Source organism: Erwinia aphidicola, assembly GCF_014773485.1.
Lineage (GTDB): Bacteria > Pseudomonadota > Gammaproteobacteria > Enterobacterales > Enterobacteriaceae > Erwinia > Erwinia aphidicola.
The window spans coordinates 1-56,553 of the sequence record NZ_JACXBP010000005.1; the positions used below are offsets into that span (position 1 = coordinate 1).

The following is a 56,553-nucleotide window of genomic DNA, read 5'->3' on the forward strand; positions in this document are numbered from 1 at the left end:
AAATTCAAAAAATAATAAAAAAGAAAGATATTGAAGACATCAACAGCCATCTAAATAATTATATCCTCAGCGTATCAAAACTTCTTGATAACACCTACCATTTCAAAAAACCATCTAAGAGACAAACACAATTCACTCAACGTCACATGATAAACAAAATCATTGAGACTTATTTCACTGATAAAATACTGCACAGAACAGTAGAAGGTAAAGACACTCCTATTAATAATTTAAGCTCAGGTGAAAAAAGGACTGCACTTCTCGATTTAGCACTTGCTTTTCTTAGAGCCAACCCCAATAAATTATCATCTCAAACTATATTCGCTATTGATGAACCTGAGCTATCACTGCACGCGACAGCATGTTTCAAACAATTTGAGAAGATAAAAAAAATAAGTCACCTTGGAATACAAACGCTAATAACGACACATTGGTATGGCTTTCTCCCAGTTGTTGGGATTGGCTCAGCGACTTATATATCACCCAACCAGGCACACGTAAAACAATTAAATTTAAACTTCTTTAGAGAAGAAATTACATTATTCATCAAAGAATCAAAAGGAATTTATCTAGACACACTTGAAGTAAAAAGCAATCACGACTTAGTTCAATCAATAATAGCATCAATAACTTCAAAAAACAGTTATAACTGGCTGTTATGTGAAGGGAAGACTGATAAGGCATATTTAGAGAGACATCTTGAATTTGAGAATATCGAAAACCTTGTCGTATTACCTGTAGGTGGCTCCTTTGCCATAAAAGACATATATAGTTATTTAGTTCTTGCTCTAAAAGATAGAAAAAAAACTATAAATGGAAAGGTATTTTGTTTACTGGACACTGATAGCATATACGATAAATTCGATAGCTCTGATTCCATTCCGAATTTAAAAATAAGAAGACTGTTGTTGAACGAAACATCTGAACATATACAACTTTTAAAAACCACAGATAGCAGAGTTAGTCCCCCAACAGAAATTGAGGATGCTTTAGATAGCTCATTCTATTGGGAGTCACTTAAAAGACTTTATGAATCAGGAGTTTTAGAATTTAGTTTTATTGATGAGGCTAACACACTGTTGTCAGATATTTCCGGTGGTGCATTAAATATAAACGTTGAACAAAAAAAACTATTAACCAAATTCTTTAACGAGCCTGGTAACAAGACAAAATTCTGCGAAATTTATTGTAGCTTAATATCTGAAACAGACGAAATAAGGACACCACAATGGTTATTAGAGATTGCTAATTTCTTCCATGATGAGGCTGATGATATTTAATAACTAAAAATCACATTATCGACAATGGTATCCTAAGGTTTTAACTAAGTAAATGTATGCTCGATACGCGGCTTATATGCCGCGTGACTTTCGACTTACTTCATGCAGACCTCATCCTCTGCAGGCTGCATTTTACACCAATGCTTTATAACGGCCTGATAATGTTCATTAAGAAAGGATATGTGGCTTGATGCATCAGGTTTATTAGTATGGCACTAACAATAAGAATACTTTTTTTGCAACTCTCTTTACTTTTATGTTTAGAGCGCCGGATGAAAAGAGTCATGTGGTATTGGTTCAATTAGGCAGCATTCATAACGAATTTCACTGCTATTACATTGTTTTTCGAGGCGTCTTCCAGATTTTTAATCGGCTTAAAAATAGCGCTGGCAGTAAGAATGCGGAAGCGTAGACTCGCTTTAACCGGAAAAATCCGGTAACAGGATTGGCGTCCTGAATAAAAACGGCGATAAAATGAGATGCACCCGACATCTTGTTTGTCATATCCTTACCCTTGCCTGAGATCGCGGTAAACTAACGCAGAATCAATGGTGAGCTGGGTAGGGGCTTCTTATGAAGCGCCGGAGGTCTCCGTTTGCTCTGGTACGCCAACTCTGCCCAGCTTGCCACCCTGAAATTGGCGTTTCTGGTGGTGAGTATTTCCATTACAATCGGAGAAAATCACTATGACTCACTCATTTATCCCCCTCATATATTCCCGCCGCGCTATCTCCCAATTTAAAATTGGAGGTGTGCGATGAACTACGGCACAGCGGATATTTCCATCCTCGAGATTAACGAGCTTTGCGATCAGTGTCGGGCGCTGGCGTTTGCCATTACCGAACTCAGCCACCCCATTGCCCGTGATGTGCTGCACTGGATACGGGTTGAACGGCTGGATATGCTGAGCCTGCGTTTTGAGCCGCAGGAAGTGGTGCTGGAACTGGCCTAATTTCAGCGCATTGAGGCTGTAAATGAAGCCCGTCGCCTTTACGCGATGGGCTTTTTTGTTATCATGCGGGGCTGAATAACAGAGAAGTCATGGAGTGATTATGAAACGCATTGCTATCGATATGGATGAGGTTATCGCTGACTTTCATCCTAAAATGGTAAAAACATGGAACACGCATTTTTCCCAACGGCTGGCGCCCGAAGAGTTGAACCTGTTTCAGCTGCACCAGGATGACCCTGACCGGCTGGGAGAGCTTTTTGAGCTGGTCGTGAGCGACCCGACATTCTTTGCTGACCTCGACGTTATCGAAGACAGCCAGCGGGTGATTGCCCGGCTGAGCGAGCGGTACGAGATTTTTATTACCACCGCCGCAATGGAGGTCCCGACCTCGTTTAACGCCAAATTTCAGTGGCTGAAGACGCATTTCCCTGATATCAGACCAAGCCATATTGTGTTCTGCGGCAACAAAAGTATTATCAATGCCGATTATATGATCGACGACAATGCGTTTAACTTCGTCAATTTCTGCGGGGAAGGCCTTCTCTACTCTGCGCCACACAACCGTCTGGTTACGGGCTACCGTCGCGTGGAAAACTGGCGAGATATTGAAACCCTACTGCTGTAGCAGCAGGGCCTGGCCGCAGGCGCGTTAGCGGTTGTGATACTGCAACAGCGTGTCAATCAGCTGCTGCAGCAGCGGCTGCAGCTGAGCCGCTTTATCCCCACGCCATTTGAACGGCGGTGCTTCTTCCATGTAGTTACACTGCGCCAGTTCCAGCTGCACCGCGTGCTGGTTCTCCTGCGGTTTGCCATAGGCGCGCGTAATGTATCCCCCCTTAAAGCGCCCGTTCAGCACCCAGCTAAACTGCGACTGTGCGCCACAGCGTGCGGTCAGCTGTTGCGCCAGACGTGGGCTGCAGCTTGCCCCGTCGTTGGTGCCGAGATTCAGGTCAGGCAGCTGCCCCTCGAACAGGCGGGGGATCACTGAAGCGATCGAGTGGGCATCAAACAGCAGCGCATAGCCGTGCTGCTGCTTGATACGCGCCAGCTCCTGCTGAATTTTGCCATGATACGGCTGCCAGATATGCTGCAGATAGCCCGCCCGCTGCTGCGGAGTTGGCGTCATGCCCGGCTTGAAAGTCGGCGTGCCGTCAAACAGCGTTTCCGGGTACAGACCCGTGGTGGCCGTGGTGTAGAGTGCCTGATTATCCGGCGGACGGTTCAAATCGATCACAAAGCGTGAATAGTTTCCCACCAGCACGCTGACGCCCATCTCACGGGCGAAATCGTACAGTTTTGGAATATGCCAGTCGGTATCCGGCAAACCTTTTGCCGCATCACTCAGCCCGGCTTCCACTTCTGGTGTTAACAGCGTTCCCGCGTGGGGAATACTCAGCAGCAGCGGCAGTTTACCGGCGCTGAATTGAAAAGCGTTCATCGTTGTTCTCCTCGGTCTGCACCTCTAAACACCACCCGGCACGGCAGCTGCCCGCCGAGCCAGTAAACCAGTTCTGCCGGGCGCGTCAGCGGCCAGTGCACAAAGTCCGCCAGCTTACCGACCTCCAGCGAGCCTATCCGCTCGGCCAGCCCCAGCGCGCGCGCGCCGTGCAGCGTGACGCCAGCCAGCGCCTCTTCCGGCGTCATGCCGAATAGCGTACAACCCATATTGAGCATCAGGCGCAGCGACAGCGCGGGCGAGGTGCCCGGATTGGCATCGCTCGCCAGCGCCATCGGCACCTGATAGCGGCGGAACAGTTCAACCGGAGGATGCTGCTTTTCGCGCAGCAGGTAGAAGGCGCCCGGCAGCAGCACCGCCACCGTGCCGTGTTGCGCCATCGCCGCCACGTCACGTTCAGTGGCGTATTCAAGATGGTCAGCTGACAGCGCGTTAAACCCTGCTGCCAGCGCACCGCCGCCCAGGGAAGAGAGCTGCTCAGCGTGCAGTTTAACCGGCAGGCCAAGCTGCTGTGCAGCGCTGAACACCCGGCTAACCTGCTCAGGTGAAAACGCCAGATGCTCACAGAAAGCGTCAACCGCATCCGCCAGCTTCTCTTTAGCGACCTGCGGCAGCAGCTGCTGGCAAATCACCTCGACCCAGGCATCGGGCTGGTCTTTGTATTCCGGCGGCACCGCATGCGCCGCTAAACAGGTGGCTTCCACCTGCGCGGGCACTTCTGTAGCCAGCTGACGGATGGCTTTTAGCATGCGCAGCTCACTGTCAATCTCCAGCCCATAACCGGACTTAATCTCGACGGTGGTGACACCCTCTGCCAACAGATGCCCCAGGCGCTGACGGGCGCTGGCCACCAGCGTATCCTGCGACGCCGCCCGCGTCGCGCGCACCGTAGAGATAATCCCCCCGCCCTGCGCAGCAATCTCGCTGTAGCTGACGCCGTTCAGTCGCTGCTCAAATTCGTGACTGCGGTCGCCGCCAAAGACCAGGTGGGTATGACAATCCACCAACCCTGGCGTAACGATACCGCCGCCAAGGTCGGTACGCTGCTGCGCCACAATATGCGCACTTTGTGATAAAGGCCCGATCCAGACGATTTTTTCGCCACTCACGGCGATCGCGCCCTGTTCAATAATGCTATAGCGCCCGTCGCGCATAGTGACGACATCGGCGCCGAACCATAAATGGTCACAGCTGAGTTGCTGGTTCATCCGCTCTCCTGCGTTGTGCGCTTTACTGTTGTTTCATAAGTATGTATATGTATATACAACCTCATTGCACAGGAAGCAACCATGACTCGCTTTTTTACGCCCCGCGCCCTGCTGGCTGAAGGCTGGCAACATAATGTCCTGATTGAAGTCGATCATCTGGGTAACATCGCCGCTCTCACCGCCAACAGTACACCACAGGATGCACTGCGTCTTAAGGGTAGCGTGCTTCCGGCGATGGCTAACCTGCATTCTCACGCTTTCCAGCGCGCCATGGCCGGGCTGGCCGAAGTTGCCGGTAATCCGCAGGACAGCTTCTGGACCTGGCGCGAACTGATGTACCACATGGTGCAGCGCCTGACGCCTGCGCAAGTGACCGCGATCGCCAGCCACCTTTATGTCGATATGCTGAAAGGCGGCTATACCCAGGTGGCGGAATTCCACTATCTTCACCATCAGCCCGACGGTCAACCTTACCCTGATGACGCGATGCTGGATGCGCTGATCCTCGCGGCAGAGCGCAGCGGCATCGGCCAGACTATGTTGCCGGTGCTGTACAGCTTTGCCGGATTCGGTAGCCAGCCCGCGCAGCCCGGGCAAAAGCGCTTTATTCAGGATGCCGACAGCTACCTGGCGCAGCAGCAGCGCCTGCGACAGAAAATCGCCGCTAAGCCATTGCTGAATCAGGGGCTGTGCTTCCACTCACTGCGCGCCGTTAACCAGCAGCAGATGCGCCAGGTGCTGGAAAATAGCCCATCCGACCTGCCGGTGCATATTCATATTGCCGAACAGGAGAAAGAGGTCAACGACTCGCTGGCGTGGAGCGGTGAGCGCCCGGTTAGCTGGCTGCTGGACCGCTTTGCCGTGGATGCGCGCTGGTGCCTGATCCACGCCACGCATCTGGATGAGTCTGAAATCGCGCGCCTCGCCGCCAGCCAGGCCGTTGCTGGCCTGTGCCCGACCACCGAAGCGAACCTCGGTGACGGCATCTTCCCCGCCACGCAGTATGTGGCGCAGGGTGGCCGCTGGGGAATTGGCTCCGACAGCCATGTCTCGCTGGATGTCGTCGAGGAGCTGCGCTGGCTGGAGTACGCCCAGCGCCTGCGTGACCGCCGCCGCAACCGCATCGTTACCGCGCAGCAACCCTCGGTGGGTGATGTGCTGTATCAGCAGGCGCTGAGCGGCGGTGCGCAGGCCTGCGGGGTGAAAATTGGCAGCCTGCAGGTGGGCTATCGTGCCGACTGGCTGGTGCTGGCCGACGACGCCCTGCTCGCCAGCACGCCGGATGCGTCACTGCTGAACCGCTGGCTGTTTGCCGGCAACCGCGCGCAGATTCAGGACGTGTTTGTCGCCGGGCAGCAGCGGATTAACGACGGTATGCATGCGCAGCAGGCTGAGATCGATGCCGATCTGCGCGAAGCCCTGGAGGCACTGCGATGATCCGGCGTTACGACAGTCAGCAGTTACCCGTCAGCCGCTGGCGCAACGGCGGCGGTGAGACGCGGGAAATCATCAGCTATCCGCCCGGCGTGGTGGATTTCGACTGGCGCATCAGCATCGCCACCATCGCCAGCGACGGCGATTTTTCCACATTTCCCGGCATTGACCGCATTATCACTCTGCTGAGCGGCGATGTCGCACTCTACCGCCAGGGCGCGCTTATCCAGCATCTTGCCCTTAATCAGCCGTTCGCTTTTCCGGGTGAAGAGGCTATTGCCGCCCGTCTGGCAGGCGGTTGCAGCACTGACTTCAATATTATGGCGCGCCGCAGCCGCTATCAGCCGGCGGCAGGGATCGCCACCCAGCGCTTTGCCCCGCAGGATGAGGTTAGCGGCGTGGTGTATGTGATTGCCGGAGAGTGGCAGTGCGCAGATGGGGTGCTGGACGCAGGCCAGGGCGCCTGGTGGGGGGAAGGTGCCGGGGAGTTTATCCCGCTGAGCGAAAACGCGCAGCTGCTGTGGGGAACGTTAAAAGCCAAAGTGTCGCGCAGTTTAGCTGGATAAATCAGAGTTTATCATGGATATTTAAATATATAAGGACGTAGCATGACTGAGCCAGAATTAATTGCAAAGCAAATACTGTCTACATTGCAGAAAAGAAAACAATCAGCCTACATGAAATACTCAGAAGCTACGGGTGATGTGGTGTTGGACTTTTCAAGAGACGTGGGTTATTTAACCTATGAGTACTTCGATAGTGATAATAGAGGAAGGAATAAAAATGAAACCATCAGGTTAATAAAAACCTTAAAAAAATGCAGCTTCAGAGTTCGAATAACAGACATTGTAAAAATAGTTGCTAGTGAATTCACTGCCTATATTCCGGAAAAAATATTGGAACTGGTTCCTGGCAAACTCGGCAAGATGACCGGAGATATTTTTATTAATAAAGTGTTGATGCAGGATATGACATCACTGCTTGCCAATAAACTTTTAAACCGCATTGGTGTCAATGCCATCTTTTCCACAGCGCTTCTACTGGGAGGAGCACGCGCCAGAGCAATATACGCTTCACAACGATTGTTTAATGAGTCACCGAAAATTTATTACCGATTAAAGGATAGCGGAGATCTGGATCTTCTCTATTACATCGTTGAAGACCACCTCGAACCCTTCATCGAGGCGATATCAATTGCTAAAAAAAATCCAGGTGAATTTGAAAATATCGTCCTTACCGTGGTAGACGGCCTTAGCCAGTAGAATCAGCCGCTTTAAAACGGCAGGAGATTTTCAGCAAAAAGTAAATAATCCCTGCCGAGAAAAGCATTATAAGGAGATGACCGATCATATCTCCAGCATTGAGAGTATATATTCCACCATCATCAATCAACATCTTAATAACAAAAAACATGCTCACAAACAAAAAAACAAAGATTACAGAAAAAACAGCGATAACCAGCATCACAAACATGCGCAAATATTTTTTAATATCCATTCTTTACAGCCTCCCTTAACTAAAATTCACCTGCATAGTAAATTTCATGCCATTTAACCATCAGCACCTGATTATGCGAGTTGCGCGCCCGGAAGTATCGCTTAAACAATATGCTCCCCGCCGGTTAAAGGAGCGAGGCGCATCATTGCCCTAACCGTGATAAACGGCATTAGCCAGTAGAATCAGCCAGTTTTTAAACGGCAGGATATCTTCATGGAAAAGTAAATAATTCCTGCCGAAAAAAGAAGTATTAGGAGATGACCAATCAGATTACCCGAATTAAAAGCGTAAATACCACCATTATCAATCATCTCTTTTAACACAATAAACATACTTACAAAGAAAAAAACAAAGATTACAGCAAAAACAGCGATAACCAGCATTACAAATATGCGCAAATATTTTTTGATGTCCATTCTGTACTAGCTCCCTGAGTTATAAATTCACTTTTATCGTACACTTATTTCTATTTTACTATCAATCCTTGATTATCTGATGAAATTAAAATCCATCCTATATTTTGCCTTGGCTGACGACCTCAGCCGTGGCTCTTAAAACGCCCCAGCAGCTTGTAGCGCGACCCCGGGTAGAGCAGCTTTGCATAGGTCACCACTTTGCTGTCGCTCCAGGTCTGGCGGCGGATCAGCAGGCAAGGCTCCTGCGCTTCAATGGCCAAAAGCTGGCACTGCTGGGCATCCGGCAGCACCGCTTCAACGATATGTTCCCCGGCGGTTAATGGGGCGACGCGCATCAGATAGGTGTACGGCGTCTGGCTGTGATAATCCTGCTGCAGATAATCAGGCGCCACCAGCGGGTTGACGACGCGCTCTTCCAGCTGCACCGGCAGGTCATTTTCAAAATGGACGATAAGCGATTGGAACAGCGTTTGCCCGGTCGTTAATCCGAGCACCGCCGCCTGCTCTGGATCGGCTTTGCTTTCGCGCAGCGTGAGAATTTTGCAGCTGTGACTATGGCCGCGCTGGGCAATCTCTTCAGCAATATTATGCACTTCCAACATCGCGGTGTAGCCTTTCATCTCCGCGACAAAGGTCCCCACGCCCTGCATACGCATCAGATAACCTTCGCTGGTCAGCTCGCGCAATGCCCGGTTGATGGTCATCCTGCTGACGCCGAGTTCATTGACCAGTTCGCTTTCGGACGGCACGCGCTGGTTGGCTTTCCATACCCCTTCACTAATCTGGCTGATAATCGCCTGCTTGACACGCTGATAGATTGGCGCGGGCTGATCGCTCATGGCGGCGGAGAGTTGTGAAATGGCAGTCTGCACGACCATAGCAAGTTCCTTGTAGTGGTAATAACGGGCAGTTTACTGACTTCATTCTTGAATGTATATACATCCTCTTTGCACCGGAAAATGGCAAATTGAACCAGCATGGTGCAGCGCAGCGTCGCGCAGGGCGCCTACTGCGCGTCAGTCGAGTTTAAAAGTGCGCTCAAAGCAACCAAATTCATATTTGTGACGCAGGTGGCACAACTCTTGCTGGTTGTATAGACAAGACTATACACATGTGATTCACTCAATGATGTCTTCGACTCATATTCATTGCACACGCACTTGTCTATACAGGAGTATACCATGTCACTGACTACACATCATTGTCTGCTCACACCGGGCAAGGTGGACCTGGCCACCCTAAAAGCGATTTATCGCGGTGGGGTAAAACTGGCGCTGGACGAGCCATCACGCAGCCGTATTCAGCAGGCGAGTGCGACCGTGGATGCTATCGTCAGCTCCGGCAAGGTCACCTACGGCATCAATACCGGGTTCGGTAAGCTGGCGCAAACCACCATTCCCAACGAGCGCCTGGCCGAACTGCAGCGCAACCTGGTCCTGTCGCACAGCGTCGGTCTCGGAGAGTTGCTGCCGGATGATGTCGCGCGTGTGATCATGGCGACGAAAGTGATCAGCCTTTCTCGCGGCCACTCCGGTATTCGTATTGAACTGGTGGACGGCCTGATTAGCCTGTTTAACGCGGGTGTGATGCCGTGCATTCCAGAGAAAGGATCGGTCGGTGCTTCCGGCGATCTCGCCCCGCTGGCGCATCTCTCGCTGATGCTGCTGGGTGAAGGCGAAGTGCGCGTGGCGGGCAAACTGATGCCAGCCACGCAGGGGTTAGCCCTCGCCGGGCTGGAGCCCTTTGTGCTGGGGCCGAAAGAGGGCCTGGCGCTGCTCAACGGTACCCAGGTGTCTACTGCGCTGGCACTGCGCGGCCTGTTCGAAGCAGAAAACGCCTTCGCCGCCGGGCTGGTAGCCGGGTCGCTGTCGCTGGAAGCGATTAAAGGTTCGCTTAAACCTTTTGACCATCGCATTCATGAAGCACGCGGCCAGCAGGGGCAGATTGACGTTGCCGCAGCGGTCAGTGCCCTGCTGGAGGGCAGCGATATTCTGCCTTCACATGCCAACTGCGGGCGCGTACAGGATCCCTACTCGATTCGCTGCGTGCCGCAGGTGATGGGTGCCTGCCTCGATAACCTCAACCACGCAGCAAAAGTGCTGCAGATCGAAGCTAACGCCGCATCCGATAACCCGCTGGTATTCACCGATACGGGTGAAGTGATCTCCGGCGGCAACTTCCATGCAGAGCCGGTAGCCTTTGCCGCCGATATTATCGCGCTGGCGGTGGCCGAAATCGGTGCCATTTCCGAACGTCGCCTCGCCCTGCTGCTGGATACCGGGCTGTCCGGGCTGCCGCCGTTCCTGGTGAACGATGGCGGGGTCAATTCCGGCTTTATGATCGCCCAGGTTACCGCCGCCGCGCTGGCTTCAGAAAACAAATCCCTTGCCCATCCGGGCAGCGTCGACAGCCTGCCAACCTCAGCTAACCAGGAAGATCACGTGTCGATGGCAACCTACGCCGCGCGTCGCCTCGGCGCCATGTGCTTTAACACCGCCGCTGTGGTCGGTATCGAAGCGATGGCCGCCGCGCAGGGTATTGATTTCCATCGCCCGCTGCGCAGTTCACCGCAGCTGGAGCAGGTGTTGGCCAGCATTCGCCAGCGCGTGCCTTACCTCGAAAAAGATCGCCTGATGGCGCCTGATATTGAACAGATGCGCCTGTGGGCCAGCCAGGATACCTGGCCGGAAATGATTGCCGCGCTGCTGCCCGCACGCGCTCGCTAAGCCTTAATCCTTTGGAGGAAACTGTTATGACCGAGTCCGTAAGCAAAGCCGTCGCGCGTACCATTCGTGCCCCGCATGGTAGCACTCTGCACTGCGCCAACTGGCTGATTGAAGCCGCGTACCGCATGATCCAAAACAACCTCGATCCGGACGTGGCCGAGCGCCCGGAAGATCTGGTGGTGTACGGCGGTATTGGTAAAGCGGCGCGTAACTGGGAGTGTTTCGAGCAGATCCTGCGTTCACTGCAAGCGCTGCAGCCGGAAGAGACGCTGCTGGTGCAGTCCGGCAAGCCGGTGGGCGTTTTCCGCACACATGCCGATGCGCCACGCGTACTGATCGCAAACTCCAACCTGGTGCCGCACTGGGCGACCTGGGACCACTTCCACGAGCTGGATAAAGCGGGCCTGATGATGTACGGCCAGATGACCGCCGGGTCCTGGATCTACATTGGTGCCCAGGGCATCGTGCAGGGAACGTTTGAAACCTTCGCCGAAGCCGGCCGCCAGCACTTTGACGGCGACTTAATCGGTAAGTGGATCCTCACCGCCGGGCTGGGCGGCATGGGCGGTGCGCAACCGCTGGCGGGCGTGCTGGCCGGGGCATCAGTGCTGGCAGTGGAGTGCCAGGAGTCGCGTATCGACTTCCGCCTGCGCACCCGCTACCTCGACTACAAGGCTTACAGCATTGAAGAAGCGCTGGATATCATCACTAAAGCCAATAAAGAGAAGCGTGCCATCTCCGTTGGCCTGCTGGGTAACGCCGCCGAAATCCTGCCGGAGCTGGTTAAGCGTGCTAAAGCAGGCGGCATGAAGCCGGATATCGTCACCGATCAAACCTCCGCGCACGATCCGATTAACGGCTATCTGCCTGCGGGCTGGGATCTGGCGCGCTGGGAGTCCGAGCGCAAAACGAATCCTAAAGCCGTCGAAAAAGCGGCACGCGCTTCAATGGCGGTCCACGTGCAGGCGATGCTCGACTTCTGCCATATGGGCATTCCCACTGTCGACTACGGCAACAATATTCGTCAGGTCGCGCTGGAAGAAGGAGTGAAAAACGCCTTTGATTTCCCAGGCTTCGTTCCTGCCTATATCCGTCCGCTGTTCTGCGAAGGTAAAGGCCCGTTCCGCTGGGTGGCTCTCTCTGGCGATCCGGAGGATATCTATAAGACTGACGCCAAACTAAAAGAGCTGTTCCCGGACCATAAAAACCTGCACCGCTGGCTGGATATGGCGCAGGAGCGCATCGCTTTCCAGGGCCTTCCGGCACGTATCTGCTGGCTGGGCCTGGGCGAGCGCCATCTGGCGGGCCTGGCCTTTAACGAAATGGTGCGCAACGGCGAGCTGAAGGCGCCCGTCGTCATCGGTCGCGATCACCTTGACTGCGGCTCGGTCGCCTCGCCAAACCGTGAAACCGAAGCGATGAAGGACGGTTCAGATGCCGTTTCTGACTGGCCGCTGCTCAACGCCCTGCTGAACACCGCAGGCGGCGCGACCTGGGTCAGCCTGCACCACGGCGGCGGCGTGGGTATGGGCTTCTCACAGCATGCAGGGGTCGTCATTGTCGCCGACGGTACCAAAGAAGCCGACAAGCGCCTGGGCCGCGTGCTGTGGAATGATCCCGCCACCGGCGTGATGCGCCACGCGGATGCCGGTTATGACATCGCCAAAAACTGCGCTCATCAGCACGAGCTCAATCTGCCGATGGTCAAATAACGCCGCAACGGGCCTGGTCTGCAGGCCCGTTTTTCATCGCATCACTGCCCCTCTTACCCGCGTTTTATGCTAACTTATTTCCTGCCCGCTAAGTGAATAGCGCCCCGTACAGGAGACGTAACCGATGGCCATTCCCCTTTCGCTGATTGAAGAAGCCACAGGCTGGCGCAGGATGCTGCACGCCCAACCTGAAATGGGCTATCAGGAACATCAAACGGCTCAAATGGTGGCGCAACAGCTCACCGCAATGGGGCTACAGGTGCATCGTGGGCTGGCGGGCACTGGCGTGGTGGGCACGCTGGAAAACGGCCCCGGCCCAACGATAGGCCTGCGGGCAGATATGGATGCATTACCGATCACCGAATTAGGCAGCGCCGCTCACCGCTCGACCCGCCCCGGCGTGATGCATGCCTGCGGCCATGACGGCCATACCGCGATACTGCTGGCCGCTGCCAGGCACCTGAGCAGCACGCGCAACTTTAGTGGCACGCTGCATTTTGTCTTTCAGCCTGCGGAGGAAAACCTCGGCGGCGCACGACGCATGGTGGAAGAGGGGCTGTTTAACCTGTTCCCGATGGATGCTATTTACGGCATGCACAACTGGCCGGGGCTGCCCGCCGGGCACGTTGCGGTTAATGAAGGGGCGATGATGGCGTCGCTCGATTCGTTTGAAATTACCCTGCGCGGCCGCAGCTGCCATGCGGCGATGCCGGAAAACGGCGCGGACCCGATTGTCGCCGCCGCGCAGCTGATCCTGGCGCTGCAAACCATTCCTTCGCGCCGCCTGTCACCGCTGGCATCTGCGGTGGTCAGCATTACGCAGATCAACGGCGGTGAAGCGATTAACGTGATCCCGGAAAATGTGGTGCTGCGCGGCACGCTGCGCTGCCTGCAGGCCGATGTGCGCCAGCGCGTGCGTCAGATGATTGACGAGTTTGTCACCACCTTTACCGCCCCGCTGGGCATTGACGGCAGCATCGACTATCAGACCGATTATCCGGTAACCGCAAACCACGCGCAGGAAGCCGCCAGGGTGCGCGACTGTGCATTAACCTTGCTGCCTGCGGAAAAAGTGCAGTGGAATGTGAACCCGTCGATGGCATCAGAGGATTTTGCCTGCATGCTGGAAGCCTGCCCGGGCGCCTATTTCTGGCTGGGTGCGGATGGAGAGACGCCGTCAGCGCCGCTGCACAATGCAGGTTACGATTTTAACGATGCGCTGATCGGCCCCGGTATTGCGCTGTGGACCGCGCTGGCAGAGCAGCTGTTGCCACGTTGATCATCGCAGCGGGCGGACCGGAAAAGAGGGTCCGCCCCTACACAAGACAATGTACAGAATGGCCATATTATCCCCCCTGTAGGGGACGACCATTTTTTGCGGTCGTCCCGTGCCGAGAGTTGCCCCGGTGATGAAGACCATTTTTCCGGTCGTCCCTTTACGCCTTAATACCCCGCCTGAGCAATCAATTCTAACGCCCCATCGAGATCCGCGGCGCGCCCGGTGGCAAGGTAGCAGCAGGCGATCTGCAGCCGCAGCGACTGCGGCACCGGGACTTCCTGTGCCAGGCAACGATGGATCCACGCGGCGGTGGTTTCGGCATCCTTTGCACCCGGCAACGCACCGTCGCTCAGCACCGGCTCATCCTGGCGCCCCAGCAGCTGCTCCGGCTGTGCACCGGCAATCAGGCTGATTGCCGGGCAGCGCTGCGGGTTAGCGTAAACCTCCCCTTCTGTGCCGTTGAGCAGCAGCCCGCGCCCGCCAATATCGCTGAAGAACTTGCCGACGCGCGGGATATATTCCGGGTGCGATACGCTGGCGAGGCGCAGCGCAGCGTCCTCGGCAAACGGCGTCGCCAGCTTAGCCAGCGTATGGGCGCTGTTGCGCACTCCCATACGCCAGCGCAGCGAGAGCTGCTGCTCCATCGCCGGGCACAGCGTTCCGATGGTGATAAACGCCAGTTCACCGGCGTCCAGCTTGGCCTGCGCTTCAGCCGCTGAAGCCACCGGCGCGATACCCAGTGCGGCGAACACCGCTTCGCTGGTAACGCGAGTCGGATCGTCGCTAACGCCATGCATCAGCACCGGGAAACCGAGGCGAGAGAGCAGCAGCGCCAGCAGCGGCGTAAGGTTGCCCTGGCGGCGTGCACCGTTATAGCTGGGGATGACAACAGGCATAGGCAGGTGCGCAGGCGGCCTCAACCGCGGCATCTGCTCCTGCATCGCCTGGTAGAAGCCGAGCATCTCCTCTTCGCCTTCACCTTTGATGCGCAGCGCAATCAGGATCCCGCCCAGCTCCAGCTCGGGCACGTTGCCGGCCAGCATCTGGCGATACAGGTCGCGGGCGGTATCAATATCAATATCGCGCGCGTGATTTTTGCCGCGCCCGACCTCTTTAATAATCTTGTTATATTCCATACTCATGCCTGGTTGTCTCGATTAACGACGCCGCCTGCCTGCGGGTTTTGGCCTCATGGCAGGCGTCACGGCTTTCGGCAGCTCGCCCTCCGGCATGGGCGGCTGCTCTATTGGGAATACCGGTAGCGCACCCAGCAGGCGCGCACCATAGCTTTTGCTGATCAGACGGCGGTCATAAATAATAATCTCGCCGAAGCAGTCATGGCTGCGGATCAGGCGGCCAACCTGCTGGATAAGATTAAACGACGCGCTCGGCAGGCTCTGCACTTCAAACGGATAGCGCTTAAGGCTTTTCAGCCACTCGCCCTCGGTCAAAATAACCGGACTGTCGACCGGGGGGAAAGCAATTTTATGGATATGCACCTGGGATAGCAGGTCACCTTTAAGATCCAGCCCTTCGGCGAACGACTGTAACCCTACCAGCACGCTGGTTTCGCCCTGCTCTACGCGTTTGCGGTGCAGCGCCACCAGTGCCGGGCGCGGCTTGTCGCCCTGTACCAGCATCATCAGGCGCAGCTCGGGCAGATAGGCGATAAACTGCTGCATCGCCCGATTGCTGGCGAACAGTACCAGGATCCCTTTGTGCTGCGCCTCTTTGATCTGCTGGCGAAAAAAGTGCGCTATTTCAGCCAGGTGCATCACTTCATTCGCCAGCATCGGCTCATATTTCATCTGCGGAATAACCAGCTTGCCCTGCGTGACGTGGTTAAACGGCGAGTCGAGTGAGACAAAGCGATCGCCCGCCTTTTCACTCAGGCCGGACATCTCCTGCAGGCGCTGGAAGCTGTTGAGGGACCGCAGCGTGGCGGAGGTGACCACCACGTGAGGGATCTTACGCCACAGCAGCTTTTCCAGCTGATCGCTGACGCGGATCCCGGCGCAGTGAAACAGCAGGTGCGCATTGCCATCGCGGATCTCCCGCGCCACCCACTTTGACACCGGCGCACCGGAAGCCTGCTCCATCGCCGCCAGCCGCCACAGCTTGCTGCTGGCTTCAAACCAGCCCAGCGCACGATTCATCTGGATCAGCGTGCGCTGCAGCCGCACCACGTCAAACTGGCCGCTCTTCTCGCTGAGGTCGTTCATCAACCCTTCCGCCAGCCCGCGCAGCGCATCGCTGAGCTTGAACAGGCGGGCGCAAAGGGTGAGGATCTCCTCAGGCAGCAGGCCCATCTCAAAGCGGTACTCGCCCTCCTGGCCGTCCGGCGGCAGGTACAGGCCGAGGATCTGTGACAGCATCTGCAGCTGCTCACGCACCTCTTCACAGTGCGCTTTCAGTTTGTCTGGGTGGCTAAGCGGCGGCGGGCGCTTCGGGCGGAACTGCGCGAGGCACTGCTCCACCAGGCGGCAGAACAGGTCGAGCTGCAGCATGGTCCAGCCCGGGGTGATCTCACCGCTCATTTCGAGCGCATCACGCGCCACGTCGGGCAGATGGTGGCCTTCGTCCAGCACCAGCAGCAGGTTCTTCGGCGGCGGCAGCACCGATTCGGTTTCCAGCGCCGCCATCACCAGCGCGTGGTTCGCCACCACCACGTCGGCGTTCTCAATTTCACGCCGCGCCACGTAAAACGGGCACTCGCGGAACCAGTTGCAGTTACTGCCGAGACAGTTGGCTTTATCGGTGCTGAGGCGCTGCCACAGCGAATCTTCGATATTTTCCGCGCTGTGGTCGCGCAGGCCATCCCACTGATAGCGCTTAAGGGATTTTTCCAGTTCGGTGCAGATCGCGCGCTCATCTTTACTGGCGGTCATATCGTCGTCGAGAAACAGCAGCAGATCGCCCTGATTCTCTTCGTCCGTCGCCAGCGCCGACAGGTTGCGCGGGCAGACGTAGCGCCCGCGGCCAAAGGCGGCGGTGAACTTCAGTTCGGGGATAATCTTTTTCAGCAGCGGCAGATCCTTGCTGAAAATCTGGTCCTGCAGCGCCACGTTGGCGGTACTGACCACCAGCGGTTTTTCTTCAGCGCGGCTAACGGCAATGCCGGGGATCAGGTAGGAGAGCGTCTTACCCACGCCGGTGGGGGCTTCAATAGCCAGATGACGACCGTCGTCCCCCGACAGCGTTTTAGCCACTTCAGCAATCATCTGCCGCTGGGGAGCACGCGGAATAAAATCGGGGACTTGCTGTTGCAGGGCTTTATACCACCCGGCAATTTGCGTTTTTAACGCGACAGTTAACGCCATGACAACCACTTCCTGCTGAACAAGGCTGTATTTTTACACAGTATTGCCGTGGCGTCAGCCTGCAATGACTATTCTCCCGAGACGGCTCGCAGTTTGCCTGGCGTTTCAGACCCGCTTGTACATCACCGTTGTGGCTTCCCTCTCCCCCGCTACCGACTGCGCATAGTCCGGGATCTGCCCGGCGACCTGCCAGCCGCGGGAGGCATACAGCGGTTCCGCAACGTCGCCACTGCGGGTGTCCAGCACCAGCAGGCTGCGCCCGGCGGCACGCGCACGCTCCTCTGCCTGCTGCATCAGCGCCCGGGCAATGCCGCGCCGCCGCGCTTCAGGATGCACCAGCAGCTTGACGATTTCCGCCCGGTGCGCGCCGTTAGGCGGCATCGCCAGCACCACCATCACCGTGGCTACAATCCGCCCCTGCAGGCGCGCCACCAGCAGCTGTTTATCGCCGCACGCCAGGCTCAGCACCACGTCCTGCCAGAATCGGCTGAGCACTGCCGGATCGCGATTGACAAAGCCGACGCTGGCACCTTGCGCCACGCAGCCGTCCAGCACCCGGCACAGTGCCTCCTGCTCAGAATGAGCCTGCTGTGCGTCTAACCACTGATATTCGAGTTCATTCATGAGCGGGCCACCACCAGGGCATAGTGCGCGCCGCTGGCTTCCGGCGCGTGAAAAGAGGTTTGACCAAATAGGTGGAAGCGCAGGCAGTCGCCCTTCTCCAGCCGCCACTGCCGATCGTTCATGCGCAGTTCCAGCACGCCATCCAGCATCCAGATATGCTGCTCCAGTCCCGCCACCGGCGGGATGTCATAGTCGATGCGCGCCCCGGCTTCGAGGTGCGCCTCCACCAGCTCTGCGTGAAACGCCTGCGCCGGAGGCGAGACGCTGCGGCGCTGGTAGCCGCTCTCCGCATCGCGCCACAGGCTCTGCTGTTCAGGACGCAAAAGCTGTACCCCGCCCTGTTCCACTTCGCTGAGCAGGCGAGACATGGTTAATCCATAGGCACTGCACAGGCGATTGAGCAGTGCCGCCGTGGGGCTGCTCTCAGCACGCTCGATACGCGATAGCGAAGCGCGGCTAATCCCGGTAAGATCTGACAACACCTCCAGCGACCAGCCCTTTTCATCACGCAGATCGGCCAGACGCTGAGCAAGCCGCTGTTCCGTTGGAGTCTGTTTCACTTTATCTTCTCATATTAGGGAATTAATCTCATATATGAGATTTAACCGGAAAACCTGACAGTTTCAAGTTGTACAACTATAAATAAATTGTACAACCTGACGTAATTGGTTACGTTGGTGTCAGGAATGTAGTCAGTAAGAGGTAATGCATGACTCTGTACAGCATCGGTGATGTCGCCGAACGCTGCGGTATTAACCCGGTCACGCTGCGTGCCTGGCAGCGTCGTTATGGCCTGCTCAAGCCACAGCGCACAGAGGGTGGCCACCGCCAGTTCGACGAAGAAGACATTGAGCGCATTGAGGAGATCAAGCGCTGGATAGAGAGCGGCGTGCCGGTCGGCAAAGTTAAGGCCTTGCTGGAAGGCGAAAACGTTAATGTTGATGATGGGTGGTTTACCCTTCAGGAAGAACTGATGGTCGTGCTGCGCATGGTGCGTCCGTCCAAACTACGCGTCAAAATTGCCAGTATTGGCAAGGAAAATCCGGCCGAATCGCTTATCGATCATGTTTTTGTTCCTATCCGTCAACGACTGGGGCTGGATCAAAATACGGCTCGCGCTATGTGCAGTTTGCTGGATGGTGCTTTAATTGATTATATCTGCTTCTGTTTAGCCGGTTCGCGCAAGAAGGCAGGTAAAGATGCCCTGCTGGTAGGCTGGGGCATTACCGACCGCACGCGGCTGTGGATGGAAGCATGGCGCCTGGCGCAGCAGGGCTGGCGTATTGACGTGCTGGCGGAACCGCTGGAGTCCCCGCGACCTGAGCTCTTTCCCGGCCAGCATATCTTTGTTTACACCGGTAAAGCATTGACCAAACGCCAGCAGGAGCAGCTGGCTCACTGGCAGGAACAGGGATTCTCCATCACCTCACACGGTAATTGAAGGGGCACGGCATGACGCAACAGGCGACACTGAACCAGCTGGTAGAATTTTATGAAACGCTGGACAGCAGCCGTCTTGCGCAGCTGCCACAAATTTACCATCACGATATTCGCCTGTGCGATCCGGTGGGTGAACATCAGGGGCTGGCGGTGGTTGAACGTTACTTTGCCGAACTGCTAAAAAATATGCGCTACTGCCGCTTTATCGTCACGCTGGTGCGCGAGTTCGACAATGATGCCCTGCTGCTATGGCGTATGGAGTATGCCCACCCGGCGCTACAACGCGGCGCGGAGCAGAGCCTGGAGGGCAGCAGCTATCTGCGCTTTCGCGCGGATAAGATCGTTTTCCAGCGCGACTACTACGACATGGGCGCAATGCTGTATGAGAAACTGCCGCTGCTGGGCTCAGTGGTCAACCGGATCAAAAAGAGGCTACAGCCATGAAACGCGTTCTGATTACCGGTGCCAGTTCGGGCATTGGCCAGCAGCTGGCGCAGGATTATGCCGCCGCTGGCTGGCACGTCACCGCCTGTGGCCGCAACCGCGAACGGCTGGAAGCGCTGCAGGTTCAGCATCCACAAATTGAACTGTGCGAATTCGATATTACCGATCTGGCGCAGACGCGTTCAGCCCTCAGCAACAGGCTAGTTGATCTCGCTATCCTGTGCGCCGGCACCTGTGAATACCTTGATCATGGGCTGGTGGAAGCGGAAAAAGTCCACCGCGTGATGCAGACTAACTTTAGCGGCCCGATTAACTGCCTCGACAGCCTGCTGCCGCAAATGCAGCCCGGTAGCCGCGTGGCGCTGGTGGGTTCCACCGCCAGCCTGGTGCCACTGCCCCGGGCCGAAGCCTACGGCGCATCGAAAGCCGCGCTGGCCTATTTCGCCCGCAGCCTGGCACAGGACGTCTCGCGCCAGCAGGTCGGTATCAGCCTGGTGCTGCCCGGCTTTGTTGATACCCCGCTGACGCGGCGCAATGATTTCGCCATGCCGATGATTGTCGACGTGGTCCAGGCCTCGCGCTTTATTCGCCACGGTCTGGAGAAGGGCAAAGCGGAAATCGCTTTCCCCCGCCTGTTTGCCTTTATTCTGCGGGTCACATCCCGCCTGCCCATTGCCCTTCAGCGCCTGCTCACGCAGCGAATAGCGAGGTAGCCCGTGCGGGTTGCAATTATCGGTAGTGGTATTTCGGGTCTTAGCTGTGCGTGGAAACTTGCCGCGCGCGCTGAGGTCCATCTGTACGAGGCTGGCCCAACGCTTGGCGGTCATACCGCCACGGTGGATGTCGAGCTGGCCGGTAAACGCTGGGCGATTGATACCGGGTTTATTGTCTATAACGACCGCACCTATCCGCGCTTTCTGGCGCTGCTGGCCGAGCTCGGGCTGGAGAGTCAGCCAACGGAGATGAGCTTTTCAGTGCGCAATCAGCGCAGCGGGCTGGAGTATAACGGCCACTCGCTGACCAGCCTGTTTGCCCAGCGCAGCAATCTGCTAAAACCCTCGTTTTACCGCTTCCTCGCTGAGATTGTGCGCTTTAACCGCTGCGGCAAGCAGTGGCTGGAGCACCAGCAGGATCAGGGGACGCTGGATGATTTTCTCCGTCTGCACGGCTTCAGCGCCTTCTTTGCTCAGCACTATATTTTGCCGATGGGCGCGGCTATCTGGTCAACCTCGCTGGCGGAGATGCGCCGCATGCCGCTGGCGCAGTTTCTGCACTTCTTTAACCACCACGGCCTGCTCGATCTGGCGCAGCGCCCGCAGTGGTTCGTCATCCCCGGCGGGTCGCGCGAGTACATTCGCCGCCTGATGCAGCTGATGGGCGAGAAGATCGCTGTCTATATTAACACCCCGGTGACCCGCGTCCTGCGCGATGAGGCCGGCGTCACGCTGGAAAGCGCACGCGGCAGCGAGCGCTATGACCAGGTGATATTTGCCTGTCACAGCGATCAGGCGCTGCAATTGCTGGGCGATGCCTCCGGGGCCGAAGCGGCGATGCTGGCGGGCATCCCCTATCGCGCCAATGAAGTGGTGCTGCATACCGATATCAGTATGTTACCGAAAGCGCGCGCCGCCTGGGCCAGCTGGAACTACCGGCTGGAAGACACTCAGGCGGGAGACGAGCTGCTGGGCGCCAGCGTCACCTACAACATGAATATCCTGCAGGGGATCAAAGCGCCGCACACTTTCTGCGTCAGCCTGAACCCCACACAGCCCATCGATCCGGCCAAAGTGCTGCGCCGTTTTGAGTACCATCATCCGCAGTTTGGCCCCGACTGCCTGCACGCCCAGCAGCAGCGCCTGCTGCTCAATGGCAGCAACCGCAGCTGGTTCTGCGGCGCGTGGAGCTATAACGGTTTCCATGAAGATGGCATCCGCAGCGCGCTCGACGTGATCGCGGCGATGGAACAGGGGGAGCTGCTGTGAACAGCGTGCTGTACAGCGGCCACGTGCGCCACCGCCGTTTTACGCCGGTCGACCACCAGTTCAGCTACCGGATCTTTATGCCGTTGATTGACCTCGACGAGCTGCCGCTGCTGAAAAATGTCGGCATTGGCCACAGCCGCCTGCGCGCCGCCAGCTTCAGCAGCGACGACTACCTCGGCGGTGGCGATATCAAGCAGCGGGCACAGGCGCGTATTGCCCAGCTCACCGGCGAGCAGCTTTCCGGGCGGGTGATGCTGCTGACCCAGCTGCGCTACTTCGGCTGCTCGTTTAACCCGGTCAATTTTTACTATCTGTACGATGACGCCGACACCCTGCGCTGGATGCTGGCCGAAGTGCGCAACACGCCGTGGAATGAGCGACACACCTATGCAGTGAAACCGGACGGCAGCGAAACCACGGAAAAAGTGTTTCACGTCTCGCCGTTTAATCCGCTGGAGATGATCTACCACTGGCGGCTGTCCCCGCCGGGTAAATCGCTGCTGGTGCATATTGAAAATCACCGCGAAGGCCGTGAGTTTGATGCCACCCTGCATCTGCGCCGCCAGCCGCTTACCCGGCAAACCCTGCGCCATTTCCTCTGGCGCTTCCCGATGATGACCGTGAGAACCGCGCTGGCGATTTACTGGCAGGCGTGGAAACTTTGGCGCAAAGGTGCGCCTGTTTATGACCACAGCAAGCTGGAGAAATAAGTGATGACTGGCAGCGATATCAGCCTGACCACCCGCAGCAAAACGGGTAAACGTTTTTGTGCTTCGCGCCGGGTGGTCTTCTCCCTGCTGCAGCACATTGAGGGTGCCGGGCTGACGCTGCACGATCCCTATCTGGGCAGCCAGTTCTTCGGCGACGAGCAGGCAGCGCTGCAGGCGGAAGTGGTGGTGCATCATTGCCGTGCTTACCGCCGGGTGCTGTTCGGCGGCAGTATCGCGGCGGCGGAATCCTTTATGGACGGCGACTGGGAGACCCCGGACCTGACGGCGGTGATCCTGACGCTGGCGAACAACAGCCGCGTCGTCGATAAGCTGGAGTCCCGCCTCAGCTGGATAAGCGCCCCGCTCAATCAGCTGGTGCATGCCCTGCGCCGCAACAATGTGCGTCAGGCGAAACGCAATATCGCCGCGCACTATGACCTCGGCAACGACTTTTATACCAGCTTCCTTGACGAAGAGATGCTCTACTCCAGCGCACTGTTCCCGCAGCCGGAGATGTCGCTGGAGCAGGCACAGCAGGCCAAAATGAAGCGGCTGTGCGTCAAGCTGGCACTTAGCCCGCACGATCACCTGCTGGAGATTGGCACCGGCTGGGGGGCAATGGCCGAATATGCCGCGCGCGAATACGGCTGCCGCGTCACGACCACCACCATCTCGCAGGAGCAGTATGAATACAGCTGCCAGCGTATCGCCGCCGCCGGGCTAAGCGACCGCGTTACGGTGCTGTGCGAGGATTACCGTAACCTGACCGGGCAGTACGACAAAATCGTCTCCATTGAGATGATCGAAGCGGTCGGTAAAGCCTATATTCCGCTGTTTATCGAACGTTGCCAGCAGCTGCTGAAACCGGGCGGACGCCTGGCGATTCAGGCCATCACCATCAGCGAGGAGCGCTTTGCCAGCTACGCGCGCGGCGTCGATTTTATTCAGCGCTACATCTTCCCCGGCGGCTTCCTGCCTTCGGTCAGCCTGCTGCAGAAGACCCTGCAGGCCGTCAGTGATTTCAGCGTGCTCGACCAGTTTGAGCTTGGCCATGACTACGCGCAGACCCTGCAACACTGGCGGCGGCGCTTTGACAACGCCTGGCCGCAGCTGGCGCAGGGCCGCTTCGACGAGCGCTTCCGCCGCATGTGGCTCTATTACCTCTGCTACTGCGAAGCGGGCTTCCGCTCCAACACCATTGGCACCGTCCAGCTGACGCTGCAGCGCGCATGAGCCGCTGGCGCTTCTGGCTGTTGACCCTGGGCTTTGATCTCTACTGGGGGCTGGCGGTCGCGCTGCGCGAGCGCATCTGGCTGGCATTATCGGCGGTGGCGCTGCTGGCGTGGCTACTCTGCCCGCGCGAGGTAAAAGTCCGGCTGCTGCTGGTGGCCGCGGGTGGCGTTGCCCTCGACAGCCTGTGGCTGTGGAGCGGGCTGTTCAGCTTTAGCGGCATTGCGTTTTTCCCGCCCTGGATGCTGGCGCTGTGGCTGGTGTTCGCCTGCTGGTGGTGGCTGCTACAGCAGCGCTTTGCTTTACGTGCCCCGCTATTGGCGCTGGTGGGGGCGCTGGGCGGCCCGTTTGCTTATTTCGTCGGGGAACGGCTGGGCGCGATGCAGCTGCATCAGCCTGCGCTCCTGGTGTTTGGCGTGCTGGCGGTGGGTTGGGCGATCTATCTGCCGCTGGTGTCTGCCTGTCTCGGCTCGAGCGAGTGCCAGCCGCGGGCCGAGCGGAAAAGATGATCGGCCCCTGCCACAGTGATGATTTTTTGTAGGGGCTGACCCTCTGTTCCGGTCAGCCCGATAAAACAGGTCACAACTGCTTCAGGACGCGACTGATGAAAAAATTACTGCTGCTCCTGCTGTTGCTCTCCCCCCTTGTCCAGGCCGCTGACTGGCTGAGCTGGCGTACGGTCGGCCAGGCCACGCTGACCTGGGGGCCGTTCACCGTCTACGACTCACAGCTGCTGACGCCGAACGGGCGCTGGCAGCCGCAGCAGTGGCCCGTCTCCCTGGTGATCGTTTACCGCCGCGACATCACCCGCCAGGCGTTGCTGGACGCCACGCTGGAGCAGTGGCAGGCGCAGAAAACCGGCAGCAGCAGCCAGCAACAGCAGTGGCTGCAGCAGCTTGGTGCCATCTGGCCGGACGTCAGCGACGGTACGCGGCTGGCCTTTACTGCCGATGTCGACGGCGGCCAGTTTTACTGGCAGCCCGCCGGGATGCAGGGCGCCATGAAACCCATCGGCCCATATTTTAATCGTGAGTTCCGTGATGCTTTCCTGGGTATCTGGCTCGCGCCGAACACCACCTATCCCGATATTCGTCGGAAACTGACCGGAGGTTAACCATGTGGAAATTCCTGCTGCTGACGCTGAGCCTGCTGATTGCAGGCTGCGGTGCCAAAATTGAGGACTATCAGCAAGCCCAGCCGAAAATCGATATCTTCAGCTGGTTCAACGGCGACTCCCGCGCCTGGGGGATGGTACAGGACTACAGCGGCAAACAGATCCGCCGCTTTGAAGTGACCATTAACGGCCAGGTGGTCGGCGATACCCTGACCCTGAATGAACACTTCGTCTATGACGACGGCGAGAAGCAGCAGCGCGTCTGGCATATCCGCCGCCTGAGCGACGGCAGCTATGTCGGTACCGCCGGGGATATTATCGGCACCGCGCAGGGGCACTCCCGTGGCAACGCCTTTAACTGGCGCTATACCATGACGGTGAAAACCGACGACAGCAGCTACAAACTGAACTTTGACGACTGGATTTACCAGCAGGATGCGCAGCACCTGATGAACGTCACCTCGATGAAAAAGTTTGGCGTCGAAGTAGCGCGCGTCACGCTGTTTTTCTCTAAGCAGGCGGCCAGCGGGCAATAAAATGCCGCTTTCAGCTTAATTCCGCTGGGCGAAGGCGCTATACTTCGCCCTCCCTTAAGAAAACAGGCTTCGCTATGAACTGGCAAAAAATTGGTGTGGTGTTTATTTTTCTGCTGATGGCCGTTGGCGGCGTCGGCGGCGTGATGCTGGCTGGATACACCTTCATCGTTCGTTCCTGAGCGCAAACACTGGCGGTAATCCCCGGCCGCCCGGCTTTGATCATTTCGTTGTAACACATAACCAGCTGGAATTTCTCTCTGCCAGTCGGGCCGTTATGCTCTGAGTTTACTCCCGAACATAAAACTCAACATCATGACTGAAATCACTTCTTCGGCGCACGACGCGTTAGAGATATCGATGCCGAAGACTTCGCCTGAATAATTGCTAAGCTGGCGAAAGTTTAGACACTCCGTTGGATATGCGATATATTCAATATATGCAATCTATCCAGACGGGGTGATCGATGTCAGCCAAAAACAGTGCAGCACAAATAGAAACGGTTAGCCTGTTCAGCGGGCAGCAGCTGCGCAGCATGGTAGCTGAAGAGAGCGCTGAATATCTGGTGATCAATGTTGATCAGCTGAAAGATGCTGTGCCGTCCAAAAGCGGGACCCGCGATGCGCTGCGTAAAAAGCTGGAAAAGCTGGTTAGCAATCCCCGCCTCGATCCTTCGCTGGCATTGGCCTTTTTTGAAATCGCCCAGAACCTGCTAATGCCATCACGTGCCGGGGCTAAAACCACGCCGACGGCAAAAAACAGTGACAGTATCTTTAGCGGTTTCGAACAGTATCGAATCAATAATGAGCAGCGCAAAGAGGACCTGCGCGCATTCATTCTGGCGGACGGGCAGTGGCTCAGCTCCAGCGAACTGTCAGACAAAGCACATTTCACTAACGCCAACCGCAGCGCCGGCCCCAACGCCTGGAAACGCCGTGGCAGAACCTTTGCCGTCAGCGTTGAAGGTCAGGACCGCTACCCGGATTATGCTTTTGATGAAGCCTGGCAGCCGCTGCCGGCGGTGAAACAGGTGCTGGCTATTTTTGACGGCTCGCGCACGCCCTGGTCACTGGCCGCCTGGTTTGCCGGCAGCAATAGCTGGCTGGGCGGTCGCCGGCCGAAAGATCTGCTGAGCAGCGATCCGCAGGCGGTGATTGCCGCCGCACGGCAGGCAAAAGAGGGGGCGCAGCATGGCTAAGGAGAGCCAGTCCGAAAAGGGAGTTTCACGTTTCGCCCCGCCTTCTCACCCCGTGGCAATCAATACGTTCAGCCTGCCGGCGGGCACAACGCTGTGTCGCGTGCACCGCCAGCGCTATTCCGGCAGCAGCTTTAACAACACGGTCAGCGGCAATGCCCGCTTCAGCCCCATTTTTACCCCTGACGGAACGGTGATCCCCACGTTATATGCCGGGGAAAGTCCTCGCGTCGCGCTGTGCGAAGTGGTCTTCCACGACCTCGACCTGACTTCGCCCTGTCTGAGTTACCCTGTTGCGGCGCTGGATGCCTTTCGCCATACGCGCCTGACCACGGCTGCCGCGTTACAGCTTGCCAGCCTCGACCTGCCCTCGCTGGTAAAGATGCGCGCCGGGAAAAAACTCATCCATTCCGACGCCAGCGAATATGGGATTACCCGCCAGTGGGCTGAGGCAATCCATCAGCAGTATCCGCGTATTCAGGGAATGATGTGGCCCTCGCGCCAGCATCAGGGTAACGCATGGCTGCTGTTTGGTGACCGTATCGACGGCACTATGCTGCTCAGCGAAAGTAAAACGCAGAAGATTACTGAGCGCCCGGTAGTGGAGGAGTTGCTGGCGCTGGCGGAGAGAATGGGGCTCTATCTTGAAGAGTAACGCGCGTCTTACTGCTGCCCGACAAAACGGGCAAATTCCTGCGGGATGCGGGCAAAAGTGAACAGGAACCAGGGGGTGAAGCGTTCCGGGTGGCTGTCAATTTCACGCTGAATATCCGCCAGCGAACTGTAGCGCCAGCCGTCGGCTTCTTCCGGGTTAACCACCGGGACAGCATCGCTGATGGTGAAATAGACGTGGCCGTACTCGTGCTCGGTCAGCCCGTTGCTGAGCGGCAGGTTATAGCTCAGTTCGAACATCGGTTGCAGCGTCAGGCGCAAGCCCATCTCTTCATACAGTCGGCGTTCAGCGGCATGCTGAGTCGATTCCTGGGGGTAAGGATGCCCGCAGGTGGTGTTGCTCCACAGCCCGCCACAGTGATATTTACCGCTGGCGCGCTGCTGCAACAGCAGCTGATGGCGGGAATTGAACACGTAAACGGTGACCGCCCGATGCAGTAAGCCTTTTTCGTGTACTTCCATTTTTTCCATTTTACCCGTGGGGCGATCGTGGCGATCGACGAGGATAACTTCAATTGCAGACATGCCGACTCCTTAAGACGAATGCCACTATTCTGGCATAAGAAGTGGACATTGATCTGCATAAAATCGTGCGGTGTGTGACAATAACGGCAGAAGCGTATCCGGCGCTGGCTGCGCCGGATGCGGCTTTAATTACAGTTTGAAGCTGCTGACGACGCGCTCCAGCTGTACGCTCTGCTCTTCCATCGCCTGCGCAGCGGCGGAGACCTGCTCCACCAGCGCGGCATTCTGCTGGGTGGTGCTGTCGAGCTGGGTGATGGCTGTGTTGATCTGATCGATACCCATACTCTGCTCGCGGCTGGCCGACATAATCTCGGCCATCAGCGTATTGACGCTGCTGACGCCGCTCATCAGTTCGTCCATCGTAGTGCCCGCCTGCTGCACCAGCAGACTGCCCTCGTCGATATTCGCCACCGACTCCTCAATCAGCTTTTTAATCTCACGCGCCGAGTTCGCCGAGCGCTGTGCCAGATTACGCACCTCTGAAGCGACCACCGCAAAACCGCGCCCCTGCTCGCCCGCACGTGCGGCTTCCACCGCGGCGTTGAGCGCCAGAATGTTGGTCTGGAAGGCAATACTGTCGATGACGCTGATAATATCCACCACTTTGCGCGACGAGACGTTAATTTCCCCCATCGTCGACACCACTCTCTGCACCACCTGCGCGCCGCGTTCCGCCACCTGCGATGCATCCGCCGCCAGCTGGTTGGCATGCGTGGCGTTATCGGCATTCTGACGCACGGTACCGGTCAACTCCTCCATTGACGCCGCCGTTTCCACAATCGAACTGGACTGCTCTTCGGTGCGGGCGGAGAGATCGAGGTTGCCGCTGGCGATCTCACGCGAAGCGGTGGTAATCGCCAGCGCGCTGTCACCGACCTGGCGCATCAGCCCCTGCAGACTGGCGATAAACTGGTTGAAGCTCTGCGCCACCGCGTTGAATTCCGGGCTGGAGCTAGCTGGCAGGCGCTGGGTAAGGTCGGCACCGCCGGTGGAGAGTGCCAGAATATTGTCGTTAAGCCCGCTAAGGCGCTTCATCATGGCGCGAATAAAGCCGAGCAGCACCAGCAGCAGTACAACAGCCAGCGGGATCTGGACCAGGCCGAGACGGGTGAGAATCGAGCTGGTCTGCTGCGCTAACAGCGCGCTCGGCACATCACTGGCGAGGAACCACGGGCTGCCGCCGATCTGCTGCACCAGCAGCGTATGGCTGCCGTCTTCACCATCATAGCTGCTCTGCTGCGGCTCAGTGCCGCTGACTTTGCCCAGCATCTGGCTGAGTGCGCTCGCCATCGGCGTGTTCAGTTCCGACAGATTGCGCAGTTTTGGCGCGCCGTCGACCAGGCTGGCATCCCCCACCACTTTGCCGTCCGCTTCAACAATCAGCGTGGTACCGTGAATGGCTTCACCCATCTGCTTCGCCAGATGGTTAAAGAAGCCCAGCGTCACGTCGATAGTCGCGACGCCCCACGCGTTGCCGTCGCGATAAATCGCCATGGCGCAGTTAGTGCGCGGCTGCGGGCTGGCGGCATCCTGATAGGCTTTAGCCCAGGCGCACTGGCCCTTTGCCGCTGCCATGCCATCCTTGTACCACGACTGCTCGTAGTAATTAGGCGCCTCGGCGGAGTTCCAGTAGGTGTTGACCTGCAGCTTGTTGCTGCTGTCGCGGGCGAAGAAACTGCTGAATTTGTCGCGCGCGGGATCGCGCTGACGCGCCAGCGGCCAGACGCCGCCGCCAAACACGTCGACGTCCTGATACTGATTCACCAGCGCGGGGAGCACGGCATCAATATTGTTGCTGTCGAGCACGGCAACGGACTCGGTAATACTGCGCTGCTGTGCCTGCACGCGATTCATCATTTCCGTGATACTGGCACCGATAGTTTCTACCTCGTAGCGCACCAGACGACTCTCATTGGTCGCGAGTTGAGGCGCTACAAACAGTTTGATCACCACCACGGTGATCAGCAGCAGTAACACAAAGAAGCTGACGATCAGCAGGGTAAATCTGGCCTGGGTTGTTTTAAACATGAGCACACCACTCAACACGAAAAAGGCACAATTGCCTGATCGTGTTAACGGCGTGTTAATGAATTACTTGAGTGACAGGCTTCACAAATTTAACAAACAGCGCAGCGGGGATCACTCGCCGGCTTCAACCACCTGCTGGCGGGCGCGGAAAATATGGCCGCTGCCGTACTGCAGCAGACGTGCGACCAGCTGCAGTCCGCCATCTTCTTCCGCCTGGGCAAACTCGCGCTCCAGCGTGGTGACCGGGGCCGCCCACAGCAGATTCACCTTCTCACCCTCGCGCTTCGGCAGGGGGAACTGTCCGCTTTCGCGCCCGAGCGCGCTGGAGAGAATAAAGCCCTCAAAGCCCATCGGTGCCACCGACGACTCCAGAGTGTGCCCCTCGCCCAGCCAGCTGAGGCGTGCCCAGGGCACATGTGCGAATCCGGCTAGCGCGCTGGCCATCTGCACCGCATTCTCTTCGGTCATCACTTGTGCATCGATCGCCAGCGCCAGCTCGGCGCGCCGATACTGCGGCGCCAGATCTTCATAGAGAAAATCGACCCACGGCATCGGGCGAATGCTCATGCCCAGGGTCAGGAAATACCAGCAGCCCTCGTGGTAGTGCTGCGAGATCGCCATCGGCGGCCAGTTACCCTGATCGATGGAGTAATACTTCAGCGACTCGCCATACTGCGCTTCATAGCACTGCAGCATCTCCTGCTGGATCGGCTCCCACAGCTGGCCGTCGTGCCAGTCGCGCCAGAACTGTCGGTGCTGCTGCGCGGCGGCGTAGTACTCATTGGTGGATGCGGATCCGAGCGGCGCGGTAAGGCGGTTGGCTTTGATGCAGCTGGCGGAGTAACTGACCTGCTTATCCTGATAGAGGCTCCAGCCGGGGATCACGGCCAGCAGCTGGCCCTGATACCAGACGGCAGCACCGTCATCCGTCGGTTCCCAGACAATCTGCAATCCGGCCGGATCCAGCATCGGTTCGGCTTCCAGCGTACGGCAATATTCGGCGCTGAGCAGCGGCGGCGTGCCCTGCTGCATCGCTTCGACATCTTCCTGCATGGGTGCAGGCAGCAGGTTGCGCAGCCAGCAGCCGCGCACGGCAAACTGGGTGCGGAAGCCTTCGGCCGGCCAGATATAGAAATAGGCTGTGCGCGCATCCTGTTCGACTATCGCGATCAGCGTCTGTTGCTGATTGGTGACTTCAGCAATCGGGTAGGGCTGTGTCATAACGCCTCGACGGTGTGTGGCGGGATCCATTCCTGAAGCATAGGCCAGGATATTAAGAGAGGATGGCGCCTGAAGGCCGCCGGAGGCAAGGGTAAAAGTCTCAAAATGGCTGCGAGGGTGGCATATAACAATAGGGGCGAGGCGTGCCTCGCCCCTACGGGACCCGATGTGCGTTGGGGTCAGGCATGCCGGGCAACATAAGCGTAGGGGTCAGGCATGCCTGACCCGGGTTGAACGCTTACCCTTCCATATGGGTGCTATTGCGCAGGCGATACAGATCGCGCGCCTTCTCTTTAACCACGTTCAGCTTTGACTCCGACGCCACCAGGCCCCAGATAGTCCCCTGCTGCTGCTGATAATACTTATTCATCCCCTCAAAGTAGCTATCGCGATAGCTAACCCAGGCACGCTGCGAGGCTTTCAGCGCGCTCTGTGCCGCCGCTGACTGCCCGGCCAGCAGCAGCTTATACTGCTTGTTCAGCTCGGCATCCCAGGCTTTATTCGCCGCGTCATAGCATTGCAGATTGGCCAGGGTGCTGACCGCCTGCTGCTGACAGTTTTCCAGCTGAGTATCCAGATCCTGACGCAGGATGCCTGCGGCGCTGGCACTTCCGCTCAGCAGCAACAGCGACACGGTAACGATTTTTTTCATGATGATATCCTTATGATGATTAATACTCACGCCCGACGCGCGCCATGGCACGCTGCCAGGCGCCGCGTTGAATAGCCCAGCGCAGCAGCGCGGCAAGAGTATGAATACGCCCGTGAATAATCCGGCGCTTTATCGGGGAAAAATGCAGGCCAAAGTCTTGTAAAGCCCAGTCGGGCAGCAGCTCAATGCCCGCGGTCATTATCGCTTTCATTGCCGGGCGCGCCTGCCAGCTTGGGGCCGGGGCGTTCATCAGCAGGGAGAGCACTTCCCGCGTGCGTTCATCGCAGCGCAGCTGCGGACGCATCGCCTGCAGATATCCTTCGACGGCCGCCACGCTCTTGGGCACGTTTTGCGCACCGAGCGCTTCGGCAACCACTGCGGCCTCGGCGTAGTAACGATCCTGCTCGCCCAGGCTGAGCTGCGGATTTTTATAGCGCAGGTGCGCGGCGAGGAAACTGCTGGTCTCCGCAACGTGAACCCAGGTGAGTAGCTGCGGATCGCTGGCCTCATAGGGTTGACCGTGCGCGTCGACGCCACTGACCTTCAGGTGAATGCGCTTAACGCGCTCAATGAGGATATGAGCATCGGCGGTGTTGCCGAAGGTGGTGACGGCGATAAACTGGCTGGTACGCCGCAGCCGCCCCATCATATCTTCGCGAAAGGTGGAGTGATCCCAGACGCCCGCCAGCGGCAGCGGATGCAGCATCTGCAGCAGCAGCGCGCAGATGCCGCCGCACAGCATGGAGGTAAAGTCACCGTGCACGCGCCAGATCACGCTGTCCGGCCCGTAAAGGCCGGGGTCCCCCATCGGCTTTGACAGGTCAAATTCATTCAGCGACAGGCCGTTTAAGCGGAAGACCTGCTGCTGAATTTTATCGCGCATAGTGACCATGATGCTATTCCTCAAACCGGGCGCGTAGGGGGCGGGCATGCCCGCCCCGTCGTTCAGGTATGCCCGCCCCTCGTTACAGGTAATCAAATTCCGCATCGACGGTGCGCGCTGAATCCAGCCCGATCATCACGCTGAATTTACCCGGCTCGGCCACCTGCTGCATTCTGGCATTCCAGAAGGTCAGCGCGCTGACGTCAATCGGGAAGGTCACGGTTTGTGATTCTCCAGCCTTCAGCATAATGCGCTGGAAGCCCTTCAGCTCCTTCACCGGGCGGCTGATGCTCGCCACTTCGTCGCGCAGGTAGAGCTGCACCACCGTGGCGCCGTCGACCTTACCGCTATTCGTGACCGTCACGCTGGCATTGACCGTGCCGTTACGCGCCATCGTTGCGGACGACAATTTCACCGGCGACAGCGTGAACGTGGTGTAGCTCAGCCCATAGCCGAACGGGAACAGCGGGCCGTTCGCCTCGTCGAAATAGTGAGAGGTGTATTTGTTCGGCTTCTCATAGTTATACGGGCGGCCGGTATTCAGGTGGTTGTAATAAATCGGGATCTGGCCGACGGAACGCGGGAAGGACATCGGCAGCTTGCCCGACGGGTTGTAGTCACCGAACAGCACGTCGGCAATCGCATTACCGCCTTCGGTGCCAGGGTACCAGCTTTCCAGCATCGCATCCGACTGCTCAAGCTGGTGGGTCAGCGCCAGCGCGCGGGCATTCATCAGCACCATCACGATCGGTTTACCCGTGGCTTTCACCGCATCAATCAGCTGCAGCTGGCTGTGGGACAACGTCAGGTCCGTCCGGCTGGAGGCTTCGTGCGCCATGCCGCGCGCTTCACCAACCGCCAGCACCACCACATCAGCTTTTTTCGCGGTGGCAACGGCTTCGTCCAGCATCTGCTGCGGCGTGCGCGTATCGATGGTGACGGCCTTCTCATACAGATTCAGGAAGTCCTGAATGCCTTTATCGTCGGTAACGTTTGCCCCTTTGGCATACAGCAGCGTGGCCTTGCCGGCGGTGGCATTTTTCATCCCCTGCAGCAGCGTCACGGACTGCTTCGCGACGCCCGCGGCGGACCAGCTGCCCATAATATCAATCTGGCTGTCGGCCAGCGGGCCAATCAGCGCCACGGTGCCGGATTTTTTCAGCGGCAGCGTCTCCAGACGGTTTTTCAGCAGCACCATACTCTTGCGCGCAACATCGCGTGCTTCAGCGCGGTGCAGGCGGCTTTCGGCATTGGTATCCGCCGGGTCACTCCCCACCGGCCCGAGGTGGCTGTACGGGTCATTAAACAGGCCCATATCATATTTCACATTGAGCACGTGACGTGCAGCGTTATCAATCTCCTGCTCGCTCACCGCGCCGCTTTTCACCAGGCCCGGCAGATATTTGCTGTAGTACTCATCGCTCATGCTCATATCAATGCCGGACTGCAGCGCGATACGCACCGCGTCCTGCGGGTCACGCGCCACCCCGTGCTGAATCAGCTCTTTGATCGCACCGTGGTCGCTGATGGTAATCCCCTTGAAGCCCCAGTCATCGCGCAGCACATCCTTCAGCAGCCAGCTGTCGGCGCTGGCCGGTACGCCGTTCAGCGAGTTCAGGGCCACCATCACCCCGCCGCTGCCTGCATCCAGCGCCGCTTTGTACGGCGGCAGATAGTCCTGGAACAGGCGCTGCGGGCTCATATCCACCGTGTTGTATTCCCGCCCGCCTTCCACCGCGCCGTAGGCGGCAAAGTGCTTGACGCTGGTCATCACCGAGTAGCGGTCAGCCGGGCTTTTGCCCTGCATCGCCTTAACCATGGTGCGGCCCATCACGGACGCCAGGTAAGTATCCTCACCAAAGCCTTCCGACCCCCTGCCCCAGCGCGGTTCACGGGTGACATCAACCATCGGCGCCCAGGTCATGTTGAGGCCATCATCGGCGGCTTCATAGGCCGCAATGCGCCCAACCTGCGCCACCGCATCGGTGTCCCAGCTGGAGGCCAGTGCCAGCGGGATCGGGAACTGGGTACGCTGACCGTGGATCACATCATAGGCAAAGAACAGCGGGATCTTCAGGCGGCTGAGCTGCATCACCTGGTCCTGCATCGCACGGATATCGGGACGCGTCACCGTGTTGAAAATCGCCCCGACCTGACCGTGCTGGATCATGTCGCGGATCGCTTCTTTCGGGTTATCCGGGCCGACGGTGATCAGCCTGAGCTGGCCAATCTTCTCATCCAGCGTCATTTTTTTCAGCAGCCCGCTGACGAAAGCGTCGCGCGCCTGCGGGGTCAGTTGATGCGGGCCGATAAGCTCTTCGGCAAAAGCGGGCTGTATAGACAGAGTGACGGCAAGGCTGACAGAACAAATCCATTTCATCAGATGATTTTCTCTCAAGTGACTAGGTTGTTTGATTTTTTTTACCCAGAGGTAACAAGTGGGTGCAGTGTGTCATACCTTGAGAATAGCAGCTAGTTTTCAGGTGATGAATCACAGCGCTCGCCTCCCGGGCTTTATTGCTCGCTCACGAGTGCTACAGTAAAGCGGTGATACTGACAAGGACATGACATGCACACATCTCAACCCGCCGCACAAAAACTGATTGCTGAACTGGGCCGTATCGTTGGCCGCAACCATCTGCTCACCGAACCGGAAAAAACCGAACGCTACCGTAAGGGTTTCCGATCGGGTGAAGGCGATGCCCTCGCCGTGGTGTTTCCAGGCACTCTGCTGGAGCAGTGGCGTATTCTGCAAGCCTGCGTTGCCGCTGATGTGATTATTCTGATGCAGGCGGCCAATACCGGCCTGACGGAAGGCTCCACGCCGAACGGCAATGATTATCCGCGCGATATCGTGATTATCAGCACCCTGCGCATGGACAAAATTCAGCTGCTGGACGGCGGTAAGCAGGTGCTGGCCTTCCCGGGCAGCACGCTGTATCAGCTGGAGAAAGTGCTGAAGCCGCTGGGGCGTGAACCGCATTCGGTGATCGGTTCATCCTGTATCGGTGCCTCGGTGCTGGGCGGGATATGCAATAACTCTGGCGGCTCGCTGGTGAAGCGCGGCCCGGCCTACAGCGAGATGGCGCTGTATGCGCAGATCACCGCCGAGGGCAAACTGCAGCTGGTTAACCATCTGGGGATCGCACTTGGCAGCTCGCCGGAGCAGATCCTCAGCAAGCTGGATGATGAAAGCTGGCAGCCCGCTGACGTGCAGCACGATGAGCGCCACGCCTCCGACCACGATTACGCCGAGCGGGTGCGCGATGTTGATGCCGATACCCCCTCCCGCTTTAACGCCGACGCACGCCGCCTGTTCGAAGCCAGCGGCTGCGCCGGAAAGCTGGCGCTGTTTGCCGTCCGCCTTGACACCTTTGCCAGTGAAAGCGCCCAGCAGGTGTTTTATATCGGCACCAACGACACGGCGGTGCTTGACCAGCTGCGTCGCCATATGCTCGCTAACTTCAGTAACCTGCCGGTGGCGGGCGAATATATGCATCGCGATATTTTCGATATCGCCGAGACCTACGGCAAAGATACCTTTGTGATGATCGACAAGCTCGGTACCGACAAAATGCCGCTGTTCTTCACCCTGAAAGGGCGTGCCGATGCGCTGCTGGCGCGTATCCCGTGGCTGAAGCCGCACTTCAGCGACCGCCTGTTGCAGAAACTGGCCGCGCTGCTGCCTTCGCATCTGCCCGCGCGCATGAAGCAGTATCGCGACCGTTTTGAACATCACCTGATGCTGAAAATGTCCGGTGAGGGCGTGGCGGAAGCGCGCGCCTATCTGCAAACGTTCTTCCAGCAGGCCGAAGGCGAATATTTCGAATGTGCGGGCAAAGAGGGGGCGCACGCGTTCCTGCATCGCTTTGCGGCAGCGGGTGCGGCGGTGCGCTATCACGCGGTGCACCATACCGAGGTGGAGGATATCCTGGCGCTGGATATCGCCCTGCGCCGCAACGACCGCGACTGGTTCGAGCGGTTGCCGCCGGAGTTTGATGCGGCGCTGACGCATCGCCTCTACTACGGCCACTTCCTGTGCCACGTGTTCCATCAGGACTATATCGTGAAGAAAGGCGTGGATGTGCACGCGCTAAAAGAGAAGATGCTGGAGATTCTGGCTGCGCGCGGCGCGGAGTACCCGGCCGAGCACAATGTTGGCCATCTGTACAAGGCCAAGCCGCAGCTGAAGGCGTTTTACCAGCAGCTCGACCCGACCAACAGTTTTAATCCGGGGATTGGCAAAACCACGCGTGCGAAACACTGGGGTGAGTGCGGATGCGATAAACCATAACAGTCCACAATCACAACCCTCTGCCGAACTGAGCGGGACGACCGGAAAAAAGGGTCGTCCCGTACGCATTATCAGGGCCGGGTTATTCTTCTTTCGGTTCCTGCAATACCATCTGACCATTCTTGCGTTCAATGATCATGGTTTGCGGCGTGGAGAGCACCACCCCCTCTTTACGCAGGCGGGTAAGGATATCGAACAGCAGATCGCTTTTCGCCCCGCTCACCTGGCGCGGGCTGGCCACGTTACCGGTTACCGACAGCACAATGCCGCTGGTGGTCAGGTCTTTGAACGACACCGACGGCTCCGGGTTCTCGAGAATGCGCTCGTTTTCGTTATACACATCCAGCAGCAGCTGGCGTACCTGCTGCGGGTCGATATCCAGCGGGAAGGTCAGCGTAATGGTCGCTACGCCCTGCGCGTTGCCCATGGTGGCGTTACGCACATTCTGTGAGATCAGCTGGGAGTTTGGCACAATCACCGTCGATTTATCGCTGAGCTGGATCTCAGTGGCGCGCACGTTAATCCGGCGAATATCGCCTTCGATACCGCTGATGCTCACCAGATCGCCGACCTTCACCGGGCGCTCGGTCAGCAGGATCAGGCCAGAGATAAAGTTCTTCACTATCTCCTGTAAACCAAAACCGATACCTACCGACAGGGCGCTGACGATCCACGCCAGTTTGTTCCACTGCAGGCCCATAATCGACAGCGTCAACAGGATCACCAGCACAAAGCCGATGTTGCTGAACAGCGTGATCAGCGAGACGCGCATGCCGGTATCCATGGTGGTTTTCGGCAGGAAGTCGTGCTCCAGCCAGCGCTTCACCGAGCGCAGTACCCAGATACCGACCACCAGGCAGATCAGCGCATTCACCATATGCGCCGGCACGATATTCAGCGACTCCAGCCCTTTACCGCCCCAAAACTCAATGGCTTTCTGCACCAGCTCAATCGGCGTTGAGCTACCGAAAGTGCCGTTGAGCAGCGCCATCGCAGCGGCCAGCACCAGCAGGGTTTTGCCGATAGCGCCCAGCACCGCGGCAATCTGCCCCAGGTGGCGCTCGTCAATATTCAGCGAGGTCTGGATACGCTTACCGGTGGCATTGTTGGTCGAAAACAGGCTTTCACAGCCGTCGGCTACCAGCTGGCTGAAGATATAGAAGGTGCCAAATACCAGCCCCATCCAGATCAGCTCGTAGCTCAGGAAGCGCGCCATGGTGATATAGCCGATCGTCAGCGCAATCATAATCGCCACGCCAGTCAGCGTCAGCGCCATCTGGATCAAGCCCACCAGCGTCGACTTCACCTCCGGCTGCTGCCCTTGCTGGATCATCCGGCGGCGCACGCGGTTAGTGCGCATGCTGATCGACAGCGCGGTCGCGCCAATCAGCAGCGCGGTCATGCCGTTAGCAAAAATCGTCGTGCCAACGCTGGTGTTGGCGCTGCTGTTAAACGTTTCCACCGTCTGGAAGATAAACACCAGCGCGGCAGTGAGCGGCGGGAAAGGTTTTAACGCCATTGCCACTTCATTGGAGATATTGGGCAGGCGCCAGGACGGGCGGCGCGTGGAGAGGAAAGCGCGCCCCAGCCCGGCAATCAGCCCGCAGGAAATACTCAGGCCCACCAGCTTATCGGCGAAATCGCGCACGTCATCGATCACTTCATCGTGACGGGTAAACGCCTGGTCGAGGAAGTTAAACGCCAGCACCACGGCAGCCAGCGTGGTCATCGCGGTGGCGGCCGCAAGGAAGCTGCGGCGCAGGCGCCCTTCCGGCAGATGATGGATGCCGACCCAGGCGAGGAACTCTTCCAGGTAACGGCGGCCCAGCGTGGCGACCAGCACGGCAGCCAGTAGCCAGGCAAGCGTGCCTAAACGCCAGCCAGGTTCCCATGAGAGCGCGGCGGTTGACGTCAGCTCATCGACAAAATCACCGATCTTGCTGCTGTCATCGCTTTGGGTATTGAACAGCGGTGCCCAGAAGCGCGGGCCAAAGATGCTGCCTGCGTTGAGCGCCAGCTGGGTTTTCAGCGCGTCGCGTCGCAGGTTAACAATCTGTGCCGACAGATTAATCGAGCCGCTTTTAATCGCTTCGGCCTGCTTGATCTGGTCGTCCATTTTGCTTTTCTGGTTTTCCAGCTTGGTACGCTTGCTGGTCACTTCAGCGGTCTCTTTCACCCCGCTGTCGGCCTTGGGGGCCGGGCCAAGCACCGCCAGCTGCGCCTGCAGCTGCGCACGCTGCGGGGTAATGCTCTGTACCAGAGTATCGGCATCGCCGGACAGCTCCAGCGCCATATCATTTAGCGCGCTGAGCTTGCTGTCGTTAGTCTCGCCTGAAACCTGCTGCTTGATTTTATCCAGCACTTTCTGCATTTTTGGCAGTTCGACGGCCGCATTGACCTTCGGTGCGGCATCCTCAGTTTGCTGCGAATCGCTATTATCGGCAGCCAGCACCAGCTGCGGGGAGAGTGCGACCAGCGCCAGCAGACAGATGCGAAGAAAAGTTAACAAGCCAGACATGAAAAAGGTTCCTGATACTGAAGTAGACGCTGCGATGCGCCAGCCAATTTGCCGGCTAGTTTATGCTTTTGCCCTGGCCGGGACTATAGGATTTGCGATGTAAAAACCTGTTCGCCGTCATAAGAATAATCTATGACCGCAACTTCAGCCGCCAGTGGCAAACTGAATAAAAAAAAGTGCATGGAGCAATGATGTCCCTTCCCGGTTCTGCCATGGTAGTGCGCGATGCCGCACCTGCCGATATTGACGCTATTACCCGTATCTATGCCTGGCACGTGCTGCACGGCTGCGGCTCGTTTGAAGAGATCCCGCCCGATGCCGCAGAAATGGCCGCCCGGCTGGCTAAGGTGCACTCATTCGCCCTGCCGTGGCTGGTGGCCGAAATCGACGGCGCGGTAGTCGGCTACTGCTATGCCACCCAATATCGCCCGCGCCCCGCCTACCGATTCACCATTGAGGACTCGGTTTATATCGATGCCGAAATGGCGGGACGAGGCGTAGGTACGGCTCTGATGCAGGCGCTGATTGCCCGCTGCCAGTTGGGCAATTATCAGCAGATGCTGGCGATTATCGGCAACGGCGAGCGCAATGCGGGTTCGGTCAGTCTGCATAAAAAAATGGGCTTCGAGATTGTCGGCAACTTCCGTAAAGTCGGCTTTAAGCACGGCGAATGGCGCGATACGTTATTGATGCAGCTGGCGTTATAACGGACTGACCGAAATCGTGTCGAGCAAAAAAGAAGGTCGCCCCCTATAAATTAATCTACCGCGCTGTCATCCGGCGCACGGTTACTCACCATCTGCGAAGCTTTCTGCTTTTTATAGCTCAGCGCCGCCGGCGGCACCGGGGAGATCTTGCCGGTTTCCAGCCAGCTGCGCAGGCGGTTAGCGTCGGCAAAGTGGGTGTATTTACCAAAGGCATCCAGTACCACCAGCGATACCGGGCGCTGATTGATCACCGTGCGCATTGCCAGGCAGTGACCGGCTTCGTTGGTGAAGCCCGTTTTGGTCAGCTGAATATTCCAGTCCGGGCGATACACCAGGTGGTTGGTGTTGCGGAACGGTAGCGTGTAGGTCGGGTTGCGGAAGCTGGCCATATCTTCATGGGTGGTGCTCAGCTGGCCGATCAGCGGATAGCGCTTGGTGGCGATCAGCAGCTTGCTGAGATCGCGCGCCGTCGAGACGTTTTTGATCGACAGGCCGGTCGGTTCAACATAGTGGGTGTTGTTCATCCCCAGCTCCCGCGCTTTGGCATTCATCGCCTTGATAAACGCATCGTAGCCGCCCGGATAGTGGTGCGCCAGGCTGGCCGCCGCCCGGTTTTCAGACGACATCAGCGCCAGCAGCATCATATTTCTGCGGCTGATCTCACTGTTCAGGCGCACGCGGGAATAGATGCCGCGCATCTCCGGCGTGTGGCTGATATCTACCGCCAGCATCTCATCCATCGGCAGATGGGCATCGAGCGTCACCATCACCGTCATTAGCTTGGTAATAGAGGCGATCGGGCGCACCAGATCCGGATGGCTGGAGTAGATCACTTTATTGGTATTCATATCGACAATCATCGCGCTGCCGGAAGCAATTTCTGGCTGAGCGGCAGCGCCAGCCACCGCGGGCTGATGAGTACGGGCAGCAGCCGGCGTGAGGATGCTTTGAGCGGAACACAGCAGAACCAGACTTAACAGCGATAAACGAATTTTTGCAGGCATCGTAGAAACTTAACGGCTGATGATGACAGTGTGGATACCACACGCCGCTGCCCGCACTACAGCGGGGGCTGGCCTGCGCATAATACGCCGGATGTTAAGCATTTTCCTACAGGATATTCGTTTCCGGGCATTACCAAATCACCGCCGGTGGCCCGGCGGTTTTCAGCAACTTACCGCGTTCAGAACAGCTGGTAGCCGTAGCCCCAGATGATCACCGTCAGCGCCAGCAACACTTCAAGTACCAGGATACCGATTGCCAGCGTCGAGCCGGAAAAGCGCAGGCTCTCTTCGCGGTCGATATTCAGGAACAGGGGGATGCCGACGTACAGCAGATAGCCGGTATATACCAGCGCCAGTGCGCCAACCAGCACACAGAGCCAGACCAGCGGATAGAGCGCCACCAGCCCGCTGATAAACAGCGGCGTGGCGACGTATCCGGCGAATACCATGCAGCTGGCCAGCGAAGGCCGCTGTGGATAGTCACGCGCCATCCACCAGATCACCCGCCCCATCACCGCCACACCGGCCAGCATTAAGGCATAGAACAGGATAGCCAGCCCGAACGCGCTGGATAACGACAGGGGAATGGTGCGCTCGACGCCGACATCCCAGCCGATTTGCGTGGTGCCGATAAACGCGCATACCACCGGGATCAGAGCCAAAAGCAGCACGTGATGGGTATAATGGTGAGAAACGGTTTCGTTCTCATTTTTGATGTCGCGCATCTCACGATTCGGATGCGCCAGCAGTCCCCAGACATGGTTCATATCATTACTCCTCTGAACATCGGACCGCCAACTGGCACTGTCCCGGGCGGCATCTCTTCAAGTATACGTGGCCTTGGGTTGTTTATTTTTCAACCGATGCAAATAGCGGGTAAGCACTTCATTTTAGAGTGAAAATAAAGTGTGATTTTGGCAATTTTAACGGCGGATTTACCAGGAACGGTTAGACTTAGCGGCTTGATGTCGAAATGGAGGCCTGAATTACCGATGGATGTGAACGCGTTAATTTCCCAGTATGGCTACTGGGCCCTGTTTATTGGCTGCCTGGCCGAGGGGGAGACATTTACTTTGCTGGGCGGCGTGGCGGCCCATGAAGGGCTGCTGCGTTTTGGCTGGGTGCTACTGGTGGCGATGTGCGGCGGTATCCTCGGGGATACGGCGCTGTTTTTCGTTGGCCGCCGCTACGGTGAGCCGATCCTGAAACGCTTTAAGAAGCACCAGAAACAGATCGATAAGGCCAACCGCCTGATCCGCAAGAGGCCGGTGCTGTTCGTGATTGGCGTGCGCTTCATGTACGGGCTGCGCATTGTCGGCCCGATTATTATCGGGGCCAGCCGCCTCAGCCCACGCAAATTTCTGCTGTTTAATGTGATTGGTGCCGCACTCTGGGCGCTGATTTTCGTTTCGCTCGGCTACCTTGGCGGCCAGGTGATCGCCCCGTGGCTGCATACGCTCGATCATCACCTGAAGCGTATTTTCTGGGTGGTGCTGGCGGTCGTGATTGTCTGGGGTATTCGCATTGCGCTGAAGCGCCGCGATAAGTAACAGCGGGCCGATCGAAAAAAAGATCGGCCCCTACGGAATACCTGTGGGTAGAGAGCGAAAAAAATCGGCGTAGGCCGGGGCGCGCACCTGTTTTAATACCTCAGCCAGCTGTTCCAGCGGCGCATCTGACCAGTCAACCCGCAGATCGATATCGGCATAGCGCCGCTGATGCCAGACTTTAAGCGCGGCAGAGCGAATGCCGCGCTGGTCGCCACCGGCCTGCTGTGCGGCATGCAACGCCGCCAGCACACGGTCGGCCAGCGGTAAGTCGCTAAATTTCTCAAAGGCGTCAAGCATGGCGCCCGTCACCCCGGCGCCGACCAGCATATTGCCAGCTACCGCCACCTGTGTTCCCGCCACGCTGCCAAACCATGGACCGCACTGGCGGCCGCTCCAGTGTGCGCTGCTGCCTGCGTTATCTATAATCAGCACCTGCCGCCGCTGGCACTGGTCATCCTCCTGCAACAGCCGGCGCAGCACCTGTCCGGCATTAAGCCCGCCAGCCAGCAGCTCAAGCCCGCGACTGCCGTACAGCGGATTGGTCAGCGCCTGAGTCGCGATAGCTCCTGTCCCGCTGCGGCCGTGGATCACCAACGCTCCCACCGCCGGACCGCCGGTTGCAGTGGCCGCTGCCAGCTCACCGCTTACGGCATCGCGCGCCACAATCGAAAAGGTCATCGCCCCCCCTTCTGCCAGTCAGATGAAATTTATATGGATAAATTATTGCACTCACCGCTATTTATACGCATAAATAACAGACAGGACAAATTTTGTTCATCCGCGTGTTATCACTGCGGCCTGAACACTCTGCTTAACGAGGACCACCATGTTGAGATCGCTACGCACCGTGCTGCACTCTCTTCCCGTCTGCCTGAGCTTGCTGGCTACCCTGCCTGCGGCTTATGCCGATACGCCGCCTGGCGTACTGGTGATTGGCCAGGTGGCAGAACCGCAATCCCTTGACCCGCAGGTGGCTACCGCCGCGAACGACTCGCGCATTCTGGTGAATATTTACGACGGGCTGGTGCGTAACGCACCCGGTTCGCTGTCGATTGAACCGGCGCTGGCCAGCCGCTGGGAGATCAGCCCCGACGGGCTGAAATACACCTTCCATCTGCGCGACAATGTGAAGTTCCAGGATGGCACCCCGCTGGATGCCGACGCGGTGAAGTTCACCTTCGAACGGATGCTCAACAAGCAGCATCCCTACTATCACACCGGCCCGTTCCCGCTCAGCTTCTTCTTCTCGTCAATCGACCAGATCGCCACGCCGGATGCGCACACGGTGGTGTTTACCCTGAAACAGCCCTTTGCTCCGCTGCTCTCCAATCTCGCCACCCCTGCCGGGCTGATCGTCTCACCGACGGCGGTGAAAAAGTATGACAAAGAGTATGGCCGCCATCCGGTCGGCACCGGCGCCTTCAGTTTTGCCGAGTGGCAGGCCAATCAGCGCGTGGTGCTGACGGCAAATAAAAACTACTGGGACGGCGCGCCACAGCTTGAGGCAGCCGTCTTCCGCCCCATCACCGATGGCAATACCCGCACTGCGGAGATGCTCTCCGGCGGCATTGATGCGATGGTGGAAGTGCCGCCGGATACGGTGAAAACCTTTGCCGGTAACCCGCAGTTCCAGATGTACCAGGCGGTCGGCCCACACGTGTGGTTCCTGCTGCTGAATACGCGCGAGAAGCCGTTCAACGACAAGCGCGTACGCCAGGCGGTGAACTATGCGGTCAACAAGCAGGCGCTGGTCGACAAGGTTTTGCAGGGGTCGGCGCAGGTTGCCGATGGCCCGATCCCGTCTGCCTTTAGCTGGGCCGCGAACAAAGACGTTGGCCCTTACCCTTATGACCCGGACAAGGCGCGGGCGCTGCTGAAAGAAGCGGGAGCAGAGGGCGCAACGCTCAACTTCTACGTCACCGAGGGCGGTTCCGGCATGCTCGACCCCATCCCGATGGCGACCGCAATCCAGGCCGATCTGAAAGCCGTCGGCCTGAAGGTCAATATTCAGACCTGGGAGTGGAATACCTATCTTGCCAAAGTGAACGCCGGGCTGACGCCGCAGACGCAGATGGCGGAGATGGCGTGGATGACTAACGACCCGGATACCCTGCCGTTCCTCACCCTGCGCCGCGATGCGTGGCCGGATAAAGGCGGCTTTAACTCCGGCTACTACAGCAATCCGCAGGTCGATAAGCTGCTGGATGAGGCGCGCACCTCCAGCGATCGGCAAAAGCGTGGCGCGCTCTACCGCCAGGTACAGGCTATCGTCCACGACGATGCACCATGGCTGTTCGTCGCCAACTGGAAGCAGAACGCCGTTACCACGCGCCCGGTGCAGAATTTTGCCCTGCAGCCTAACTTCAATCTGATCCTGCATCGGGTCAGCAAACCATAACGGGGGCGCTATGTGGCGTTATCTCCTGCGGCGGCTGATTGGCGTGATCCCGGTGATCGTTGGCCTGTCGCTGATTGTCTTTTTGATTATGGCGATGATCCCCGGCAACCCGGCGCAGGCGCTGCTGGGCGCTTATGCCACGCCGGAAAATGTCGCGCGCGTCAGCGGCGAGCTGGGGTTGGACAAACCGCTGTGGCAGCAATATTTCATCTGGGTAAATAACCTGCTGCACGGCGATTTTGGCCGCTCCTACGTGCTGAATCGCCCGGTGATTGATGAAGTGCTGGAGCGCTTTGCAGCCACTCTGCTGCTTGGCGGCTGTGCGCTGCTGCTCAGCGTGATCTTCGGCCTGCTGGCCGGAGTCACCTCGGCGGTGCGCCAGTTTGGCTGGGGTGACCGGCTGATCACCCTGCTGGTGCTGGTGGGCATTTCGCTGCCGTCGTTTCTCATCGGGCTGCTGATGATTATGCTGTTTGCCGTCAGCCTGCGCTGGTTTCCGGCTTCCGGCATGTTTGCTATCTACGGCGGTGGCGGCGCAGGCGATCTGCTGCATCACCTGGTCCTGCCAACCGTCACGCTGGCGGTGGTCGCCACCGGGGTGATTGCCCGCCTGACGCGCACCGCGATGCTGGAAGTGCTGCGCCAGGACTATATTCGTACCGCGCGCGCCAAGGGCGTCAGCGAACGCCGGGTAATCTGGCGTCATGCCTTCCGCGTCGCGCTGGTGTCGGTGATCCCTGCTATCGGTATCCAGGCCGGTTTTGTGCTCGGCGGCGCGGTATATATCGAAACCGTGTTTCAGTGGCCGGGGCTGGGAGCGATGCTGGTGAAAGCCGTCTCAACCCGCGATCTGCTGCTGGTGCAGGGCGGCGTGCTGGTGGCCGCCATTGCATATGTGTTGATCAATCTGCTGACCGATATCGTGCAGGCCTGTCTCGACCCGAGGGTAAAATCATGACGGAGACAACTCTGATCCCCCCACGCCGCACCGGCTGGTCGCTGCTACTGCATAACCGGCTGGCCGCCTTTGGCCTGCTGCTGCTGGCTGTCACACTGCTTAGCGCGCTGATCGCCCCGCTGCTACCGCTGCCGGACCCGGATGCTACTGACCTGCTGCAACGCCTCGCGCCACCGCTAACGCCGGGCCATCTGCTCGGCACCGATGCGCTGGGGCGCGATATGCTGTCACGGCTACTGTGGGGCACCCGCGTGTCGGTAGCGGTCGGGCTGTGCGCCACGCTGCTGGCAGCGGTGTGCGGCACGCTAATTGGGCTGATTGCCGGCTATACCGCCGGGCGCACCGATACAATCCTGATGCGCCTGATCGACATGATTATGGCCTTTCCCTATATTCTGCTGGCGCTGGCGATTGTGGCGGTGCTTGGCCCCGGGCTGCTCAACGCGCTGTACGCCATCGCGCTGGTCAACATCCCCTTCTTTGCGCGTAACGTGCGTGGTTTAACGCTTGGCCTGCGCGGGCGCGACTTTATTCAGGCGGCGCAGCTTTCCGGTAAAAATCATCCACAAACTCTGCTGACTGAAGTGCTGCCCAACGTGCTGCCGCTGATTGTGGTCACGCTCTCTACGACCGTGGGCTGGATGATCCTGGAAACCGCCGGACTCTCTTTCCTCGGTCTGGGCACGCAGCCACCGGATGCGGATTTAGGCTCCATGCTCGGCCAGGGGCGCAATCAGCTGTTTATCGCGCCACACGTGGCGCTGGTACCTGGGGTGATGATTTTTGTCCTGGTGATCGCCTTTAACCTGCTGGGTGACGGCATTCGCGACTTGCTCGATCCGCGGTTGAAATCCGGCGCACTGCTGCGATCGCAGGCGATGACCCGCGTACAGCGTGCCGCGGTCCCGCCGCGCAAAGCCCCCGAGGCCCTGCTGGAAGTGGTCGATTTACAGGTCGCCTTTCACCGCGGCAGCCACCCGGTGCCCACCGTGAAAGGCGTTAGCTTCCACCTGCAGGCCGGGGAGTGCCTCGGGCTGATCGGCGAGAGCGGCTCCGGTAAAAGCGTCAGCGCGCTGGCGATAATGGGGCTGGTCTCCTCACCGCCAGCAGTCATTACCGGCGGCAGCATTTGGCTGGGTGATGAGGAGCTGCTGGCGCTTTCCCCGACACACATGCAGCAGCGGCGCGGCGTGCGGGTTTCCTATATTTTCCAGGACCCACTCACCTCACTGCATCCGCAAATGCGCGTTGGGCAGCAGCTGGTGGAAGCTATCCAGTGCCACCAGCCATTGAGCAACAGCGCCGCCCGAGCCAAAGCCATCGCGCTGCTGGAGGACACCGGTATTCAGCAGGCGGCGCAGCGCTTCGATGCCTGGCCGCACCAGCTTTCCGGCGGGCAGCGCCAGCGCGTCGGCATTGCGATTGCGCTGGCGAATGACCCGCAGGTGATCATCGCCGATGAGCCAACCACGGCGCTCGACGTCACGGTACAGGCACGTATTCTGGCGCTGTTGAACGATCTGCGCCATCGGCGCGGCCTGGCCCTGCTGTTTATCACCCATGACTTTGCCGTGGTCAGCGAGATGTGCGATCGCGTGGCGGTGATGCGCCAGGGTGAAATCGTTGAACAGGGACAGGCTACGCACGTGTTGCAGAACCCGCAGCATGCCTACACGCAGCGGCTGATTGCCAGCGTGCCGCAGCGGGGCCAGGGCCGGGCATTCCTGCAACAGATCCGCCAGTATCAGGCGCAGGAGGAAGCATGAGGAATAAAGTGGTCGAAATCCGCCAGCTGACGAAAACGTTCCCCGGCAGCGCAGGCTGGTTTAGCCGCCCGGCGGCGGTTAAGGCAGTGAGAGGCATCAGCCTCGATCTCTGGCAGGGCGAGACGTTGGCGATTGTCGGCGAAAGCGGCAGCGGGAAAAGCACCCTCGCCCGCATGCTGGTCGGGCTGGAGTCCCCTACCTCCGGCAGCCTGAAGATTCAGGGTGAAGAGGCCAGCGTTCTGGCAGCCCGAGGCGTTCAGGCGTTCGGCAAAACCATCCAGTATGTGTTTCAGGACCCGGTAGCCTCGCTCAATCCGCGCAAAACCCTGCGTCAGACGCTGAGCGTACCGCTGCAGAGGCTGTGCGGCTATGGTTCCGCACAGTGTCTGCCGCGCCTGCAGCAGCTGATGGCGGCGGTCAATATGCCGGTGGATGCGCTGAACTGCTACCCCCACGAGTTCTCGGGCGGCCAGGCGCAGCGGCTGGCGATTGCCCGCGCGCTGGCGGCCGAAGCGCAAATTTTGGTGCTGGATGAGCCGGTCAGCGCGCTGGATGTCTCCGTGCAGGCGCAGGTGCTGCTGTTGCTGGACGACCTAAAGCAGCAGTTCGGGCTCTCCTATCTGTTTATCAGCCACGATCTGGCGGTGGTCGAGTCGATTGCTGACCGCGTAGCGGTGATGAATTCTGGTACTATTGTTGAATGTGCCGCCACGGAAAAGCTGTTTCGCGCGCCAGAGCATGACTACAGCCGCCAGCTACTGGCAAGCGCCCCACACATTTGAGTCAACAGGTGATTATGCCCGCAGAAGATTCACGCCCGCCGGAAGCGGTAAAACGGAAACGTACCGATGAGATTGTTGATGCTATCAAGCAGAGCATCGTTGACGATAATTTGCTGCCCGGCGACCGCCTGCCACAGGAAAAAGAGCTCATTGCCCGCTTCTCCGCCGGGAAAAGCACGGTGCGAGAGGCGCTGAAAGCGCTGGAAGCTCAGGGGCTGATCCGCACCCGTACCGGCCCCGGCGGCGGCGCGTTTATCGACAGCATGCCGGAAGCCCGCGCCATGAGCCTGCTGTCGAACTACCTGTTTACCCGCGAGCTTACCATCGAACATATCTATGCCCTGCGTAAAACGCTGGAACCCCAGGTGGCCGTCAGCGCCATTGGACAGATAGATGATGCCGGTTTTGCCCGCCTGCACCAGCTGATCGGCGTGTATGACCATCCTCCCGCCGATGAGCAGGAGCGCTGGGACCAGCGCATGGCCGAGCTGGATTTTCACGGCGTGGTCGCCAGCTACTCCAGCAACCCGCTGCTGGCGTTTTTCTGCCGGTTTTTGCAGCGCCTGCTGAAAGATCTGGCGGTGTGCAAGGACATCTACCAGCAGCCGCAGCCGGTTGATCGCCGCCAGGGAATTGAGTATCAGTACCAGCTGATCGATGCGCTGCGCCGTCAGGATGCCGTGGCGGTAGAGCGGGTGATGGTGGCACATATGGCGCACGCTGCTCAGACGATGCTGGCTTTGCAGGCCACGCTGCAGGAGCGTTTTCTGCACGACGATAGTTAAGCACGCCGTCCAGACAACCATCTGGCCCGCAGGGCTGTGGCATGCCGCGCCCGGCTTTTATGCTACGCATGTGAAAACAGCGGCTATAGTTAAGCGATGAAAAATGTAAAACGACCTATTGAAAACCATGGCGTAATTGGTGATTTACGCACCTGTGCGCTGATCGCCGATGATGGCGCGCTCGACTACTTCTGCTGGCCAAATCTGGACAGCCCTTCGGTATTTACCGCCCTGCTCGACAGCGATGATGCCGGTCTGTTTAGCATCAGCCCCGACTGGCCCGATGCGCGGCGTATGCAGCTCTACCTTCCCGAGAGCAATATTCTGCAAACGCGCTGGCTCGACGACCGTGGCGTGGTGGAAGTCACCGACTATATGCCGATTTGCCAACGGCAGGACAGCCTGCCGCGTATTGTGCGCCGCATTAAAGTGATCCAGGGCAGTGCCACCATTCAGCTCTGCTGCTCCCCGGTTCATGATTATGCCCGGGCGGATACGCAGGCCACCCTCCAGACTGGCTCGGTGACCTTCCACGCTGACGGCCAGCCCACGCTGCGCCTGACCGGCGATGTCGATTTTACCCTGGACGATGCCGCCGCCGTCGCCCGCTTTGAGCTGAAGACCGGCGAGTGCCGCGAGTTTATTTTCGGCGCAGAGGAGGATCAACACCTTGATGATGAGCGCTCTGATAGCTGCTTCGAGGCGACGCTCGCCTACTGGCGCAGCTGGAGCTCGCACAGCAGCTATCGCGGCCGCTGGCGCGAAATGGTGCAGCGCTCGGCGCTGACGCTCAAACTTTTGACCTCCTGGCAGCACGGTTCCATTGCTGCCGCCGCCACCTTTGGCCTGCCGGAAGAGCTGGGGGGCGAACGCAACTGGGACTATCGCGCCTCGTGGATCCGCGATGCCTCTTTCAGCATGTATGCCCTGATGCGCCTGGGGTACGTGGACGAGGCGAAAAACTTTACCCACTGGGTGGCGAAGTGCGTGGAGAACAGCCATCACGATGTGGAGAAGCTGCAGGTGATGTACCGCCTCGACAGCGGCACCGAGCTGCATGAGAGCGAACTGCTCAACCTGTCCGGTTACGCCGGTTCCACCCCGGTGCGCATCGGTAATGATGCCTGGCGCCAGTCGCAGCTCGATATTTACGGCGAGCTGATGGATGCGATTTATCTGGCGAATAAATATGGCGAGGCGATCTCGCAGCGCGGCTGGCAGCACGTCAGCCGCATGATTGACTATGTTGCCGATAACTGGAACCAGCGCGACGCCGGGATCTGGGAGATGCGCGGCGAGCCGCAGCACTTCCTGCATTCACGCCTGATGTGCTGGGTGGCGCTGGATCGCGCGCTGCGCCTCGGTGAAAAACGCTCGCTGTCGATGCCCTACGCGCGCTGGGCGCAGGCGCGGGATGATATCCGTGTCGATATCTGGCAGAACTTCTGGAACAAGGATCAGGGGCACTTTGTTGCCACGCGCGAAGGCGAATTTGTCGATGCCTCAATGCTTTTGATGCCGCTGGTGCGTTTTGTCGGCGCCACCGATCCGGACTGGCTGGCCACGCTGGATAAGATCAAGGAGAAGCTGGTGAGTGATGGGCTGGTGCGGCGCTATAACGTGGAAGAGACGCCGGCGGATGGCCTGCAGGGTGAGGAAGGGGCATTCGCCGCCTGTTCATTCTGGTATGTGGAGTGCCTGGCGCGTGCCGGACGGGTGGAGGAAGCACATTTTGAATTTGAGAAGCTGCTAAGCTACGCCAGCCCGCTCGGATTGTATGCGGAAGAGTTCGACAGTCGCGGCCATGCGTTGGGCAATACCCCGCAGGCGCTGACCCATCTTGCCCTGATTAGCGCCGCCTACTTCCTTGACCGAAAACTCGACGGCAGCGATACCCATTGGCAACCATGAGCCTTCTGCGACGGATTTTACGTCGCAGAATGGTGGCTTTGCAGACAATTAATCGTAAAGATAGTTCAACAGGGTTAAATCCTGGTTTCTTCCTGAGCCGTTATGAACATATAATGTGCAGCCGGTCACAGTTGGCCAGTATTGGGTCGTTTATCAACAGTCTACATGGCGCTACACCTGAAATAATATGAAAAAGAGCATCCGTGCGTTTGTCACCCTGATTCTGGCCGCTGCGGCTTTCAGCCAATCTGCCTTTGCTGTGGTTTACCCTCTTCCGGCCGCTAACAGCCGCCTGACTGGGGAAAACCTCGAAATCACTATCCCGGAAGACAGTAAGCTTCCGCTGGAAGCTTTTGCTGCTCAGTACCAGATGGGTCTGAGCAACATTATGGAAGCTAACCCGGGCGTTGACGTTTACCTGCCAAAAGCGGGCAGCAAGCTGATCATCCCTCAGCAGCTGATCCTGCCGGACGCGCCGCGCGAAGGCATCGTGATCAACAGTGCTGAAATGCGTCTGTACTATTACCCGAAAGGCAGCAAAACCGTTGTCGTGCTGCCTATTGGTATCGGCGAGCTGGGCAAGGATACCCCGATTAACTGGACCACTACCGTTCAGCGTAAAAAGGATGGCCCAACCTGGACTCCGACCAAGAAAATGCATGAAGAGTACAATGCGCGCGGTGAATCACTGCCTGCTGTATTCCCGGCTGGCCCGGACAACCCGATGGGTCTGTACGCGCTGTATATCGGCCGCCTGTACGCGATTCACGGTACCAATGCCAACTTCGGTATCGGCCTGCGCGTAAGCCACGGCTGCGTGCGTCTGCGTGCTGACGATATTAAATGGCTGTTCGACCACGTGCCGGTTGGCACCCGCGTTCAGTTTATCGACCAGCCCATCAAAGCCACGGTCGAGCCGGACGGTTCACGCTATGTGGAAGTCCACAACCCGCTGTCGCAGACCGAAGAGCAGTTCAAATCACGCGAGCCTGTGCCGCTGACTATCCCTGCTTCAGTGACAAAAATTGTTGCCGATGCCAGCGTGAACAGCACCAGCATGGAAGATGCGCTGAAAGCGCGCTCCGGCATGCCGGTAAAAGTGAACGGCGAAGCGACGGTGACTGAGCCTGCGGTAGTGCCAGAGCAGGAAGGCGCACAGCCAATGGAACAGCCAATGACGCCCGTGACCACCGAAGGCGCGAACGTGGCAGATCCTGCTGCTCCAGCCGCGGCGCCAGCTGATGCGGCCGCTCCGGCCGCTGCGGACAACGGCAGTGCTCAGGCACCAGCCGACAGCGCAACGCCTGTTGCCGCCCCGGCGATGCCTGCCCTGACGCAGCCAGGCCCGATCTACAGCCAGCCTAAATCCTGATTTAGCCGCGCAGTAAACAAAGCCCCCCCGCCTCTTGATGGTGCGGGGGCTTTTTTCTATCCCCTTTCCCGCCGCCGAAGTACCAGCCATGCGGCTCCACAGGTGAATATCGTCACCACCAGCACCAGTAAAATAAACCCGTGCGGATTATTCGCCAGCGGCACCCCGCCAACGTTCATGCCAAAAAAGCCTGCCACCAGGTTGATCGGGAGCGCCAGCACGGTAATCAGCGTCAGGGTAAATAAGGTGCGGTTGCTCTGTTCCAGCTGCTGCGCGGCTATCTCCTCCTGCAGCAGGCGAATGCGCTCGGTCAGCCCATTCAGGTCGTTCAGTACTACCGTAAACTCTTCGGTAAACTGGCGCAGATCCTGCACCACGCTGAGGTCAAGCCAGCCCGGCGGGCGGTTGATCAGGCGAAACAGCGCGGCCGGCTCCGGAGCCAACAGGCGTTGAAAACGCAGCAGCGTGCGGCGCAGGCGGCCCAGTTCGCTGCGGTTGCTTTTACTGTGCTGCCCGAGCAGGCGTTCTTCTATCTGATCCACATACTGATTCGACTGGCGCACAATCAGGGCCAGCACATCCTCCTGCTCCGCCAGCAGCTGAGCCAGCAGTTCGGTGGAGGAGCGCAGCCCGAGCGAGGCCAGCTTGCCCTGCAAACGCTCCACCAGCCGCAGGGGCTTATGGCGGGCGCTGACCACCAGCCCATCGCGGCACCAGATCCACAGCGTGGCACTCTCATCGCTGGTTTCGCGCGCGTTAAAGGTCACATCGTTAAGCACCGCCATCAGCGCGTCGTTCTGCCGCTCAATGCGCGTGCTGTGCGAGCCGTGCTGGATCTCATCAAAGAAATCTTCATCGACGTCAAAGTGGTTTTTCAGCCAGCGTGCAGCGGCGGCGTGGTTGAGGTTAACGTGCAGCCACAGAAATTGGCCGTCCGCCGCGCCATCGGTCCAGGCCGCGCACGACTCCTGCACCGTCAGGCTTTGCGGCGCCTGCCCCTCAACAAACCGGTAGCCGTAAATCAGGCCGGAAACGTCATCACTGAAATCGGGTTTTTGCCGCAGAAGCGGCAGGTGTTGCGTCATAGTTTTCCCAGCAGCAAGCCGTTGAAGCGATAGCGCTATCCTGCCGCATGCAGATGACAGTTTTGTTACCCCGCCCCCCCGCCAGGCAAATAACCGTTGCCGGCGTCATTGTTCTGTCACACAACCTGCGTATCACCGGATGTGGTCTACCCTCTGCCCGATTTTTGCAGCGACTCTTTCAATGCAGCCGATGCCAGTGAGGAACTATGAGTGACAATGCCGCCATGCAACAGGGCCAGTCCGCCAGCCCCGTTTACCCGAAGAACAGCCGTCGTTCGGTGATGATTTTTCTGCTGCTGTTGATCCTCGGTATCGCCTTCGCCGGGGTGAATTTGTTTAACGACGTCAGCGATTCCGGCGCCACCTTTACCAGCTACGTGCCATTTTTGCTGCTGGGAATGGCGCTGCTGATTGCCCTCGGATTTGAGTTCGTTAACGGTTTTCACGACACGGCCAACGCCGTTGCAACGGTGATTTATACCCACTCCATGCCGCCGACGCTGGCGGTGGTGTGGTCCGGCTTCTTTAACTTCCTCGGCGTGCTGCTCTCCAGCGGTGTGGTGGCCTTCGGCATCATCTCCCTGCTGCCGGTTGAGCTGATCCTGCAGGCCGGAACCGGCGGCGGCTTCGCCATGGTGTATGCCCTGCTGTTCTCGGCGATTATCTGGAACCTGGGCACCTGGTGGTTTGGCCTGCCCGCCTCGTCCTCACATACGCTGATTGGTTCGATAATCGGCGTTGGCGTGGCGAATGCGCTGATCCACGGTCGCACCGGGACCAGCGGCGTTGACTGGGGCCAGGCGGTGAAAATTGGCTATGCGCTGGTGCTGTCGCCGATTATCGGCTTTGTCTGCGCCGCCGTGCTGCTGCTGCTGATGAAAAAAGTGCTGAAAAACCGCGAGCTGTACAGCGCGCCGGAAGGCAATAAGCCGCCGCCGACCTGGATCCGCGGGCTGCTGATTTTGACCTGTACCGGTGTCTCTTTCGCCCACGGTTCCAATGATGGTCAGAAAGGGATGGGCCTGATCATGCTGATCCTGGTGGGCACCATGCCGATCGCCTACGCGCTGAACCGCTCGATCCCGGCTGAGCATACGCCGCAGGTGGCGGCGCTGGCAGCGGTGACGCAGCAGGAGCTGCGCGCGCTGACGCCGGACCAGGCAGCCAGCACCTCCCCGCGCAATGTGCTGACCGAATATGTGCGCACCGGCACGCTGGTTCCCGCGGTGCTGCCCGCGCTGGCCGATTTAACCGGACGTATCGGCCAGCAGATCCGTCAATACGGCGCGGTCGATAAGATCCCGGCGCAGGCCGTATCCAACACCCGTAACGACATGTATCTGGCCTCTGAAGCGATCAAGCATCTGAAAAGCGATGAGAAGGTGCAGCTTCCGGCGCAGACCCGCCATAACCTCGATGCTTTTAAGGGCGAGCTGGATAACGCCACGCGCTTTATTCCGTGGTGGGTGAAAGTGGTGGTGGCGATCGCGCTGGGTCTCGGCACCATGGTGGGCTGGCGTCGTATTGTGACCACGGTTGGGGAAAAAATTGGCAAGACGCATCTGACCTACGCGCAGGGCGCCAGCGCGGAACTGGTGGCGATGACCACCATCGGCGCAGCCGACATCTTCGGGCTGCCGGTTTCCACCACTCACGTGCTCTCCTCCGGGGTGGCGGGCACCATGGCGGCCAACCGCTCCGGCCTGCAGATGTCGACGCTGCGCAACCTGATGATGGCCTGGGTGCTCACCCTGCCGGTTTCGATTCTACTTTCGGCCACCCTTTACTGGCTGTTTACCCACTTCTGACCAGGAGATAACCTATGACGATGCAAGGCAATGACTTCTCAGCGCAGAACTTTAACCAACGCTTACTGCAGGAGTTTTACGACAGCTACGATGAAGAGCTGGAGATGGAACTGGACGACCTGCGCTTCGGCAGCGATGAGAAAATGGAAGAGGGCGAGAAGGCCTGGCGCAAACAGTATTTCCGCGAGCTGCTGCGCCAGGTGCCGTATGAGGACAGCGAGCTGAAACCCATCGACCTGCCGCCGCGCGAACGTAACGAAGATTACCGCCGCTCGCCGGTGCCGGACGATATGATTGTGCCGGAAGTGTATTAACCCCCGGCGAATCCCTAAAAGGGGGCGGCTACCTGTCGCCCCGCAGAATGAGGCGTACCATAATCATCCCCGCCAGCAAGACCACGCCCGCCGCCGCCAGATAGATGGAATCCACGCCCCAGTGACCGATCAGCAGCCCGGCCACCGGCCCGGTAATGCCCAGCCCGCAGTCAAGGAAGGCCGCGTACAGACCAAGCGCCGAACCCTGGTTTTGCGGCTGCACTTTGCGGATGGCCTCCACCCCCAATGCCGGGAAGATCAGCGAGAAGCCGCTGCCGGTCAGGAAGGCGCCAAGGTCAACCATCCAGATAGAGCTGGCCTGCCAGATGAGCATCAGACCCGCGCACTCCACCGCAAACGACACCAGCGAGACGCGGATGGCGCCATAGCGCGTGATGCTGTTGTTAAACAGCAGGCGCATCAGGATAAAGCCGATGCTGAACAGCGTCAGGGAGAATGCCGCTCCGCTCCAGTCGTGGCTGGCGAAATAGAGGGTGATGAAGGTAGCAATCGTGCCAAAGCCCATGGTCCCGAGGCCAAGGCACAAACCGTACAGCCAGATTTTGCCAAACACGCGGGTGAAGGGAATGCGCTGCCCGACTTCGACCTGCACCGCCGGGCGACGGGTTGCCAGCCAGTAGCCGAAAACCGCCATCAGAATAATTAACCCGGCAAACCCCGGGATGCCAAACAGCGAGTTGAGCATCACGCCGAGCGGTGCCCCCATCGCCATCGCCAGATAGGTCGCGACGCCATTCCAGGAGATCA

Annotated in this window: 53 protein-coding genes and 1 pseudogene (1 of these 54 only partly in view); 33 read left to right on the forward strand and 21 right to left on the reverse strand. The window is 58.4% G+C overall.

Features of this window, described 5'->3' with window-relative positions; genetic code table 11:
• The 3 genes from ID864_RS12785 to ID864_RS12795 all read left to right on the forward strand — a co-directional run.
• Positions 1-1,280: AAA family ATPase (locus ID864_RS12785; protein WP_191149916.1), on the forward strand; the 1,280-nt coding region annotated here is incomplete at its 5' end.
• 757 nt (positions 1,281-2,037) lie between these two features.
• On the forward strand, positions 2,038-2,232 hold the full coding sequence (locus ID864_RS12790; RefSeq protein ID WP_191149917.1) for a hypothetical protein: 195 nt from the start codon (positions 2,038-2,040) through the stop codon (positions 2,230-2,232).
• Positions 2,233-2,332: 100 nt separating this feature from the next.
• The gene (locus ID864_RS12795; RefSeq protein WP_191149918.1) at positions 2,333-2,857 is read left to right on the forward strand and encodes a 5' nucleotidase, NT5C type; all 525 of its coding nucleotides are present in this window, start codon (positions 2,333-2,335) and stop codon (positions 2,855-2,857) included.
• Between the two features lie 24 nt (positions 2,858-2,881).
• On the opposite strand, the gene hutG is transcribed toward ID864_RS12795, so the two are convergent.
• Complete coding sequence (gene hutG, locus ID864_RS12800; RefSeq protein WP_048916616.1) at positions 2,882-3,670, reverse strand: N-formylglutamate deformylase; 789 nt, start codon at positions 3,668-3,670, stop codon at positions 2,882-2,884.
• Positions 3,667-4,896, reverse strand: a complete 1,230-nt coding sequence (hutI, locus tag ID864_RS12805) for an imidazolonepropionase (RefSeq protein ID WP_048916617.1) — start codon at positions 4,894-4,896, stop codon at positions 3,667-3,669. The genes hutG and hutI overlap by 4 nt, the downstream gene beginning before the upstream one ends.
• Before the next feature lie 81 nt (positions 4,897-4,977).
• Here hutI and ID864_RS12810 point away from each other — a divergent pair, with 81 nt between their 5' ends.
• From ID864_RS12810 to ID864_RS12820, 3 genes are read left to right on the forward strand one after another with little or no spacing between them, the layout of a single operon-like run.
• Positions 4,978-6,333 carry a formimidoylglutamate deiminase gene (locus ID864_RS12810; protein ID WP_191149919.1) on the forward strand — a complete coding sequence of 452 codons (1,356 nt, stop codon included), beginning with the start codon at positions 4,978-4,980 and terminating at the stop codon, positions 6,331-6,333.
• The gene (locus tag ID864_RS12815) at positions 6,330-6,896 is read left to right on the forward strand and encodes a HutD/Ves family protein (protein ID WP_191149920.1); all 567 of its coding nucleotides are present in this window, start codon (positions 6,330-6,332) and stop codon (positions 6,894-6,896) included. The genes ID864_RS12810 and ID864_RS12815 overlap by 4 nt, the downstream gene beginning before the upstream one ends.
• 42 nt (positions 6,897-6,938) lie before the next feature.
• Positions 6,939-7,592 (forward strand): hypothetical protein, encoded by a 654-nt coding sequence (locus ID864_RS12820; RefSeq protein ID WP_191149921.1) that lies wholly within the window; start codon positions 6,939-6,941, stop codon positions 7,590-7,592.
• Here ID864_RS12820 and ID864_RS12825 read toward each other — a convergent pair.
• From ID864_RS12825 to hutC, 3 genes are all read right to left on the reverse strand, one after another.
• Positions 7,582-7,827, reverse strand: a complete 246-nt coding sequence (locus ID864_RS12825) for a hypothetical protein (protein WP_191149922.1) — start codon at positions 7,825-7,827, stop codon at positions 7,582-7,584. The genes ID864_RS12820 and ID864_RS12825 overlap by 11 nt on opposite strands.
• Before the next feature lie 182 nt (positions 7,828-8,009).
• Positions 8,010-8,243 (reverse strand): hypothetical protein, encoded by a 234-nt coding sequence (locus ID864_RS12830; RefSeq protein WP_191149923.1) that lies wholly within the window; start codon positions 8,241-8,243, stop codon positions 8,010-8,012.
• A gap of 122 nt (positions 8,244-8,365) precedes the next feature.
• Complete coding sequence (hutC, locus tag ID864_RS12835; RefSeq protein WP_191149924.1) at positions 8,366-9,121, reverse strand: histidine utilization repressor; 756 nt, start codon at positions 9,119-9,121, stop codon at positions 8,366-8,368.
• 303 nt (positions 9,122-9,424) lie between these two features.
• Here hutC and hutH point away from each other — a divergent pair, with 303 nt between their 5' ends.
• The 3 genes from hutH to ID864_RS12850 all read left to right on the forward strand — a co-directional run bounded on the left by hutH (position 9,425) and on the right by ID864_RS12850 (position 13,960).
• The gene (gene hutH, locus ID864_RS12840) at positions 9,425-10,969 is read left to right on the forward strand and encodes a histidine ammonia-lyase (protein WP_133624119.1); all 1,545 of its coding nucleotides are present in this window, start codon (positions 9,425-9,427) and stop codon (positions 10,967-10,969) included.
• 26 nt (positions 10,970-10,995) lie between these two features.
• Positions 10,996-12,681: a urocanate hydratase gene (gene hutU / locus ID864_RS12845; RefSeq protein WP_099753711.1), complete on the forward strand. Its 1,686-nt coding sequence runs from the start codon at positions 10,996-10,998 to the stop codon at positions 12,679-12,681.
• A gap of 124 nt (positions 12,682-12,805) precedes the next feature.
• On the forward strand, positions 12,806-13,960 hold the full coding sequence (locus ID864_RS12850; protein ID WP_191149925.1) for a M20 aminoacylase family protein: 1,155 nt from the start codon (positions 12,806-12,808) through the stop codon (positions 13,958-13,960).
• Positions 13,961-14,124: 164 nt separating this feature from the next.
• On the opposite strand, the gene ybiB is transcribed toward ID864_RS12850, so the two are convergent.
• The 4 genes from ybiB to ID864_RS12870 all read right to left on the reverse strand — a co-directional run bounded on the left by ybiB (position 14,125) and on the right by ID864_RS12870 (position 18,464).
• Positions 14,125-15,096 carry a DNA-binding protein YbiB gene (gene ybiB, locus ID864_RS12855; RefSeq protein WP_191149926.1) on the reverse strand — a complete coding sequence of 324 codons (972 nt, stop codon included), beginning with the start codon at positions 15,094-15,096 and terminating at the stop codon, positions 14,125-14,127.
• A 21-nt stretch (positions 15,097-15,117) separates the two neighbouring features.
• Positions 15,118-17,280: an ATP-dependent DNA helicase DinG gene (gene dinG / locus ID864_RS12860; RefSeq protein ID WP_191149927.1), complete on the reverse strand. Its 2,163-nt coding sequence runs from the start codon at positions 17,278-17,280 to the stop codon at positions 15,118-15,120.
• Between the two features lie 105 nt (positions 17,281-17,385).
• Positions 17,386-17,904 carry a GNAT family N-acetyltransferase gene (locus tag ID864_RS12865; protein WP_048916626.1) on the reverse strand — a complete coding sequence of 173 codons (519 nt, stop codon included), beginning with the start codon at positions 17,902-17,904 and terminating at the stop codon, positions 17,386-17,388.
• Positions 17,901-18,464, reverse strand: coding sequence for a helix-turn-helix domain-containing protein (locus tag ID864_RS12870; RefSeq protein WP_099753715.1), 564 nt, complete (start codon positions 18,462-18,464; stop codon positions 17,901-17,903). The genes ID864_RS12865 and ID864_RS12870 overlap by 4 nt, the downstream gene beginning before the upstream one ends.
• Positions 18,465-18,613: 149 nt before the next feature.
• On the opposite strand from ID864_RS12870, the gene ID864_RS12875 reads away from it, so the two are divergent.
• The 12 genes from ID864_RS12875 to ID864_RS12930 all read left to right on the forward strand — a co-directional run bounded on the left by ID864_RS12875 (position 18,614) and on the right by ID864_RS12930 (position 27,207).
• A complete protein-coding gene (locus tag ID864_RS12875; RefSeq protein ID WP_048916628.1) occupies positions 18,614-19,345 on the forward strand; it encodes a MerR family transcriptional regulator in 732 nt (243 codons plus the stop codon).
• 11 nt (positions 19,346-19,356) lie between these two features.
• Entirely contained in the window at positions 19,357-19,788 is a 432-nt protein-coding gene (locus tag ID864_RS12880; protein WP_048916629.1) for a nuclear transport factor 2 family protein, read from the forward strand.
• Positions 19,785-20,501 carry an SDR family NAD(P)-dependent oxidoreductase gene (locus tag ID864_RS12885; RefSeq protein ID WP_048916630.1) on the forward strand — a complete coding sequence of 239 codons (717 nt, stop codon included), beginning with the start codon at positions 19,785-19,787 and terminating at the stop codon, positions 20,499-20,501. The genes ID864_RS12880 and ID864_RS12885 overlap by 4 nt, the downstream gene beginning before the upstream one ends.
• Positions 20,502-20,504: 3 nt before the next feature.
• Complete coding sequence (locus ID864_RS12890; protein WP_191149928.1) at positions 20,505-21,770, forward strand: NAD(P)/FAD-dependent oxidoreductase; 1,266 nt, start codon at positions 20,505-20,507, stop codon at positions 21,768-21,770.
• Positions 21,767-22,480: a DUF1365 domain-containing protein gene (locus tag ID864_RS12895; protein WP_048916632.1), complete on the forward strand. Its 714-nt coding sequence runs from the start codon at positions 21,767-21,769 to the stop codon at positions 22,478-22,480. The genes ID864_RS12890 and ID864_RS12895 overlap by 4 nt, the downstream gene beginning before the upstream one ends.
• A 3-nt stretch (positions 22,481-22,483) precedes the next feature.
• Positions 22,484-23,713 (forward strand): SAM-dependent methyltransferase, encoded by a 1,230-nt coding sequence (locus ID864_RS12900; RefSeq protein ID WP_191150002.1) that lies wholly within the window; start codon positions 22,484-22,486, stop codon positions 23,711-23,713.
• Positions 23,710-24,219, forward strand: a complete 510-nt coding sequence (locus ID864_RS12905) for a DUF2878 domain-containing protein (protein WP_191149929.1) — start codon at positions 23,710-23,712, stop codon at positions 24,217-24,219. Before ID864_RS12900 ends, ID864_RS12905 begins: the two co-directional genes overlap by 4 nt.
• Before the next feature lie 95 nt (positions 24,220-24,314).
• Positions 24,315-24,824: a hypothetical protein gene (locus tag ID864_RS12910; protein ID WP_191149930.1), complete on the forward strand. Its 510-nt coding sequence runs from the start codon at positions 24,315-24,317 to the stop codon at positions 24,822-24,824.
• A gap of 2 nt (positions 24,825-24,826) precedes the next feature.
• Entirely contained in the window at positions 24,827-25,360 is a 534-nt protein-coding gene (locus tag ID864_RS12915) for a DUF3833 domain-containing protein (protein WP_048916635.1), read from the forward strand.
• 74 nt (positions 25,361-25,434) lie between these two features.
• Positions 25,435-25,539, forward strand: a complete 105-nt coding sequence (locus ID864_RS12920) for a protein YohO (protein ID WP_048916636.1) — start codon at positions 25,435-25,437, stop codon at positions 25,537-25,539.
• A gap of 284 nt (positions 25,540-25,823) precedes the next feature.
• Complete coding sequence (locus tag ID864_RS12925; protein ID WP_053110437.1) at positions 25,824-26,555, forward strand: hypothetical protein; 732 nt, start codon at positions 25,824-25,826, stop codon at positions 26,553-26,555.
• Positions 26,548-27,207, forward strand: a complete 660-nt coding sequence (locus ID864_RS12930) for an RES family NAD+ phosphorylase (RefSeq protein WP_048916637.1) — start codon at positions 26,548-26,550, stop codon at positions 27,205-27,207. The genes ID864_RS12925 and ID864_RS12930 overlap by 8 nt, the downstream gene beginning before the upstream one ends.
• 8 nt (positions 27,208-27,215) lie before the next feature.
• On the opposite strand, the gene idi is transcribed toward ID864_RS12930, so the two are convergent.
• The 6 genes from idi to bglX form a co-directional block, all read right to left on the reverse strand.
• Positions 27,216-27,749 (reverse strand): isopentenyl-diphosphate Delta-isomerase, encoded by a 534-nt coding sequence (gene idi, locus ID864_RS12935; RefSeq protein WP_048916638.1) that lies wholly within the window; start codon positions 27,747-27,749, stop codon positions 27,216-27,218.
• Between the two features lie 129 nt (positions 27,750-27,878).
• Positions 27,879-29,777, reverse strand: coding sequence for a methyl-accepting chemotaxis protein (locus tag ID864_RS12940; RefSeq protein ID WP_048916639.1), 1,899 nt, complete (start codon positions 29,775-29,777; stop codon positions 27,879-27,881).
• 111 nt (positions 29,778-29,888) lie between these two features.
• A complete protein-coding gene (locus ID864_RS12945) occupies positions 29,889-30,998 on the reverse strand; it encodes a suppressor of fused domain protein (protein ID WP_099753723.1) in 1,110 nt (369 codons plus the stop codon).
• A 238-nt stretch (positions 30,999-31,236) separates the two neighbouring features.
• Positions 31,237-31,650 carry a lysozyme inhibitor LprI family protein gene (locus ID864_RS12950; protein ID WP_048916641.1) on the reverse strand — a complete coding sequence of 138 codons (414 nt, stop codon included), beginning with the start codon at positions 31,648-31,650 and terminating at the stop codon, positions 31,237-31,239.
• Positions 31,651-31,669: 19 nt separating this feature from the next.
• Complete coding sequence (locus ID864_RS12955) at positions 31,670-32,542, reverse strand: oxygenase MpaB family protein (protein ID WP_048916642.1); 873 nt, start codon at positions 32,540-32,542, stop codon at positions 31,670-31,672.
• 73 nt (positions 32,543-32,615) lie between these two features.
• Positions 32,616-34,913, reverse strand: coding sequence for a beta-glucosidase BglX (gene bglX, locus ID864_RS12960; RefSeq protein ID WP_191149931.1), 2,298 nt, complete (start codon positions 34,911-34,913; stop codon positions 32,616-32,618).
• Between the two features lie 189 nt (positions 34,914-35,102).
• Between bglX and dld the strand changes: the two genes are divergently transcribed.
• Positions 35,103-36,827: a D-lactate dehydrogenase gene (gene dld / locus ID864_RS12965; protein ID WP_191149932.1), complete on the forward strand. Its 1,725-nt coding sequence runs from the start codon at positions 35,103-35,105 to the stop codon at positions 36,825-36,827.
• Between the two features lie 82 nt (positions 36,828-36,909).
• Here the strand turns inward: dld and ID864_RS12970 are convergent, their stop codons facing one another.
• The gene (locus ID864_RS12970) at positions 36,910-39,345 is read right to left on the reverse strand and encodes a DUF3772 domain-containing protein (RefSeq protein WP_048916645.1); all 2,436 of its coding nucleotides are present in this window, start codon (positions 39,343-39,345) and stop codon (positions 36,910-36,912) included.
• A gap of 188 nt (positions 39,346-39,533) precedes the next feature.
• On the opposite strand from ID864_RS12970, the gene ID864_RS12975 reads away from it, so the two are divergent.
• Positions 39,534-40,052 carry a GNAT family N-acetyltransferase gene (locus ID864_RS12975; RefSeq protein ID WP_048916646.1) on the forward strand — a complete coding sequence of 173 codons (519 nt, stop codon included), beginning with the start codon at positions 39,534-39,536 and terminating at the stop codon, positions 40,050-40,052.
• Between the two features lie 50 nt (positions 40,053-40,102).
• Here ID864_RS12975 and pbpG read toward each other — a convergent pair whose 3' ends face one another.
• On the reverse strand, positions 40,103-41,056 hold the full coding sequence (pbpG, locus tag ID864_RS12980) for a D-alanyl-D-alanine endopeptidase (protein WP_048916647.1): 954 nt from the start codon (positions 41,054-41,056) through the stop codon (positions 40,103-40,105).
• A 179-nt stretch (positions 41,057-41,235) separates the two neighbouring features.
• Positions 41,236-41,823, reverse strand: a complete 588-nt coding sequence (locus tag ID864_RS12985; protein ID WP_048916648.1) for a Yip1 family protein — start codon at positions 41,821-41,823, stop codon at positions 41,236-41,238.
• A gap of 225 nt (positions 41,824-42,048) precedes the next feature.
• Between ID864_RS12985 and ID864_RS12990 the strand changes: the two genes are divergently transcribed.
• On the forward strand, positions 42,049-42,606 hold the full coding sequence (locus ID864_RS12990) for a DedA family protein (RefSeq protein WP_180276728.1): 558 nt from the start codon (positions 42,049-42,051) through the stop codon (positions 42,604-42,606).
• A 30-nt stretch (positions 42,607-42,636) separates the two neighbouring features.
• Here ID864_RS12990 and ID864_RS12995 read toward each other — a convergent pair whose 3' ends face one another.
• The gene (locus ID864_RS12995) at positions 42,637-43,284 is read right to left on the reverse strand and encodes a DUF1028 domain-containing protein (protein WP_048916650.1); all 648 of its coding nucleotides are present in this window, start codon (positions 43,282-43,284) and stop codon (positions 42,637-42,639) included.
• 148 nt (positions 43,285-43,432) lie between these two features.
• Here ID864_RS12995 and ID864_RS13000 point away from each other — a divergent pair, with 148 nt between their 5' ends.
• The 7 genes from ID864_RS13000 (at position 43,433) to ID864_RS13030 (ending at position 52,578) form a co-directional block, all read left to right on the forward strand.
• Positions 43,433-45,004 carry an ABC transporter substrate-binding protein gene (locus tag ID864_RS13000; protein ID WP_048916651.1) on the forward strand — a complete coding sequence of 524 codons (1,572 nt, stop codon included), beginning with the start codon at positions 43,433-43,435 and terminating at the stop codon, positions 45,002-45,004.
• Between the two features lie 10 nt (positions 45,005-45,014).
• A complete protein-coding gene (locus ID864_RS13005) occupies positions 45,015-45,962 on the forward strand; it encodes an ABC transporter permease (protein ID WP_048916652.1) in 948 nt (315 codons plus the stop codon).
• On the forward strand, positions 45,959-47,728 hold the full coding sequence (locus tag ID864_RS13010; protein WP_191149933.1) for a dipeptide/oligopeptide/nickel ABC transporter permease/ATP-binding protein: 1,770 nt from the start codon (positions 45,959-45,961) through the stop codon (positions 47,726-47,728). The genes ID864_RS13005 and ID864_RS13010 overlap by 4 nt, the downstream gene beginning before the upstream one ends.
• A complete protein-coding gene (locus ID864_RS13015; protein ID WP_048916654.1) occupies positions 47,725-48,510 on the forward strand; it encodes an ATP-binding cassette domain-containing protein in 786 nt (261 codons plus the stop codon). The genes ID864_RS13010 and ID864_RS13015 overlap by 4 nt, the downstream gene beginning before the upstream one ends.
• Positions 48,511-48,524: 14 nt before the next feature.
• Complete coding sequence (locus ID864_RS13020) at positions 48,525-49,295, forward strand: FadR/GntR family transcriptional regulator (RefSeq protein WP_048916655.1); 771 nt, start codon at positions 48,525-48,527, stop codon at positions 49,293-49,295.
• 96 nt (positions 49,296-49,391) lie between these two features.
• Positions 49,392-51,206: a glycoside hydrolase family 15 protein gene (locus ID864_RS13025; protein ID WP_099753730.1), complete on the forward strand. Its 1,815-nt coding sequence runs from the start codon at positions 49,392-49,394 to the stop codon at positions 51,204-51,206.
• A gap of 187 nt (positions 51,207-51,393) precedes the next feature.
• Positions 51,394-52,578 carry a L,D-transpeptidase family protein gene (locus ID864_RS13030; protein WP_048916657.1) on the forward strand — a complete coding sequence of 395 codons (1,185 nt, stop codon included), beginning with the start codon at positions 51,394-51,396 and terminating at the stop codon, positions 52,576-52,578.
• A gap of 56 nt (positions 52,579-52,634) precedes the next feature.
• Here the strand turns inward: ID864_RS13030 and ID864_RS13035 are convergent, their stop codons facing one another.
• A complete protein-coding gene (locus ID864_RS13035) occupies positions 52,635-53,663 on the reverse strand; it encodes a transporter (protein WP_099753732.1) in 1,029 nt (342 codons plus the stop codon).
• A 206-nt stretch (positions 53,664-53,869) separates the two neighbouring features.
• Here ID864_RS13035 and ID864_RS13040 point away from each other — a divergent pair, with 206 nt between their 5' ends.
• Positions 53,870-55,471 (forward strand): inorganic phosphate transporter, encoded by a 1,602-nt coding sequence (locus ID864_RS13040; protein ID WP_048916659.1) that lies wholly within the window; start codon positions 53,870-53,872, stop codon positions 55,469-55,471.
• Between the two features lie 14 nt (positions 55,472-55,485).
• Positions 55,486-55,668: pseudogene (locus tag ID864_RS13045) on the forward strand (polyphosphate kinase 2); the annotation flags it as partial.
• Between the two features lie 145 nt (positions 55,669-55,813).
• On the opposite strand, the gene ID864_RS13050 reads toward ID864_RS13045, so the two are convergent.
• Positions 55,814-56,553, reverse strand: the 3' portion of a protein-coding gene (locus ID864_RS13050; RefSeq protein WP_048916661.1) for an MFS transporter. The gene runs 442 nt beyond the window's last position; only the last 740 of its 1,182 coding nucleotides appear in the window; the start codon falls outside the window, past its right edge; the stop codon is at positions 55,814-55,816.

What these genes read in the sequence shown, in the direction of transcription:
- ID864_RS13035 (WP_099753732.1), bottom strand. Translation starts at nt 53,663, where the DNA reads ATGACGCAACACCTGCCGCTTCTGCGGCAAAAACCCGATTTCAGTGAT.
- ID864_RS12990 (WP_180276728.1), top strand. Translation starts at nt 42,049, where the DNA reads ATGGATGTGAACGCGTTAATTTCCCAGTATGGCTACTGGGCCCTGTTT.
- ID864_RS13030 (WP_048916657.1), top strand. Translation starts at nt 51,394, where the DNA reads ATGAAAAAGAGCATCCGTGCGTTTGTCACCCTGATTCTGGCCGCTGCG.
- ID864_RS13005 (WP_048916652.1), top strand. Translation starts at nt 45,015, where the DNA reads ATGTGGCGTTATCTCCTGCGGCGGCTGATTGGCGTGATCCCGGTGATC.
- ID864_RS13010 (WP_191149933.1), top strand. Translation starts at nt 45,959, where the DNA reads ATGACGGAGACAACTCTGATCCCCCCACGCCGCACCGGCTGGTCGCTG.
- ID864_RS13025 (WP_099753730.1), top strand. Translation starts at nt 49,392, where the DNA reads ATGAAAAATGTAAAACGACCTATTGAAAACCATGGCGTAATTGGTGAT.
- ID864_RS12930 (WP_048916637.1), top strand. Translation starts at nt 26,548, where the DNA reads ATGGCTAAGGAGAGCCAGTCCGAAAAGGGAGTTTCACGTTTCGCCCCG.
- ID864_RS12810 (WP_191149919.1), top strand. Translation starts at nt 4,978, where the DNA reads ATGACTCGCTTTTTTACGCCCCGCGCCCTGCTGGCTGAAGGCTGGCAA.
- ID864_RS12975 (WP_048916646.1), top strand. Translation starts at nt 39,534, where the DNA reads ATGATGTCCCTTCCCGGTTCTGCCATGGTAGTGCGCGATGCCGCACCT.
- ID864_RS12945 (WP_099753723.1), bottom strand. Translation starts at nt 30,998, where the DNA reads ATGACACAGCCCTACCCGATTGCTGAAGTCACCAATCAGCAACAGACG.
- ID864_RS13040 (WP_048916659.1), top strand. Translation starts at nt 53,870, where the DNA reads ATGAGTGACAATGCCGCCATGCAACAGGGCCAGTCCGCCAGCCCCGTT.
- ID864_RS12955 (WP_048916642.1), bottom strand. Translation starts at nt 32,542, where the DNA reads ATGGTCACTATGCGCGATAAAATTCAGCAGCAGGTCTTCCGCTTAAAC.
- hutI (WP_048916617.1), bottom strand. Translation starts at nt 4,896, where the DNA reads ATGAACCAGCAACTCAGCTGTGACCATTTATGGTTCGGCGCCGATGTC.
- dld (WP_191149932.1), top strand. Translation starts at nt 35,103, where the DNA reads ATGCACACATCTCAACCCGCCGCACAAAAACTGATTGCTGAACTGGGC.
- ID864_RS12815 (WP_191149920.1), top strand. Translation starts at nt 6,330, where the DNA reads ATGATCCGGCGTTACGACAGTCAGCAGTTACCCGTCAGCCGCTGGCGC.
- ID864_RS12910 (WP_191149930.1), top strand. Translation starts at nt 24,315, where the DNA reads ATGAAAAAATTACTGCTGCTCCTGCTGTTGCTCTCCCCCCTTGTCCAG.
- hutC (WP_191149924.1), bottom strand. Translation starts at nt 9,121, where the DNA reads ATGGTCGTGCAGACTGCCATTTCACAACTCTCCGCCGCCATGAGCGAT.
- ID864_RS12880 (WP_048916629.1), top strand. Translation starts at nt 19,357, where the DNA reads ATGACGCAACAGGCGACACTGAACCAGCTGGTAGAATTTTATGAAACG.
- hutU (WP_099753711.1), top strand. Translation starts at nt 10,996, where the DNA reads ATGACCGAGTCCGTAAGCAAAGCCGTCGCGCGTACCATTCGTGCCCCG.
- ID864_RS12905 (WP_191149929.1), top strand. Translation starts at nt 23,710, where the DNA reads ATGAGCCGCTGGCGCTTCTGGCTGTTGACCCTGGGCTTTGATCTCTAC.
- ID864_RS12970 (WP_048916645.1), bottom strand. Translation starts at nt 39,345, where the DNA reads ATGTCTGGCTTGTTAACTTTTCTTCGCATCTGTCTGCTGGCGCTGGTC.
- ID864_RS12920 (WP_048916636.1), top strand. Translation starts at nt 25,435, where the DNA reads ATGAACTGGCAAAAAATTGGTGTGGTGTTTATTTTTCTGCTGATGGCC.
- ID864_RS12790 (WP_191149917.1), top strand. Translation starts at nt 2,038, where the DNA reads ATGAACTACGGCACAGCGGATATTTCCATCCTCGAGATTAACGAGCTT.
- ID864_RS12850 (WP_191149925.1), top strand. Translation starts at nt 12,806, where the DNA reads ATGGCCATTCCCCTTTCGCTGATTGAAGAAGCCACAGGCTGGCGCAGG.
- ID864_RS12795 (WP_191149918.1), top strand. Translation starts at nt 2,333, where the DNA reads ATGAAACGCATTGCTATCGATATGGATGAGGTTATCGCTGACTTTCAT.
- hutG (WP_048916616.1), bottom strand. Translation starts at nt 3,670, where the DNA reads ATGAACGCTTTTCAATTCAGCGCCGGTAAACTGCCGCTGCTGCTGAGT.
- ID864_RS12950 (WP_048916641.1), bottom strand. Translation starts at nt 31,650, where the DNA reads ATGAAAAAAATCGTTACCGTGTCGCTGTTGCTGCTGAGCGGAAGTGCC.
- ID864_RS12915 (WP_048916635.1), top strand. Translation starts at nt 24,827, where the DNA reads ATGTGGAAATTCCTGCTGCTGACGCTGAGCCTGCTGATTGCAGGCTGC.
- ID864_RS12940 (WP_048916639.1), bottom strand. Translation starts at nt 29,777, where the DNA reads ATGTTTAAAACAACCCAGGCCAGATTTACCCTGCTGATCGTCAGCTTC.
- ybiB (WP_191149926.1), bottom strand. Translation starts at nt 15,096, where the DNA reads ATGGAATATAACAAGATTATTAAAGAGGTCGGGCGCGGCAAAAATCAC.
- ID864_RS12900 (WP_191150002.1), top strand. Translation starts at nt 22,484, where the DNA reads ATGACTGGCAGCGATATCAGCCTGACCACCCGCAGCAAAACGGGTAAA.
- ID864_RS12925 (WP_053110437.1), top strand. Translation starts at nt 25,824, where the DNA reads ATGTCAGCCAAAAACAGTGCAGCACAAATAGAAACGGTTAGCCTGTTC.
- ID864_RS12875 (WP_048916628.1), top strand. Translation starts at nt 18,614, where the DNA reads ATGACTCTGTACAGCATCGGTGATGTCGCCGAACGCTGCGGTATTAAC.
- ID864_RS13015 (WP_048916654.1), top strand. Translation starts at nt 47,725, where the DNA reads ATGAGGAATAAAGTGGTCGAAATCCGCCAGCTGACGAAAACGTTCCCC.
- ID864_RS13020 (WP_048916655.1), top strand. Translation starts at nt 48,525, where the DNA reads ATGCCCGCAGAAGATTCACGCCCGCCGGAAGCGGTAAAACGGAAACGT.
- pbpG (WP_048916647.1), bottom strand. Translation starts at nt 41,056, where the DNA reads ATGCCTGCAAAAATTCGTTTATCGCTGTTAAGTCTGGTTCTGCTGTGT.
- ID864_RS12830 (WP_191149923.1), bottom strand. Translation starts at nt 8,243, where the DNA reads ATGGACATCAAAAAATATTTGCGCATATTTGTAATGCTGGTTATCGCT.
- ID864_RS13000 (WP_048916651.1), top strand. Translation starts at nt 43,433, where the DNA reads ATGTTGAGATCGCTACGCACCGTGCTGCACTCTCTTCCCGTCTGCCTG.
- ID864_RS12820 (WP_191149921.1), top strand. Translation starts at nt 6,939, where the DNA reads ATGACTGAGCCAGAATTAATTGCAAAGCAAATACTGTCTACATTGCAG.
- bglX (WP_191149931.1), bottom strand. Translation starts at nt 34,913, where the DNA reads ATGAAATGGATTTGTTCTGTCAGCCTTGCCGTCACTCTGTCTATACAG.
- ID864_RS12825 (WP_191149922.1), bottom strand. Translation starts at nt 7,827, where the DNA reads ATGGATATTAAAAAATATTTGCGCATGTTTGTGATGCTGGTTATCGCT.
- ID864_RS12985 (WP_048916648.1), bottom strand. Translation starts at nt 41,823, where the DNA reads ATGAACCATGTCTGGGGACTGCTGGCGCATCCGAATCGTGAGATGCGC.
- ID864_RS12885 (WP_048916630.1), top strand. Translation starts at nt 19,785, where the DNA reads ATGAAACGCGTTCTGATTACCGGTGCCAGTTCGGGCATTGGCCAGCAG.
- idi (WP_048916638.1), bottom strand. Translation starts at nt 27,749, where the DNA reads ATGTCTGCAATTGAAGTTATCCTCGTCGATCGCCACGATCGCCCCACG.
- dinG (WP_191149927.1), bottom strand. Translation starts at nt 17,280, where the DNA reads ATGGCGTTAACTGTCGCGTTAAAAACGCAAATTGCCGGGTGGTATAAA.
- ID864_RS12995 (WP_048916650.1), bottom strand. Translation starts at nt 43,284, where the DNA reads ATGACCTTTTCGATTGTGGCGCGCGATGCCGTAAGCGGTGAGCTGGCA.
- ID864_RS12865 (WP_048916626.1), bottom strand. Translation starts at nt 17,904, where the DNA reads ATGAATGAACTCGAATATCAGTGGTTAGACGCACAGCAGGCTCATTCT.
- hutH (WP_133624119.1), top strand. Translation starts at nt 9,425, where the DNA reads ATGTCACTGACTACACATCATTGTCTGCTCACACCGGGCAAGGTGGAC.